The sequence below is a fragment of the Pseudomonas sp. PSKL.D1 genome (assembly GCF_028898945.1).
GTDB lineage: Bacteria > Pseudomonadota > Gammaproteobacteria > Pseudomonadales > Pseudomonadaceae > Aquipseudomonas.
In genome coordinates, this window is record NZ_CP118607.1 from 1084617 (window position 1) to 1140592 (window position 55976).

52 protein-coding genes and 1 pseudogene (1 of these 53 only partly in view) are annotated in these 55976 nt (G+C 61.8%); 29 read left to right on the forward strand and 24 right to left on the reverse strand.

The window, feature by feature from the left end:
• Positions 1-91: 91 nt before the first annotated feature.
• On the forward strand, positions 92-664 hold the full coding sequence (locus tag PVV54_RS04740; protein ID WP_274908829.1) for an acyl carrier protein phosphodiesterase: 573 nt from the start codon (positions 92-94) through the stop codon (positions 662-664).
• Between the two features lie 43 nt (positions 665-707).
• On the opposite strand, the gene PVV54_RS04745 is transcribed toward PVV54_RS04740, so the two are convergent.
• Positions 708-1484 (reverse strand): lysophospholipid acyltransferase family protein, encoded by a 777-nt coding sequence (locus PVV54_RS04745; RefSeq protein ID WP_274908830.1) that lies wholly within the window; start codon positions 1482-1484, stop codon positions 708-710.
• A complete protein-coding gene (gene olsB, locus PVV54_RS04750; RefSeq protein WP_274908831.1) occupies positions 1484-2239 on the reverse strand; it encodes an L-ornithine N(alpha)-acyltransferase in 756 nt (251 codons plus the stop codon). The genes PVV54_RS04745 and olsB overlap by 1 nt, the downstream gene beginning before the upstream one ends.
• Positions 2240-2384: 145 nt before the next feature.
• Between olsB and PVV54_RS04755 the strand changes: the two genes are divergently transcribed.
• The 6 genes from PVV54_RS04755 (at position 2385) to PVV54_RS04780 (ending at position 7238) form a co-directional block, all read left to right on the forward strand.
• Positions 2385-3272: an acyl-CoA dehydrogenase gene (locus tag PVV54_RS04755; protein WP_274908832.1), complete on the forward strand. Its 888-nt coding sequence runs from the start codon at positions 2385-2387 to the stop codon at positions 3270-3272.
• 178 nt (positions 3273-3450) lie between these two features.
• Entirely contained in the window at positions 3451-4530 is a 1080-nt protein-coding gene (locus tag PVV54_RS04760; protein ID WP_274908833.1) for a serine hydrolase domain-containing protein, read from the forward strand.
• A complete protein-coding gene (locus PVV54_RS04765) occupies positions 4527-4823 on the forward strand; it encodes an amidase (RefSeq protein ID WP_274908834.1) in 297 nt (98 codons plus the stop codon). Before PVV54_RS04760 ends, PVV54_RS04765 begins: the two co-directional genes overlap by 4 nt.
• Positions 4824-4867: 44 nt before the next feature.
• Positions 4868-5449, forward strand: a complete 582-nt coding sequence (locus PVV54_RS04770; protein ID WP_274908835.1) for a YceI family protein — start codon at positions 4868-4870, stop codon at positions 5447-5449.
• Between the two features lies 1 nt (position 5450).
• On the forward strand, positions 5451-6608 hold the full coding sequence (locus PVV54_RS04775; RefSeq protein ID WP_274908836.1) for a phospholipase D-like domain-containing protein: 1158 nt from the start codon (positions 5451-5453) through the stop codon (positions 6606-6608).
• Positions 6609-6659: 51 nt separating this feature from the next.
• Entirely contained in the window at positions 6660-7238 is a 579-nt protein-coding gene (locus PVV54_RS04780; protein ID WP_274908837.1) for a DJ-1/PfpI family protein, read from the forward strand.
• Between the two features lie 119 nt (positions 7239-7357).
• Here the strand turns inward: PVV54_RS04780 and PVV54_RS04785 are convergent, their stop codons facing one another.
• Positions 7358-7756, reverse strand: a complete 399-nt coding sequence (locus PVV54_RS04785) for a nuclear transport factor 2 family protein (RefSeq protein ID WP_274908838.1) — start codon at positions 7754-7756, stop codon at positions 7358-7360.
• Positions 7757-7871: 115 nt separating this feature from the next.
• Here PVV54_RS04785 and PVV54_RS04790 point away from each other — a divergent pair, with 115 nt between their 5' ends.
• Both PVV54_RS04790 and PVV54_RS04795 read left to right on the forward strand, forming a co-directional pair.
• Positions 7872-8462: a GNAT family N-acetyltransferase gene (locus tag PVV54_RS04790; RefSeq protein WP_274908839.1), complete on the forward strand. Its 591-nt coding sequence runs from the start codon at positions 7872-7874 to the stop codon at positions 8460-8462.
• Positions 8459-9331 (forward strand): carbon-nitrogen hydrolase family protein, encoded by an 873-nt coding sequence (locus PVV54_RS04795; RefSeq protein ID WP_274908840.1) that lies wholly within the window; start codon positions 8459-8461, stop codon positions 9329-9331. Before PVV54_RS04790 ends, PVV54_RS04795 begins: the two co-directional genes overlap by 4 nt.
• A gap of 59 nt (positions 9332-9390) precedes the next feature.
• Here the strand turns inward: PVV54_RS04795 and PVV54_RS04800 are convergent, their stop codons facing one another.
• A complete protein-coding gene (locus PVV54_RS04800) occupies positions 9391-10914 on the reverse strand; it encodes a fumarate hydratase (RefSeq protein ID WP_274908841.1) in 1524 nt (507 codons plus the stop codon).
• 249 nt (positions 10915-11163) lie between these two features.
• Between PVV54_RS04800 and PVV54_RS04805 the strand changes: the two genes are divergently transcribed.
• A complete protein-coding gene (locus PVV54_RS04805; RefSeq protein ID WP_274908842.1) occupies positions 11164-12084 on the forward strand; it encodes an iron-sulfur-binding ferredoxin reductase in 921 nt (306 codons plus the stop codon).
• Here the strand turns inward: PVV54_RS04805 and PVV54_RS04810 are convergent.
• Positions 12068-13363, reverse strand: coding sequence for a hypothetical protein (locus tag PVV54_RS04810; protein ID WP_274908843.1), 1296 nt, complete (start codon positions 13361-13363; stop codon positions 12068-12070). The genes PVV54_RS04805 and PVV54_RS04810 overlap by 17 nt on opposite strands.
• 154 nt (positions 13364-13517) lie before the next feature.
• Positions 13518-14969 carry a pyruvate kinase gene (gene pyk, locus PVV54_RS04815; RefSeq protein WP_274908844.1) on the reverse strand — a complete coding sequence of 484 codons (1452 nt, stop codon included), beginning with the start codon at positions 14967-14969 and terminating at the stop codon, positions 13518-13520.
• 181 nt (positions 14970-15150) lie between these two features.
• On the opposite strand from pyk, the gene PVV54_RS04820 reads away from it, so the two are divergent.
• From PVV54_RS04820 to sbcB, 3 genes are all read left to right on the forward strand, one after another.
• The gene (locus PVV54_RS04820; protein WP_274908845.1) at positions 15151-15540 is read left to right on the forward strand and encodes a tetratricopeptide repeat protein; all 390 of its coding nucleotides are present in this window, start codon (positions 15151-15153) and stop codon (positions 15538-15540) included.
• 123 nt (positions 15541-15663) lie between these two features.
• The gene (locus tag PVV54_RS04825; protein WP_274908846.1) at positions 15664-16023 is read left to right on the forward strand and encodes a PilZ domain-containing protein; all 360 of its coding nucleotides are present in this window, start codon (positions 15664-15666) and stop codon (positions 16021-16023) included.
• A gap of 46 nt (positions 16024-16069) precedes the next feature.
• A complete protein-coding gene (sbcB, locus tag PVV54_RS04830; protein WP_274908847.1) occupies positions 16070-17506 on the forward strand; it encodes an exodeoxyribonuclease I in 1437 nt (478 codons plus the stop codon).
• Positions 17507-17574: 68 nt separating this feature from the next.
• Here the strand turns inward: sbcB and mvaT are convergent, their stop codons facing one another.
• Entirely contained in the window at positions 17575-17952 is a 378-nt protein-coding gene (gene mvaT, locus PVV54_RS04835) for a histone-like nucleoid-structuring protein MvaT (protein ID WP_274908848.1), read from the reverse strand.
• Between the two features lie 298 nt (positions 17953-18250).
• On the opposite strand from mvaT, the gene purU reads away from it, so the two are divergent.
• Positions 18251-19102 (forward strand): formyltetrahydrofolate deformylase, encoded by an 852-nt coding sequence (gene purU, locus PVV54_RS04840; RefSeq protein ID WP_274908849.1) that lies wholly within the window; start codon positions 18251-18253, stop codon positions 19100-19102.
• 248 nt (positions 19103-19350) lie between these two features.
• Here purU and PVV54_RS04850 read toward each other — a convergent pair whose 3' ends face one another.
• The 5 genes and pseudogenes from PVV54_RS04850 to PVV54_RS26540 all read right to left on the reverse strand — a co-directional run.
• Positions 19351-20343: a lysylphosphatidylglycerol synthase transmembrane domain-containing protein gene (locus PVV54_RS04850; RefSeq protein ID WP_274908851.1), complete on the reverse strand. Its 993-nt coding sequence runs from the start codon at positions 20341-20343 to the stop codon at positions 19351-19353.
• Positions 20340-21104 carry a DUF2334 domain-containing protein gene (locus tag PVV54_RS04855; protein WP_274908852.1) on the reverse strand — a complete coding sequence of 255 codons (765 nt, stop codon included), beginning with the start codon at positions 21102-21104 and terminating at the stop codon, positions 20340-20342. The genes PVV54_RS04850 and PVV54_RS04855 overlap by 4 nt, the downstream gene beginning before the upstream one ends.
• Complete coding sequence (locus PVV54_RS04860; protein WP_274908853.1) at positions 21097-22218, reverse strand: glycosyltransferase family 4 protein; 1122 nt, start codon at positions 22216-22218, stop codon at positions 21097-21099. The genes PVV54_RS04855 and PVV54_RS04860 overlap by 8 nt, the downstream gene beginning before the upstream one ends.
• A gap of 126 nt (positions 22219-22344) precedes the next feature.
• Positions 22345-23109, reverse strand: a complete 765-nt coding sequence (locus PVV54_RS26535; protein WP_446731450.1) for a methyl-accepting chemotaxis protein — start codon at positions 23107-23109, stop codon at positions 22345-22347.
• 93 nt (positions 23110-23202) lie between these two features.
• Positions 23203-24219: pseudogene (locus PVV54_RS26540) on the reverse strand (HAMP domain-containing protein); the annotation flags it as partial.
• A gap of 166 nt (positions 24220-24385) precedes the next feature.
• Between PVV54_RS26540 and PVV54_RS04870 the strand changes: the two are divergent.
• Positions 24386-25861 carry a helicase HerA-like domain-containing protein gene (locus PVV54_RS04870; RefSeq protein ID WP_274908855.1) on the forward strand — a complete coding sequence of 492 codons (1476 nt, stop codon included), beginning with the start codon at positions 24386-24388 and terminating at the stop codon, positions 25859-25861.
• A 65-nt stretch (positions 25862-25926) separates the two neighbouring features.
• On the opposite strand, the gene PVV54_RS04875 is transcribed toward PVV54_RS04870, so the two are convergent.
• Both PVV54_RS04875 and PVV54_RS04880 read right to left on the reverse strand, forming a co-directional pair.
• Positions 25927-27399: an inorganic phosphate transporter gene (locus tag PVV54_RS04875; protein WP_274908856.1), complete on the reverse strand. Its 1473-nt coding sequence runs from the start codon at positions 27397-27399 to the stop codon at positions 25927-25929.
• A 313-nt stretch (positions 27400-27712) separates the two neighbouring features.
• Positions 27713-27913 (reverse strand): hypothetical protein, encoded by a 201-nt coding sequence (locus PVV54_RS04880; protein WP_274908857.1) that lies wholly within the window; start codon positions 27911-27913, stop codon positions 27713-27715.
• Positions 27914-28323: 410 nt separating this feature from the next.
• Here PVV54_RS04880 and pcaR point away from each other — a divergent pair, with 410 nt between their 5' ends.
• The 9 genes from pcaR to pcaC all read left to right on the forward strand — a co-directional run bounded on the left by pcaR (position 28324) and on the right by pcaC (position 37925).
• A complete protein-coding gene (gene pcaR / locus PVV54_RS04885; RefSeq protein ID WP_274908858.1) occupies positions 28324-29199 on the forward strand; it encodes a pca regulon transcriptional regulator PcaR in 876 nt (291 codons plus the stop codon).
• 303 nt (positions 29200-29502) lie between these two features.
• On the forward strand, positions 29503-30846 hold the full coding sequence (locus PVV54_RS04890; RefSeq protein ID WP_274908859.1) for an MFS transporter: 1344 nt from the start codon (positions 29503-29505) through the stop codon (positions 30844-30846).
• A gap of 192 nt (positions 30847-31038) precedes the next feature.
• Positions 31039-31899, forward strand: coding sequence for a CoA transferase subunit A (locus PVV54_RS04895; protein ID WP_274908860.1), 861 nt, complete (start codon positions 31039-31041; stop codon positions 31897-31899).
• Entirely contained in the window at positions 31896-32675 is a 780-nt protein-coding gene (locus PVV54_RS04900; RefSeq protein ID WP_274908861.1) for a CoA-transferase subunit beta, read from the forward strand. The genes PVV54_RS04895 and PVV54_RS04900 overlap by 4 nt, the downstream gene beginning before the upstream one ends.
• The gene (gene pcaF / locus PVV54_RS04905) at positions 32672-33877 is read left to right on the forward strand and encodes a 3-oxoadipyl-CoA thiolase (protein WP_274910389.1); all 1206 of its coding nucleotides are present in this window, start codon (positions 32672-32674) and stop codon (positions 33875-33877) included. Before PVV54_RS04900 ends, pcaF begins: the two co-directional genes overlap by 4 nt.
• A 190-nt stretch (positions 33878-34067) precedes the next feature.
• The gene (locus PVV54_RS04910; protein WP_274908862.1) at positions 34068-35357 is read left to right on the forward strand and encodes an MFS family transporter; all 1290 of its coding nucleotides are present in this window, start codon (positions 34068-34070) and stop codon (positions 35355-35357) included.
• Positions 35358-35366: 9 nt separating this feature from the next.
• On the forward strand, positions 35367-36719 hold the full coding sequence (locus tag PVV54_RS04915) for a 3-carboxy-cis,cis-muconate cycloisomerase (RefSeq protein ID WP_274908863.1): 1353 nt from the start codon (positions 35367-35369) through the stop codon (positions 36717-36719).
• A gap of 11 nt (positions 36720-36730) precedes the next feature.
• Positions 36731-37522, forward strand: a complete 792-nt coding sequence (gene pcaD, locus PVV54_RS04920) for a 3-oxoadipate enol-lactonase (RefSeq protein WP_274908864.1) — start codon at positions 36731-36733, stop codon at positions 37520-37522.
• Positions 37523-37532: 10 nt separating this feature from the next.
• Positions 37533-37925 (forward strand): 4-carboxymuconolactone decarboxylase, encoded by a 393-nt coding sequence (pcaC, locus tag PVV54_RS04925; protein WP_027594092.1) that lies wholly within the window; start codon positions 37533-37535, stop codon positions 37923-37925.
• A 129-nt stretch (positions 37926-38054) separates the two neighbouring features.
• On the opposite strand, the gene PVV54_RS04930 is transcribed toward pcaC, so the two are convergent.
• From PVV54_RS04930 to ttgA, 6 genes are all read right to left on the reverse strand, one after another.
• The gene (locus PVV54_RS04930; RefSeq protein ID WP_274908865.1) at positions 38055-38567 is read right to left on the reverse strand and encodes an Mpo1 family 2-hydroxy fatty acid dioxygenase; all 513 of its coding nucleotides are present in this window, start codon (positions 38565-38567) and stop codon (positions 38055-38057) included.
• An 84-nt stretch (positions 38568-38651) separates the two neighbouring features.
• Positions 38652-39575, reverse strand: coding sequence for a LysR family transcriptional regulator (locus PVV54_RS04935; protein ID WP_274908866.1), 924 nt, complete (start codon positions 39573-39575; stop codon positions 38652-38654).
• Positions 39576-39762: 187 nt separating this feature from the next.
• Positions 39763-41016: an OprD family porin gene (locus tag PVV54_RS04940; RefSeq protein ID WP_274908867.1), complete on the reverse strand. Its 1254-nt coding sequence runs from the start codon at positions 41014-41016 to the stop codon at positions 39763-39765.
• 323 nt (positions 41017-41339) lie between these two features.
• On the reverse strand, positions 41340-42782 hold the full coding sequence (locus tag PVV54_RS04945; protein ID WP_274908868.1) for an AdeC/AdeK/OprM family multidrug efflux complex outer membrane factor: 1443 nt from the start codon (positions 42780-42782) through the stop codon (positions 41340-41342).
• Entirely contained in the window at positions 42779-45931 is a 3153-nt protein-coding gene (gene ttgB / locus PVV54_RS04950; RefSeq protein WP_274908869.1) for a multidrug efflux RND transporter permease subunit TtgB, read from the reverse strand. The genes PVV54_RS04945 and ttgB overlap by 4 nt, the downstream gene beginning before the upstream one ends.
• A gap of 3 nt (positions 45932-45934) precedes the next feature.
• Positions 45935-47089 carry a toluene efflux RND transporter periplasmic adaptor subunit TtgA gene (ttgA, locus tag PVV54_RS04955; RefSeq protein WP_274908870.1) on the reverse strand — a complete coding sequence of 385 codons (1155 nt, stop codon included), beginning with the start codon at positions 47087-47089 and terminating at the stop codon, positions 45935-45937.
• 256 nt (positions 47090-47345) lie between these two features.
• Here ttgA and ttgR point away from each other — a divergent pair, with 256 nt between their 5' ends.
• On the forward strand, positions 47346-47978 hold the full coding sequence (ttgR, locus tag PVV54_RS04960) for an efflux transport transcriptional regulator TtgR (protein ID WP_274908871.1): 633 nt from the start codon (positions 47346-47348) through the stop codon (positions 47976-47978).
• Positions 47979-48190: 212 nt separating this feature from the next.
• Here ttgR and PVV54_RS04965 read toward each other — a convergent pair whose 3' ends face one another.
• On the reverse strand, positions 48191-49642 hold the full coding sequence (locus tag PVV54_RS04965; protein ID WP_274908872.1) for an MDR family MFS transporter: 1452 nt from the start codon (positions 49640-49642) through the stop codon (positions 48191-48193).
• Between the two features lie 386 nt (positions 49643-50028).
• Between PVV54_RS04965 and PVV54_RS04970 the strand changes: the two genes are divergently transcribed.
• On the forward strand, positions 50029-50898 hold the full coding sequence (locus PVV54_RS04970; RefSeq protein ID WP_274908873.1) for an isocitrate lyase/PEP mutase family protein: 870 nt from the start codon (positions 50029-50031) through the stop codon (positions 50896-50898).
• Between the two features lie 20 nt (positions 50899-50918).
• On the opposite strand, the gene PVV54_RS04975 is transcribed toward PVV54_RS04970, so the two are convergent.
• On the reverse strand, positions 50919-51092 hold the full coding sequence (locus PVV54_RS04975; protein WP_274908874.1) for a hypothetical protein: 174 nt from the start codon (positions 51090-51092) through the stop codon (positions 50919-50921).
• 70 nt (positions 51093-51162) lie between these two features.
• The gene (locus tag PVV54_RS04980; RefSeq protein ID WP_274908875.1) at positions 51163-52062 is read right to left on the reverse strand and encodes a LysR family transcriptional regulator; all 900 of its coding nucleotides are present in this window, start codon (positions 52060-52062) and stop codon (positions 51163-51165) included.
• Between the two features lie 103 nt (positions 52063-52165).
• Between PVV54_RS04980 and PVV54_RS04985 the strand changes: the two genes are divergently transcribed.
• Positions 52166-53041: an MBL fold metallo-hydrolase gene (locus PVV54_RS04985; RefSeq protein ID WP_274908876.1), complete on the forward strand. Its 876-nt coding sequence runs from the start codon at positions 52166-52168 to the stop codon at positions 53039-53041.
• Positions 53042-53068: 27 nt separating this feature from the next.
• Positions 53069-53683 (forward strand): NAD(P)-dependent oxidoreductase, encoded by a 615-nt coding sequence (locus PVV54_RS04990; protein WP_274908877.1) that lies wholly within the window; start codon positions 53069-53071, stop codon positions 53681-53683.
• Positions 53684-53688: 5 nt separating this feature from the next.
• Here PVV54_RS04990 and PVV54_RS04995 read toward each other — a convergent pair whose 3' ends face one another.
• Positions 53689-54564 carry a LysR substrate-binding domain-containing protein gene (locus tag PVV54_RS04995; RefSeq protein ID WP_274908878.1) on the reverse strand — a complete coding sequence of 292 codons (876 nt, stop codon included), beginning with the start codon at positions 54562-54564 and terminating at the stop codon, positions 53689-53691.
• A gap of 113 nt (positions 54565-54677) precedes the next feature.
• On the opposite strand from PVV54_RS04995, the gene PVV54_RS05000 reads away from it, so the two are divergent.
• Positions 54678-55976, forward strand: the 5' portion of a protein-coding gene (locus PVV54_RS05000; protein ID WP_274908879.1) for a 5-guanidino-2-oxopentanoate decarboxylase. It continues 339 nt past the right edge of the window; the window shows 1299 of its 1638 coding nt (coding positions 1-1299); its start codon is at positions 54678-54680; its stop codon lies beyond the right edge, outside the window.

Below are 55976 nucleotides of genomic sequence, written 5' to 3' on the forward strand. Positions count from 1 at the left end.
CGATATAGAAATACGATGTGGTTCTGAGGTGAGTGCAAATCGCTATATCGCGTTACGACGATATACGCTGCAAGGGTGCTAGACTGCGGCCATGAACTACCTCGCACACCTGCACCTGGGCGGCCCGGCGCCGCAACAATTGCTGGGCAGCCTGTATGGCGACTTTGTCAAAGGCTCGTTAGAAGGACGCTTCGCGCCTGAACTGGAGGCGTCGATCCGGCTGCATCGGCAAATCGACAGTTACACCGACCGTCACCCAGAGGTGCTGGCGGCATTGGCGCGCTTCCCACGTGAGCGCAGGCGGTTTGCCGGGATTGTCCTTGACGTGTTTTTCGACCACTGCCTGGCGCGCCATTGGGCGGACTACGCCGAGCAGCCACTGGCGCAGTTCACCCGGGCGTTTTACCAGGTGTTGCTGGCGGAGCCCGAGCTGCCCGGGCGGCTGGCGCGCATAGCGCCGTTCATGGCGGCGGATGACTGGTTGGGGGCGTATGGCGATTTTGCCACGCTGGAGCAGGTGTTCAACGGCATTGGCCGGCGGCTGTCTCGGCCGGAGGGGATGGTGGGGGTGATGGCGGAGCTGGAGTGCTTGTACGAGCCGTTGATGGCGGATTTCCGCGAGTTTTACCCACAGTTGCAGGGGTTTGCGGCGGCGGGGCGGTAGCCTGGGCTTGGCAGGCCAGGCCCGCGACAGGGTCGGCATCAGGTCATGCCGCTTGTGACACGACCTCGACCTCTTGCACCCCGAACATCGCCCTGTGAATGGCTTGCTGAGCTTGAAGCGCCAGCGCTGCCCGTTCCTTCCCCACGCTGCCGATCGGTTGCAGCAGATGAATGCACACCTCGCCGCGAGGGTGGGCAAACAGCCGCATCAGGTGCGAGACCAGGTCATCATCGCCAATGAACGGCGCAATCGGGTCAGCTTTACCCTCACGCAGGTACTGAATCGCCACTGGCTGCACCGCCACACCCCGATCAATGGCACCGGCCAGCAATCGGCCATGGAAGGTACGCAACTGGCGCCCGTCGGTGGTGGTGCCTTCGGGGAATATCAGCAGCGGACGGGCAAGCCCCAGTTGGCCGCTGATTTCTTCACGCAGGCGTTGGGCATCGCCACCGCCACGGCGGATGAACAGCGTGCCGGCCTTTTCCGCCAGCCAGCCGGCCACGGGCCACTGGCGCACCTCAGCCTTGGACAGGAATGACAGCGGCAGCAGCATGCCGAGCAGCGGAATGTCGGTCCAGGACACATGGTTGCTGACCCACAGCATCGGCCGTTGCGGCAGTTGGCCAATTACCCGCACATTGAACGGCAAGGCCCCGACCAGCTGCTTCATGAACAGGCAAGTCCAGCGTTGACGGCGCTCGATGGGGGCCTTCAGCCCCAGGCGTTCGCCCAGGGCGATCACGCTGGCCATCAGCATGCCAAGTAGCAGCACCAGCAACAGGCGCGAGAGGCGGGCGAGCACCCGCAGCCTAGGCATCAGACAGCCGCCTTGAAGTGGCGGGCGTAACGCGGGCACAGGTCGTCGCGCTTGAGCAGGATGAACACGTCGGCCACCTGGAAGTCCTCATCCCAGCACGGCTCGCCACAAATCTTCGCGCCCAGGCGCATGTAAGCCTTGAGCAACGGTGGCATTTCGGCAATGACGTTGCCGGGCAGGGCCAGGGTGGGCAGCGGGTTTTTCGGTTCGGCACGCAGATGTTCGGTGCACAGGTAGCGCTCGCGCAGGCGCTGCATGACCGCATGCGCCTGCACGCCGCCGTCTTGCATGGGGATGCTGGCGCAGCCCATCAGGTAGCTGTAGCGGCCTTCGTTTAGCACTTCGGCCAACTCGCCCCAGAGCACCGCGATGGTGCCGCCGTTGCGGTAATCAGGGGCCACGCAGGTACGGCCCAGTTCAAGGATCGGGCCTTGCAGTTGCAGCAGGCCATGCAGGCTGAATTCTTCTTCGCTGTAGAAGCGCCCCAGGCTGCTGGCGGCCTGGTGGTCGAGCAGTCGGGTGGTGGCCACCAGTTCGCCGGTGCTCAGGTCGCGCACACCGATGTGGCGGCAGTGCTCGTCGTAGTCATCCATGTCCAGGCCCTGTTCGGCGCCTTTGAGCTTGGCCTTGAATTCTGCGCTGAACACCTTGTAGCGCAGGGCCTGTGCTTCCTGCAGGGCCGCAGCGCCGACCAGGCGTTCGGCTTGCAGACGGCGTTCAGTGCTGTTGTCGCCAGAGTGAGCGATCCGAGTCATTACGAGTCTCCATAAGCCAGCCATGAAGGGTTGCGGCCGGTCGGCTTTGTTGTGCAAAGTCAGCCTAGGTAGGCGCGGTGTCACCTCGGTGAATCTTTGGTGATGCTTGCGTGACAGCCCCGACAATTACAGCGAGGAGTAAGCAATGGCCTGGTTGCAGCGACTCAACGACCCGTTCCGCCAACCGCTGGCCGGCAGCCTTGGTGAGGTGTATGCGACCCAGCTTGAACGGCTGGGGGCGGCTAGCCCGTTTGAGCTGGCAGTGCTGGGCGGGCGGGCCATGGCCACGCCGGGCCTGGCTTTTCTGATCGGTTACCAGGCGGCTTTGCGCGTGCTGTGGCCCAGCGCCCCGGCCAGCCTTGGCGCGCTGTGCGCCACCGAGCGGCGCAGCGTGCGGCCGGCAGACATGCAAACGCGCTTGAAGGACTTGCGGCTGACCGGCAGCAAAGACTTCGTGACTGCCGGGCTTGATGCCGAATGGTTACTGGTGGCCGCACGCTGCGAAGAAGCGGGCGAGGCGCCACGGCTGAACCTGGCGGTGGTCTACCCGGGCGAGCATGGCGTAACGCTGGAAGCACTGCCCACACTGCCGCTGATGCCAGAGGTTGGTCACGGCCGCCTGCACCTTGACCAGGCAGCCTGCGAGTTGCTGGCCGGCGATGGTTGGGATGCTTACGTCAAACCGTTCCGCTCGCTGGAAGACTTGTACGTGTTGGCGGCGCTGGTGGCCTGGCTGTATGGCGTAGCACAGGAAAGTGGCTGGCCGCAGGCGCTGCGTTTGCGCCTGCTGGCGTTACTGGCGGGTTGTTCAGAGGGCAGCCGGCAGTGTGCCGACAGCACGGGGTGCCATTTGCTGCTGGGGGGGCTGTTTGCCGAATTTCAGGCGCTGCGTGAAGCCATCGATGCGGCGCTCAGGGTGGGGCCAGAGGCATGGGCTCAACTGTGGCAACGGGACCAGGGAGTGCTGGCGCTCGCGACGGCTGCCCGGGATAAACGCCTGGACAAGGCCTGGGCTGCTGCGGGATTGTCGTGAAGGCCTGATAGGGTTGTGTGGCCTTCTGAATCCTGGGGCCGCTTTGCGACCCTTTCGCGACGCAAGGCCGCTCCTACAGGTAGCGCATCCGGTCTGAACTGCCGCGATTCCTTGTAGGAGCGGCCTCGTGTCGCGAAAGGGCTGCGCAGCAGCCCCAAAATTGCGAGCCTGAAACGCGATGCTGAAAGGTCTGCTATTGGTTCTTTTTGTTGTCATGGCTTGCGCCAAGGCTGAAGACTGGCCTGACCCTGAATGGCAGGTCGCCCCTGTAACCCTCAACTGGCAGGCCGTCGACAACTACGCCTTCCCCGCCCGCACCCCCGCCCGCAACGGCATCCGCACCGATGCGCTGTTGATCATCCGGGATGGCCGAATCCTTCATGAACGTTACGTGGCCCCCACCACCGCCAGCACGCCCCACCTGACCTGGTCGGTGAGCAAGAGCGTGCTGGCCACGCTGTTGGGCGTGGCGTTGGGTGAAGGGCGGTTTCACCTGCACGACCCGGTGGCGCGCTTCTATCCCGCCATGCAAGCGCACCCGAATGTACAAATGGTCGACCTGTTGCACTGGGCGAGTGGTCTGGAGTGGCAAGAAGACTATGAGTACGCGCCGCTGAAGTCGTCAGTGGTGGCCATGCTGTACACCCGAGGCCGCCACGACATGGCGGCCTACGCGGCTGCGCACGGCACTGGCGTGGCGCCAGGCCAGCGCTTTCACTATTCCAGTGGCGACAGCAACGTACTGGCCGCCGCATTGCGCGGCATGCTGGACGCGGGCCGGTACGCCGATTACCCGTGGCAGGCCTTGTTCACGCCGTTGGGCATCGACAGCGCCGTTTGGGAGCGCGATGCAGCCGGGACATTTATAGGCTCGTCCTACCTTTACCTCAGTGCCCGTGACCTGGCGCGTATCGGCTTGTTGATGCAGCGTGAGGGGCAGTGGGCTGGCCGCCAGTTGCTGCCGGCGAGTTGGGTAGCCTTTGCCCGCACGCCCTTCCAGCAGGCAGAAGCGGTACCCGGTGAAGCCAACCCCGGTGGGCATTGGTGGCTCAACCGCCCGCTGCCCGGCGCTGCCGCGCCCTGGCCCGATGCGCCGCCAGATACCTACGCGGCCCTCGGCCACTGGGGCCAGGCCCTGTATGTAGTGCCGAGCCGCAAGCTGGTGATCGTGCGTTACGCCGATGATCGCGACGGCCGCTTCAGCCATAACGAGCTGCTCAAACAGGTGCTGGCGGCATTGCCGGGGGAGGGCTCATGAAGCGTCTGTTGCTGCTGATGATTGTTGCCCTGCTGGGCTGGGCCTGGCTCGAGCGTCAAGCGCTGGCGGACTTCCCCGGCATCCTTTCGGCCTACTCGGCCAAGGAGTACTGCTCGTGCCGCTTTGTCATGGGCTTTGATGAAGGCTACTGCCGCGGGTACGTGAAGCAGTGGCTGCCATTGACCCTGCTGGAAGAGAACAGCCAGCAGCGGCAGGTAACAGCCGCCGGCCTGGGCCAACGCAGCCAAGCCGCCTGGCAGGGGGCGCGCGAGGGTTGCCGCTTGCTGCCGTGAAGGCGGGCGGGTAAGGTTGACGGTCAAGTTTCACGAGATCTGTCATGTTCAAGTTGCCCCGTCTTTTGCCTGCCTTGCTGCTGGCTTTGTGCCTCCCTGCCCACGCCAACTGGCACCTTGATGCCGAGTCATCAAGGTTGTCATTCATCACGGGCAAGAACGGTGATACCGCCGAGGTGCACCGGTTTCTGGTCATGCATGGCACGGTAGACCGCAAGGGCGCGGCGGCACTGCGCATCGAGATGGATTCGGTCAGCAGCGGCATCCCGTTGCGTGACGAGCGCATGCGCGAAGACTTGTTCGAAGTCGAGCGCTTCGCCGAAGCCTCGGTGAAGGCGCAGATCGATTTGCGCCCGATCAACGACCTGGCCAATGGTGCGCAGATTGAACTGCGCTTGCCGCTGACCGTGACGCTGCATGGCCAGTCCCACAGCTACAACGTGCTGCTGCTCGCCACCCGGCTGGACGAGCGACGCTTCCAGGTCGTGACGCTGGAGCCGCTGATCCTGCGTGCCAACGATTTTGGCCTGCTGCCCGGGCTGGAGACCCTGCGCAAGTTCGCCAAGCTCAAATCCATCAACCCCACGGTGCCGGTCAACGCGGTGCTGATTTTCAACGCGCGCTGACATGCCGGGGCCGGTCTTCCCCTGGCGGGATGGCAATCAATTCGAACTGCTGATCGATGGCCCCGAGTTCTTTCCGCGCATGCTGCAGGCGGTTGCATGTGCCGAGTTCCAGGTGGACCTGGAGTTGTATCTGGTTGAGGGCGGCGCGTGCGCCGAGACGGTGGTCGAAGCCCTTGAACAGGCAGCCCGGCGCGGCGTGCGGGTGCGCTGCCTGTTCGATGATTATGGGTCGTTGGCCTTCAACACGGCGTTACGCCAGCGCCTGACCGAGGCGGGTGTGTACCTGCGCTGGTACAACCGCCTGCGCTGGCGCCGTTGGCTGCGCAACCTGTATCGCGACCACCGCAAGATTATGCTGGTGGATGAGCGCTGGGCCGTGGTGGGCGGCACGGGCGTGACCGACGAATTCTGGACCCCTGGCGAGGCCACCAGCGAGTGGCACGAAGTCATGGTGCAGATGCAGGGCCCGGTAGTGCGCGACTGGCAGCTACTGTTCGACCGCCAGTGGCACGCCAACAACCGCCGCACCGCGTGGCGCCCGCCCGAAGGCTTTGGCCTGCCGCGGTTGCCCAAGGTGCCGCTGCAGGGGCAGGGCATGGGCCGGGTGGCGTATGCCGACGCCCGCCAGCACAAGGACATCCTGCATTCGCTGGTGCGCGCCCTCAACAGCGGCAAGCAGCGCGTGTGGCTGGCAACGCCGTACTTCCTGCCCACTTGGAGTGTACGCCGCTCGCTGCGTCGCGCCGCCAGCAAGGGGGTGGATGTGCGGCTGCTGTTGACCGGGCCGCGCACCGACCACCCGTCGGTACGGTATGCGGGGCATCGCTACTATCCGCGCTTGTTGCGGGCGGGTGTGCGCATCTTCGAGTATCAGCCGTGCTTTTTGCACTTGAAGATGGCGTTGGTGGACGACTGGGTCAGCGTCGGCTCCTGCAACTTCGACCACTGGAACCTGCGTTTCAACCTGGAGGCGAATGTTGAAGCGCTGGACCCGTCGTTGACCGCTGCTGTAAGGGCCAGCTTCGAGCGCGATTTTGCCTTGAGCGAAGAAGTTGACCTGGACCACTGGAATGCCCGGCCATTTTGGCGTCGGGTAAAGCAGCGGATCTGGGGCTGGATTGACCGGCTGGTGGTCAACTTGCTCGACCGCCGGGACTGACAGCGGCTATCGTTCGGTGACTGTTTTCAGTTAACCGAGGGAGTGGGTGAGATGACGGCGAAAAAGATTCTCATGCTGGTGGGCGATTACGTCGAAGACTACGAAGCGATGGTGCCGTTCCAGGCCTTGAGCATGGTAGGTCATACCGTTCACGCGGTTTGCCCGGAAAAGATTGCCGGGCAGACAGTACGTACGGCCATCCACGATTTTGAGGGCGAGCAGACCTACAGCGAAAAGCCCGGGCACAACTTTGCCCTGAACTTTGATTTCGTGCAGGTGCGGGCCGAAAGCTATGACGCCTTGTTGATTCCCGGCGGGCGTGCGCCGGAGTACCTGCGCTTGAATGACAAGGTGCTGGACCTGGTGAGGGCGTTTAACCAGGCCGGCAAACCGATTGCGGCGGTGTGCCATGGCGCGCAGTTGCTGGCGGCGGCGGGGGTGCTGGAAGGGCGAGAATGCAGCGCCTACCCGGCGTGCGCGCCGGAGGTGCGGTTGGCCGGCGGCACGTTCATCGACATCGCGGTAGACCAGGCGCATGTGGATGGCAACCTGGTGACGGCACCAGCCTGGCCAGCGCACCCGGCGTGGTTGGCGGCTTTTCTAAAGGTCCTGGGAACGCGTATTTCCTGACTGCCGCAATTCCTGTAGGAGCGGATTCATCCGCGATGCAGACGACGCGGTGGATGGCACCGGCTGCGCCGGTGATCGCGGGTAAACCCGCTCCTACACGACGGTGATTGCCTGAACGATCACTCCACCTGCTCAACCCAATCATTCAGGTTGTAGTAGTTGGTCACCCGGGCAATCTTCCCGCAGTGAATGTAGAAAAACGCCCCCGCCGGCAGCACATAGGTCTGCCCACTGGCCGCCGGCAGCCCCTCGTCATCGGCAATGTACTCGCCATGCACCGTGAACTCCGCCGCCGCCCGGCTGCCATCGGCGTTCTGCATCACCACGATGTCAGCCAGGCGTTCGCGGTAGCAGCGGTTCATCTTGTCCATGAACGCGGCAAACCTTGCCTTGCCCATTTGCCGCTCACCCTGGTTGATGTCGTGAATCACGTCTTCGCTGAGCAGCGAGAGGAAGGCGGGCATGTCACCAGCATTGAAGGCGGTGTAGTAGGCATTTACCAGTTCGGTAGCGGTCATGGAACATTACCTGTCGTGTAGGGGAAAGGTGGCGGGTTGGTTCGGATGATAGGGTTTCCCTCCAAGCCCGGCTTAGCCGAGCGCGTCATCCACATCGACAAAACGACCGCCAAGCATGGAAATACGCCTGTTGCACGGCGCCGCTATCGCGCCTTACCTCGATGACCTTGCTCGCCTGCGCCTGACCGTGTTTCGCGAGTTTCCCTACCTCTACGAAGGCACCCCCGAGTACGAAGCCGATTACCTGGCTGCCTATGTGCGCTCCGGGCGCAGCCTGGTGGTGCTGGCAGTTGACGACGGCCATGTGGTCGGTGCCTCGACCGGTGTACCGCTGGTGGACGTGGGCCCGCAGTTCCAGCAGCCGTTCATTGCCCAGGGCCGCGATCCGGCTGGCGTCTATTACTTCGGGGAGTCACTGGTGTTGCCCGAGTACCGGGGCCGCGGCCTGGGCGTGCGCTTTTTCATCGAGCGCGAGTCTTACGCCCACAAGCTGGCCGAGTTCGATTACTGCGCGTTCTGTGCAGTCGAACGGCCCGGCGTACACCCACTGCGCCCTGCGGACTACAAGCCGCTGCAAGGTTTTTGGCGCAACCGGGGCTTTTTGCACGACCCTTCACTGCGCACCCATTACGCCTGGCGTGACCTGGATGCAGACGAGAGCTCTGAAAAAATCATGTCGTTCTGGCTCAAGGCGCTGCCGGTATGACGCGGTTGGCAGCCTGCCAGTACGCAATCGAGCTGCATGAAACCTGGGATGCCTACGCCAGCCATCTCGAAGCGCTGTGTGCCGAGGCGGTGGAATCTGGCGCTGAACTGCTGCTGTTGCCGGAGTACGCGGGGTTGGTGCTCAGCGGCCAGTTACCGGTACATCAGCGCAGTGATCTGAAGGGTTCGATAGCCGGCATTCAGCCGTTGATTGAGCCTTGGTTGGCGTTGTGCGAACGGATTACCCGGCGCTGGGGCGTGTATCTGCAACCGGGTAGCCTGCCGGTGCTCGACCCTGATGGCTGCTACCGCAACCGCGCCTGGCTGTTTGGCCCTGAGGGGCTGGTGGGGCATCAGGACAAATTGATGATGACTCGCTTCGAGCGTGAGCAGTGGGGCATCGAGGCGGGGCAGGGCCTTAAGGTGTTTGACACGGCGTTGGGGCGGCTAGGCATTCTGATCTGCTATGACAACGAGTTCCCGATGTTGGCTCGGCACTTGGCTGAAGCAGGTGCCGACCTGATCCTGGCACCGAGCTGCACCGACACCGTGGCAGGTTTTTACCGGGTGCGCATTGGTGCCCAGGCGCGCGCCTTGGAAAACCAGATTGCCGTGTTGCAAAGCCCTACGGTGGGGGTGGCGCCGTGGTCGCCTGCACTGGATGAGAATGTGGGGCGGGCCGGGCTTTATGTGCCGCCGGATCATGGAATGCCGGGGGATGGGGTAGTTGCTACGAGTGACGAGCTGAACCCTGCCACCAGTCGATGGTTGGTGTGTGAGGTGGATCTTGAGCAGGTTCGGCGGGTGAGGCGGGAAGGGCAAGTGTTTACAAGACGGGATTGGCCGGAGCAGTTTGACAGGCTTGTCTAGAACTGTGGCGCCTGCTTCGCGGGTTTACTCGCGAAGCAGGCGCCGCAGTTACATCAAGCTTACTTCACTTCAACTGCCAGGCTCTCGGCAATCTTGCCCTGCCACAGGGCAGGGCCAGTGATGTGCACGGACTCACCGTTGCTGTCGACGGCCACGGTTACCGGCATGTCTTTCACTTCAAACTCGTAGATCGCTTCCATGCCCAGCTCGGCGAAGGCCAGGACCTTCGACTTGCGGATGGCCTGGGCCACCAGGTAGGCAGCGCCACCCACGGCCATCAGGTACACGGCTTTATTGTCCTTGATCGCCTCGATGGCGGTCGGGCCACGTTCGGACTTGCCGATCATGCCCAGCAGGCCGGTTTGCTCAAGGATCTGGCGAGTGAACTTGTCCATGCGGGTAGCGGTGGTCGGGCCAGCCGGGCCAACCACTTCGTCACCGACCGGGTCGACCGGGCCAACGTAGTAGATGAAGCGGCCTTTGAGGTCCACCGGCAGCTCTTCGCCACGGTTGAGCATTTCGACCATGCGCTTGTGCGCAGCGTCGCGGCCGGTGAGCATCTTGCCGTTGAGCAGGATGGTTTCGCCCGGTTTCCAGCTGGCGACTTCTTCCGGAGTGATGTCATCCAGGTTCACGCGGCGGGCGCTTGGGCCGGCTTCCCAGACGATTTCCGGGTAGGCGTCCAGCGACGGCGCTTCCAGCTCGGCCGGGCCGGAGCCGTCCAGCACGAAGTGCGCGTGGCGGGTGGCGGCGCAGTTCGGGATCATGCACACCGGCAGCGAAGCGGCGTGGGTCGGGTAGTCCATGATCTTGACGTCGAGCACGGTGGTCAGGCCACCCAGGCCCTGGGCGCCGATGCCCAGTTGGTTGACCTTCTCGAACAGCTCCAGGCGGATTTCTTCCAGGCGGTTCTGCGGGCCACGGGCTTTCAGCTCATGGATGTCGATGGACTCCATCAACACTTCCTTGGCCATGACCGCGGCTTTTTCGGCAGTACCGCCGATGCCGATGCCCAGCATGCCAGGTGGGCACCAGCCAGCGCCCATGGTCGGAACGGTCTTCAGTACCCAGTCCACGATCGAGTCGGACGGGTTGAGCATGGCCATTTTCGACTTGTTCTCGGAACCGCCGCCCTTGGCAGCCACGTCCACTTCGACCTTGTCGCCAGGGACGATCGAGTAATGGATCACGGCCGGGGTGTTGTCTTTGGTGTTTTTGCGGGCACCGGCCGGGTCGGCCAGGATCGAGGCGCGCAGGACGTTCTCAGGCAGGTTGTAGGCGCGGCGCACGCCTTCGTTGATCATGTCGTCGACGCTCAGGGTGGCGCCGTCCCAGCGCACGTCCATGCCCACGCGCACGAACACGGTGACGATACCGGTGTCCTGGCAGATCGGGCGGTGGCCGGTGGCGCACATACGCGAGTTGATCAGGATCTGGGCGATCGAGTCGCGTGCAGCGGGCGATTCTTCACGCAGGTAGGCTTCGTGCATCGCCTGGATGAAATCAACGGGGTGGTAGTACGAGATGAATTGCAGTGCGTCGGCGACGCTCTGAATCAGGTCGTCTTGCTTGATCACGGTCATGCAGCGCGCTCCTCTTAAAGACGGGAACATTCATTACGGCGCTCGACGGTGCCGACCAGCGTGTCGAAGCGCCTGCAAGGCGCCGGCAGGTCAGGCCGACGGAAAAAGGCGCGGCAGTATAGCGCGGCTGGGCCGGGGAAACACCTGCGGCTGGTCTGGACCATGGTCGGCAGTGGGGTGGGCATTGTTTTTGCTGGCGTTGGGCGCTTGGCTTACAGTGGAAGCCTGATACCTGGAGAAAGACCCATCATGCCCGAACTCTGCGTGGGCGAACGCTGCTGGACCGTGCCCACCGGCAGCAACCTGCTCGATGCCTTGAACGAGGCCGGGTTGAATGTGCCATACAGCTGCCGCGCCGGCAGTTGCCACGCTTGCCTGGTGCATTGCCTGGAGGGGCAGCCGGCGGATGCGTTGCCGGAAGCCTTGGCGTTCGAAAAGCACGCACAGGGTTGGCGGCTGGCTTGCCAGTGCCGAGTAGTGGATGACTTGCGTGTGGCGGTGTTCGACCCCCGGCAAGACGGCCTGCCCGCCGAGGTGTGTACGGTGGATTGGCTGGGGGATGTGTTGCGCCTTCGCCTCAAGCCGCAACGCGCATTGCGTTACCAGGCTGGGCAGCATCTGGTGCTGTGGAACGGGGCGGTTGCGCGGCCCTATTCACTGGCCAGCCTGCCGGGTGAGGATGGATTTCTGGAGTTTCACATCGACTGCCAGCGCAGCGGTGCATTCTGCGACATGGCCCGCCAGTTGCGTATTGGCGATGAGTTGCGCCTGGGCGAACTCAGAGGCGGTGCGCTGCATTATGACCCGGACTGGCAAGCAAGACCGCTTTGGTTACTGGCAGCGGGCACCGGGCTGGCGCCGTTATGGGGCATTTTGCGTGAGGCGTTGAGGCAGGGGCATCAAGGCGAGATCACGCTGATGCACATGGGCACGCACTATCTCACCCGTGAACTTGGCGAGTTGGCCAGGCAGCATCCGTCACTTCATGTCGAAATGGTCAATGGGGCTGAGTTCGATCAAGCACTTGCTGCGTTACGGCTGGCGTCCAGGCAAACCGTGGCGCTTGTCTGCGGGGCGCCAAAGCGAGTTGAACAGTTTGCAAAGCGCCTGTTCATTGCTGGCTTGCCGCGCAACCAGCTGTTCGCTGATGTGTTCACCGAGCATGTTTGATTGAAACAGCGTGCAAGTGTGCAATGAATCCGGTGAAGGCGCCTGGCACTTGTGTCTGGCCGAGTACCAGCAACTGGTCTTCGCCTGTGATTTCACATGCCGTGGGGAAGTTGATCATTCTTGCGCTGATCGTAGTGATTGATGGGAGGTCCGGTAAACCATTTGCACTGAACCGGGCCAGGATAGTTGGCATGTTGCCTGCCGCAATGGTGTTCTGCCCTACGGCGATAATGTCCCCCGAGGCGTGAATGACGACTTGGTGCCAGAGCACCTGGCTTTGATTCTCTGGTATGACCGGTTCGCGCTTGAACGCGTTATCGGGCGTACCGTCTTCATAAAGTACCGACGAGAGAAGCCCGGCGCGCTCTGCATTTTGGCCGCAACCGATGATTCTTTGTTTTGATACGACAGCGACATGCTTGATTGCCTGCAAGTCGGCAAAGTCTGCGAAACCCTGATTACCGAAACCAGGTGCGTACGCACCGTCGTGTGCAAGCCTTGCGACAAAAGCCCCGGAAAACTTAAGGTCAGCGGTCTGCCTGCTGGCGCCGATCAGAATGGATGCATCGTCCATGGCTAAGGCGTGCCCGTACACCACGCCGTCACTGCCATCTGGCCGTTCCAGGTACTTGTACCCCGTACCGTTGAAGGTTTTTACCCAGTTGCCATCCCAGTCGAACATCATCACGACAAGGTCGTATCCGTAGTAATTGCCGAAAACGATGAAACCGTTTTCGATGGGCTTCATTTGCCAGTTGGCTGTAAGGGCCGCAGCTAGCGTACGCGTTTGCGAAAGCCTGTTGAAGGCCGTCTTGAATTTAGGCCGCACGTTGGTGCTAACCGCTTCAGGCCGCTTGATTGCCAAATGCCCGCTGTTCTGAAAACGCCCGTCCAGAGTGCCATCCGCATTGAAGCGGGCCAGTGCCGGCATTTGTTCGAAAAGGGTGGTGTAGGTCATGCCCAGCACCATGAACTGATCCTGCCCTTCGTGTACCCGGTGTATGAGGTGGTAGCCCGTAGATATATAGCCAGGCAGAAACGTGCCGGTGGTTTTGCCGCCATTGCCGAAATTACTGTCGAAACAACAGTCGTCTTTCAGGCGGAAAATCGCGTATCCGGTGTTGTAGCCTTCGCCCGTGTAGGCACTGCCCACATAAACCCGGCCATTGCCCACTTTCACGGAGGTGGCAATGCCGGCGATATCGGGTTCGAAGATTTTCAGTGGGTGGAGGGGATCGAACGGAAACGCTGAGCTGCCTTGGGCCTTCATGGCTTTCATCCCGTCGCTGCTGGTGCTGGGCCTTGATCATCCATGGGCAGGCGCGGGTCTGACAACTGGCAGAAATAACAGGTGGGAGTAATATCAGCGGCGCTCTTTTGACAATAAAAAAGCCCTGCGACTCTCATCGCAGGGCTCTTGTACACAGCAGGCTTCAGACCAGCGGGTCACCCACGTGCAGGATCTTCATCCCGTTGGTGCCACCGATGGTGTGGTAGCTGTCACCCTTGGTCAGGATCACCCAGTCACCTTGCTCCACCAGCCCACGCTTGAGCAGCTCGTCGACCGCCGCCTGGCTCACCTTGTCGGCCGGCAGCGAGGCCGGGTCGAAGGCAATCGGGTAGACGCCGCGGAACATGTTGGCGCGCGCCTGGGTGGCGCGGTGCGGCGACAGGGCGAAGATCGGCACGTGCGAGCGCAGGCGCGACATGATCAGCGGGGTGTAGCCACTCTCGGTCAGGGCGATGATCGCTTTTACGCCCGGGAAGTGGTTGGCGGTGTACATGGCCGCCAGGGCGATGCTTTCGTCGCAGCGCTCGAAGGTGGTGTGCAGGCGGTGGCTGGACTTCTGGCTGGTCGGGTGCTTTTCGGCGCCCGAGCAGATACGAGCCATGGCCTGAACGGCTTCGATCGGGTACGAACCGGCGGCACTTTCGGCCGACAGCATCACCGCATCGGTGTTGTCCAGCACGGCGTTGGCCACGTCGGACACTTCGGCACGGGTCGGCATCGGGTTCTGGATCATCGACTCCATCATCTGGGTCGCCACGATCACCGCTTTGTTGTTGCGGCGGGCGTGCTGGATGATCTTCTTCTGGATGGCGATCAGCTCGGCGTCGCCGATTTCCACACCCAGGTCTCCACGGGCCACCATCACGGCGTCGGAAGCGAGGATCAGCTGGTCGAGGGTTTCGTCGTCGGCCACGGCTTCGGCGCGTTCGATCTTGGCCACCAGCCAGGCGCTGCCGCCGGCTTCGTCACGCAGCTTGCGCGCGTATTCCATGTCGCTGGCGTCACGCGGGAACGACACGGCCAGGTAGTCCAGGTCCATTTCCGCGGCCAGCTTGATGTCGGCCTTGTCTTTTTCGGTCAGGGCCGGGGCGGTCAGGCCGCCACCCTTGCGGTTGATGCCTTTGTGGTCGGACAGCGGGCCGCCGATGATCACCACGCAGTGCAGGGCATCAGCGGTGGCGGTTTCGACGCGCATGACCACGCGGCCGTCGTCCAGCAGCAGTTCGTCACCGACGCCGCAGTCCTTCACCAGGTCGGGGTAGTCGATACCGACGATGTCCTGGTTGCCTTCGGTCAGCGGGTGGGCGGTGGAGAAGGTGAACTTGTCACCCACTTTCAGTTCGATGCGCTTGTTGCTGAACTTGGCGATGCGGATCTTCGGACCCTGCAGGTCGCCCAGCAGTGCGACATGGCGGCCGTTCTTGGCGGCGATGTCACGGATCAGGCGGGCGCGGGCCTTGTGCTCGTCCGGGGTGCCGTGGGAGAAGTTCAGGCGTGCCACGTCCAGGCCGGCAAGGATCAGCTGTTCGATCACTTCCGGCGAGTTGCTGGCGGGGCCAAGGGTGGCGACGATTTTGGTACGGCGGATGGTCATGCACAGACTCCTATAGTGAAGCGCAGCGAAAGGCTACTCCTCAATTGCGCTGTAGTCATTGTTCCGTTGCACTACCTGCGACCAATGCAGGGTGGCAATTGAACGGGCAGGGGTATGCTTGCAGAAGGCTGTGAAGATTTGCCGGCAATGGCCGATACACTGGCATCAAAGGAGACCCCCCATGCGCGCCCTGATCGTTTTAGCCCTGGCGGCCGCCAGCACTGTCGGCTGCACCCGTTGGTCGATGGACCACCACTTGAACAATGCTTACCGCGCCTACGACCGTGGCGATTGCCAGAAGGTCATGCTGGAGTTGTCGCAGGTCGACCGTACCAGCCGGTCGCGGCCGTTCATTCATCCGGAAGTGTCGCTGTTGCGTGGCCAGTGTCTTGAGCGCCAGCAGCTTTTCGTGGATGCTGCACAAACATATGAATATCTGATTCAGCAGTATCCGCGCAACGAATACGCCTATCGGGCCAAGGCCCGCCTGCAAACCCTGGAGAAGCTCGGGCATTACCGTGGCAATGCGCCTGCGGTGGCCAGCCCGGTGAATACCTCTCCTTGGCGTTAACACCAAGGTGTCGTTTATTTCACGGGATTTGCACACCGTGCTGCGCTAACCTGTAAATCAGTTGTTACAGCAACCGCCAGTTCCACGTATTCCTGGCATCAGGTACGGACAGCACTCGCGATCATGTTCAACAAGCGCCATATCGAACGCCATCAGTTGCCTTGTGTACTCAAGGTTTACAACCGTTTTACCGACCAGCCGATCGGGCAGCTGGGTAATGCCTCCGAAGACGGGTTGATGCTGATAAGCCAGCTTCCTGTGCTGGTGGGGCCTGACTTCGAGTTGCAGCTGCGTTTGCCACTGGGCGGCGGCGGTTTTCAATACATCAACCTGACCGCCAGTTGCCTGTGGTGCCGCGAAGATCAGACGCCTGGCCACTACGACTCGGGCTTCATGCTGTTGCAGGCGCCGCACGAGTACGACGAGTTCGTGCGTTCGCTGCGTGATTATTTCAGTTTCCGCCCGGCCAACGCTCGCGTCTGAGGCTGTGTCCGCTAGAATCGGGTCGATCTAGAAACAGGACGACCCCGTGACTTCCAGCATTTTCTGGCACGACTACGAAACCACTGGCATCAACCCGCGCTGCGACCGCCCTTTGCAGGTTGCAGGGGTGCGCACCGACCTTGATCTGAACGAGATCGAGGCGCCCATCAATCTTTACTGCCAACCCTCTGCCGACATCCTGCCGCACCCGGCCGCCTGCCTGGTAACCGGGATAACGCCTCATCAGCTGGCGACCCAAGGTGTATGCGAGGCCGAATTCATGACCCGGGTGCATGAGCAACTTGCTCGCCCGGGCACGTGCAGTGCGGGCTACAACACCTTGCGCTTTGACGACGAAGTGACCCGTTACAGCCTGTACCGCAATTTTTTTGACCCGTATGCCCGTGAGTGGCAGGGGGGCAACAGCCGTTGGGACTTGATCGACGTAGTGCGCACGGCCTATGCCTTGCGCCCTGAAGGCATCGAGTGGCCACAGCAGGATGGCCGCACCAGCCTTCGCCTGGAACTGCTCAGCAAGGCCAATGGCATCGACCACGGCCATGCGCACGAGGCACTTTCCGACGTGCGGGCAACCATTGCATTGGCACGGTTGATACGGCAGAAACAACCCAAATTGTATGAATGGCTGTTCCAGTTGCGCAGCAAGCATAAAGTGATGGAACAGATCCGTTTGTTACAGCCGCTGGTGCATATATCGGGGCGCTTCTCGGCAGCGCGCAACTATCTTGGCGTGGTTTTGCCATTGGCGTGGCACCCGCGTAACCGCAATGCACTGATTGTGTGCGACCTGCATCAGGAGACCCTACCTTTAATAAGGGAAGAAGCTGACGTGCTTCGTGAGCGTTTGTACACGCGTCATGAGGAATTGTCTGACGGACAATTCCCGGTGCCGCTCAAGTTGGTGCAGATCAATCGCTGCCCGGTAGTAGCACCACTGTCGGTATTGCGCCCTGCAGATCAGCAACGCCTGGGTATCGACTTGGCGGTTCTGCAAGCGCGCGCGGACGCGTTGGCCAAACAACAACACGTTTGGCAGGACAAGCTGGCGCATATTTACGGCAAGGAAGACTTCGCGCCCAACGAAGACCCTGAACAGCAACTGTATGATGGTTTTCTCAATGACCGTGATCGCCGCTTGTGCGAACAAGTTCGCACCCTGGACCCTTCTCAGTTAGGGCAGGGGCACTGGATGTTTGATGATGCGCGCCTGCCTGAACTGTTGTTCCGTTACCGGGCTCGCAACTTCCCCGAGACCTTGAACAGCGAAGAACGCCAGCGTTGGTTTGGCTTTTGCCAGCAACGGTTAAGCGACCCGCAGTGGGGCGCCCCCAATACCCTGGGTGACTTCGAGCAGGCGTTGCAGACGGCCCTGGCCAGTGCCGACGATGGCGGGCGCCGTGTACTGGAGGCTTGGCAAGGGCATGCCCGGAAATTGTCAGAGCAATTTGCCATTAGCCTTTGAAGGGGTAAATAAAAACGCCGGCATCAAGCCGGCGTTTTTTTAGCGGGTACCGCTTAGTGCGTGGAGTATCAGTCCAGCAGGGTAGCCCAGCCTTCAACCACATCGCCACCCCACTTGGCTTTCCACTCTTTCAGGGTTTTGTGGTTGCCGCCTTTGGTTTCGATGATTTCACCGTTGTGCGGGTTTTTGTATTGCTTGACCTTACGCGCGCGCTTGGTGGTAGCAGGTTTCAGGCCGCCGCGTGGTGCTTTGCTCAGTTTCGATTCTGGGTCGAGCAGCGCAATGACGTCACGCAGCGACTTGGAGTATTCACCCATCAGAGCGCGCAGTTTGCCTTCGAACTCCAGTTCTTGTTTCAGCTTGTCATCCTGCGACAGGTTGGCCAGGCGGGCCTGAAGTTCCTTGATGGCTTCTTCGGTAGCGCGGTATTCGTTGATCAGGGACATGGAGTGTTCCTTGTTGCGTGTTCAGAATGTGTGGGGGCAATAATAGACAGGCACAACTCGCAAGTAAACATATTAATTGCACGCACAACTCTATAAAGAGTGGCTGTGACAAAATATCTCAAGGTTAAGAAAAATTTACATATGGCCCTGTAAAACGTCATGTATGGCATGTGCGTGTTGCTGCACTGGAGGAGTGCCGCCTTTGGCTGGGGGTGGAGGCGGCCGTACAGATGATTACTGCGTTTTTGCTGGAGGGCCGCTAGAATAAGCGCCTTTGCGAAGTTCTGGAGTCTATTTCATGCGCACCTATCGTCTGGTGATCGCTTGCCCCGACCGTGTTGGCATCGTGGCGAAGGTCAGTAATTTCCTGGCCTTGTATAACGGCTGGATCAACGAAGCCAGTCACCACTCCGATGAGCAGAGTGGTTGGTTCTTCATGCGCCATGAAATTCGTGCCGAATCATTGCCGTTTGGTATCGAGGCTTTCCGTGAAGCCTTTGCGCCGATCGCCGAAGAGTTCTCCATGACTTGGCGTGTCACCGATTCGGCCCAGAAAAAGCGTGTGGTCTTGATGGCCAGCCGCGAGTCCCACTGCCTGGCGGATTTGTTGCACCGCTGGCACACCGACGAACTGGATTGCGAGATCCCGTGCGTGGTTTCCAACCACAACGACCTGCGCAGCATGGTCGAGTGGCATGGCATTCCGTTCTTCCATGTACCGGTCGACCCAAAAGACAAGGCACCGGCGTTCGCCGAAGTGTCGCGCCTTGTGCAGGAGCATGGGGCAGATGTGGTAGTGCTGGCGCGCTACATGCAAATTTTGCCGCCGCAACTGTGCCAGGACTATGCCGAGAAGGTCATCAACATTCACCACAGCTTCCTGCCGTCGTTCGTGGGGGCCAAGCCATATCATCAGGCAGCGCTGCGCGGTGTGAAACTGATTGGCGCGACTTGCCACTATGTGACCGAAGAGCTGGATGCCGGCCCGATCATCGAGCAGGACGTGGTGCGCGTGAACCACGCCGATAGCATTGAAGACATGGTGCGTTTCGGGCGTGACGTGGAGAAGATGGTGCTGGCCCGTGGCCTGCGTTATCACCTTGAGGACCGTGTGTTGGTACATGGTAACAAGACGGTTGTGTTTGACTGATCGCGTTGTGTGATGGCTGTGGCCGACGCCGTGGATGGCACCGGCTTTGCCGGTGTTCGCGGCTGAAGCCGCTCCTACAGGTACTGCGCCCGGTGCAAGGAGAGAGTTCATGGCAGACCCTGCCGACAAGGGCACTGCTGCGCCGCTACCCACTTTGGGTGAAGGCTGCCTGGCCCGGTACGATCCCGACGCGATGAGCGAAAACCACGGCACCGACTTTCCTGGTGCTGCAGACCTCTGGCGCCAGCTCAGCCCGCCTGACGCCGCCAGCGCTCCAGCAATGGACGCGCCAGCAGGCAGACAAACACCGGGCCGCCCGCCAGCAGATAAAAGTAGTAAGTAACTGCCCGCCAGATCAGGATTGCCGCAGCGGCGGTAGAGCTGCCCACCCATGGCGACAACAGGCTGGCCGACGTCAGCTCGGCCGCGCCTGCTCCCCCGGGCAACAGGCTGAACTGCCCGGCACTGAGTGACAGCATCTGCACCAGAAAGCTTGGGATCCAGGACAGTTCCACGCCCAGCCCCTGCAGCACCAGGTACAACACGCTGTAGCGCAAGCCCCAGTGCACGCAGGTGAGGGTGAAGACCAAGGCCAATGTGCGTTTGGGTAATTGCCAGGTTTGCCCGAGGGCGCCAACAAAGTGCAATGCCTTGCGCGCCCAGCGCCTCCTGCGTTGCTGCGACACCCCGATGCGCTGAAGAAACCGACCATTCAGCCGCATGGCCGCGCGCCTGTACTTGACCAACCCGATAATCGCGGCCACTGCTGCGCACAGGAGCAACGCGCTGCTCAGCAGCAGGTCTTCCTGCCGTTGGCCAAGGCTGTGAAACAGTGCGTAGCCGGCAATGGCCAGCAGCGCGCAAAAGAAAAACAGCAGGTCGTTCAGTTGATCCGTGGCGAATACCGCTCCGCTGTGCGCCGGGCCGATGCGGTCACGGGCGAGTAGTGCCATCAGGGTCAGCGGCCCGCCACTGCCGGCAGGGGTTGTGCAAATGGCGAACTCGGTGGCCATCACCACGCCGAGGCTGCGAACCCAGCCTATTTTTTCTCCGTGTTGGCCAAGCAGCAGGCGCAGGCGGATCGCGTTGATGACCCAGCACAGCACGATCATGCCCAGCAACGTCAGCAGCAGGCCACGGTCAAAGGCCATCAGCTTTGGCAGCAGCTCATCTCCGCCCAGCAGGGTTGGTATCAGCACTGCACAGAGCAAGGCCAGCAGCAGCCAGCCGTAGCGGTTCATGCCATGACCTGGCGATCCAGCCAGGCGGATTTGGTCAGTGGCTCGCGGCCTTGCAGCAATAGGGCGTCGAGGGTGCGCAGCCAGTAGTTGCGCGAGGAGCGGTGGCGCATGTCGACTGGGTGCAGGCCAAGGCGCAGGGTTTCGGCAGTGCGCCAGCGTCGGCATTGCCAGTCGCAGACAACCCGTGACAAGCCGCGGCGCCAGGCACTGCGTGCACTCCACACCAGGCCCGGGGCCTCAAATGCAGTGAAGTCTGGCAAGCGGTACAAATGCCGTGGCGTGCTGGTGTAGCGCAGGGGTAGCTGGCACAAGGCCTGGCGGGTGCCTGGGCTCATCAGCCAGGCGGGTGCAACGAAGCCGGCGACTGGCCAGCCTTGCCGGTCGAACAGGGCAAGCCCTTCTTCCAGGCGTTGCAGGGCCTGAAGTTGGTCCAGTGCGTAGAATTCGCCTTCATGGGTGTAGATGCGCCGCATGAAAAACTCGCCGGGGGTGCGGGGCGATGGCCCGTCGTCGGCGTGAAAATAACCGTGCAGTGCCAATTCGTCACCGCGAGCCAGGCGCCGGTCCAGCAGCTTGCAGAAGGTGGGAGCGCGCGCCAGCAGGTTGCGGTGGTGGAAGTCCGGCACCACCAGCCAGGTCATGGGCACATTGCCCATTTCGTCCACTGCCTGGACGAAGGGTTCGTAATCGGGCCATGTTTCCGGAGCGATGTCATGCAGTACCAGCATCACGCTGCCGGGCGAACTGTTGGCTTCAACCATGGGCGCGTACCTGGGGCTGGTGGCCGAGCACGGCCTGGTAGTGCTGGAGCAGCCCGGTTACCACGTTGTCCCATGAATACTGCTGTTCCACATGCCGCCGGGCCTGGGCACCCAGTTTTCGCACGCCGTCTTCGAACGTTTCACGCACGGCACTCGCCATGGCGTGCGCATCGTTGGGGTGGCACAAGCGCCCGCATTGCTCATTGACGATTTCGCCAAAGGCGCCTGCGCGCACGGCCACTACCGGCGTGCCGCTGGCCATGGCTTCGAGGATGACCAGGCCAAAGGTTTCCTGGTCGCCTGCATGCACCAGCAGGTCGGCGCTGGCCATCAGCCGGGCAACTTCATGGGAGGGGCAGAAGTTATCGATCACGCTGACATTGCCGGGCACGCTGGTGGGCATGCTCGAGCCGACCAGCAACAGGTGATACGGGTGGCCGAGGTGCTGCATGCATTCCAGCAGTACCGACAGGTTTTTCTCTCGCGAACCACGGCCTGCATAGATCAGCAGCCGGCTGGTGTCAGGGATGCCCAGTTCGGCCCGCAACAGTGGGTCGCGGTGCAGTGGGTTGAAGGTAGCCAGGTCCACACCCAGCCGTTGCACATGCACATTGTTTACGCCCAGGCGGCGCAACTTGTCGGCCATCACCTGGCTGGGTGCCAGTACCCGGTCGAAATTGCCGTATAGCTTGCTCACATAAGCTTCGACGTTGGGCGTGAACCAGTTGCCCATGCGGTTGCTGACCAGCAGCGGCAGGTCGGAGTGGTAAAAGCCGATAACCGGCACATCAAGCTTGCGCCGGGCCTCCAGGGCGGCCCAGGCGGTCAGGTACGGATCGCCGACTTCGATCAGGTCTGGCTGGAGGCGGCGCAGTACGTTGCACCAGGGGGCGAGCCGCACAGGGAAACGGTAGCCATTGCCGAACGGCAGGGGAGGGGCTGGCACTTCGTGGATGCCACCACTCTGGCGGGCGATGGCACCGGGGATCAGCAGGCTGTGACGTACGCCCTGAAAGGCATCGAGGCGGTGGTGTTTGGCATCAAGATACGTCCTTACACCGCCGCTGGCGGGGGCGTAGAACATGGTGATGTCGGCGATGTGCACGATCAGCATCCCTCCGGGATCGTCCTCGGGTGTGTCATCTGTGCGATGACGCGCCTGAAGGTTGACCTTATAGAAGGATAGTTTGTTCGATCGGGTTGGTAGGGGGCTGCGCCGCCCCCTTCCCGGTGTTTCAGGTCAAATTCGGAAACTTCCTACGAGCTGTTTCAACCGACCAGCCTGTTGTTCCAGGTCCGAGCACGCCCGCAGGGTGGCCTGCAGGTTTTCCACGCCCTCCTGGTTCAGCATGTTGATTTCACTGATGTCCATGTTGATCGAGTCGACCACGGCGGTCTGTTCTTCGGTGGCGGTGGCCACTGACTGGTTCATGCCGTCGATCTCGCCGATGCGTACGGTGACACTGTCCAGGCGTTCGCCGGCCTGGTTGGCGATCTGCATGCTGTCCTGGCTGTGGCGTTGGCTTTGGCTCATGGTGTCGACCGACTCCCGGGCGCCCACTTGCAGCTCCTCGATCATGCTTTGCACTTGCTGCGCCGATTCCTGGGTGCGATGTGCCAGGTTGCGCACTTCGTCGGCCACTACCGCGAAGCCGCGGCCTGCTTCGCCGGCGCGGGCGGCCTCGATTGCAGCGTTCAGCGCCAGCAGGTTGGTTTGCTGGGAAATACTGGTGATCACTTCGAGGATCTGGCCGATGTTCACGGTCTTGCTGTTGAGGGTCTCGATGTGCGCGCTGGAGCTGACGATCAGGTCAGACAAACGGTTCATGGCTTCGATGTTGCGCGTTACGACTTGTTGGCCTTCCTCGGCGAGCAGGCGCGCCGAGCTGGCGTGCTGGGATGCCTGGGCGGCGTTGCCGGCAATTTCCTGCGTGGCGGCGCCCAGTTCGTTGATGGCGGCGGCCACGCTGTTGGTGCGGTTGGCCTGTTCGTCGGAGTTGGCCATCGAAGAGTTCGATGCGCTGATCACCCGCAGGGCCACTTCATTGACGTGCTCGGTAGCCGAGGATACTTCGCGGATAGAGCCGTGGATCCGCTCGACGAACCGGTTGAAGGCTTTGCCGAGAATGCCGAACTCATCGTGGTTGTGAATGTTCAGGCGTTTGGTCAGGTCGCCTTCGCCCTGCGCGATGTCTTCCATGGCGCGCGTCATGGTGTGCAGGGGCTGCATCAGCACGCGGATCAGCAGGCCGAGCAGGCCAATGATGATCACCACCGCCACGGCTGTTGCGATCACTGCCGAAGTGCGGAAGGTGCTGAGCATGGCGAAGGCTTTGTCTTTGTCGACTGACAGGCCGATATACCAGTTGGCCGACGGCAGGCCTTTGATCGGGGTGAAGGTGAGCAGCCGCGTTTCGCCATTGACCTGCACTTCGGTCAATTCGCCGGACAGCTTCGGTGTGTGCTGCGGGAACTGGTCCGACAGCGACTTCATGACCAGGTCTTTGTCCGGGTGCACCAGGATCTTGCCTTGGTCGTTGACCAGGAAGGCATAGCCCATGCCGCCGAAGTTCAGCGAGTTGATGATCTGCACCAGGCCGTCGAGGGCAAGGTCTCCCCCCACCACGCCAACGCTGGGCGATACCTTGCCGAGGATACCGATGACCATCTTGTTGGTGGTCACGTCGATATAAGGCTCTGTCAGCATCACGCCCTGGGCATTCATGCCGTCTTTGTACCAAGGGCGGGTACGAGGGTCGTAGCCGTCAGGCATTTTCGAATCGGGGCGTACGCTGAAGCTGCCGTCCACCTTGCCCAGGTACACCGTCAGGAAACTGGAAATCAGCGCGTTCTGCCCCATCAGTGTTTCGGCGTTGGCAGGCTGCTGGGCAATGTTTTGCGCCAGGTTTTCCACCAACTTGATGCGGCCATCAAACAGGTTGCGAATGTTGGTGGAAGTGGACTCGCCCATTTCCGCCAGATAGTTCTCCAGGTTGTCGCGAATCGCATTACGCTGAAGATAGTCGTTATAGAGCGTGAACAGGCTGAAGGCGCCTATTACGATCAATGAGGCGGCCAATAGAATCTTGTGGCTGAAGCGCAGGCTTTTGTTCATGGCGTAATCGTTTCCGCTAAGGTTTTTATCGGGCGTTCGCACCTATACAGCTGCAAAACAGTGCAACAACCCGTAAGTCCCTTTTGGGTGTTCCTGTCTATCAAGGCGAGTATCTTCAGGAAGTATCGGCTGATAGGCGGTTTAGCTTGAGTAGAGGATTAAAGTGATGTCGGAATCTTCGACCATAGTTGTAGGCGCTGGCACGGATGGCCAACCGGTGGGGCAGGCCATGCGCCTGGCCAACCGCCACGGTCTGGTGGCTGGCGCGACGGGCACCGGCAAGACCGTGACCTTGCAGCACCTGGCTGAAGTGTTCAGTGATGCCGGGGTGGCGGTTTTTGCAGCGGACGTCAAAGGTGACCTGTGCGGCTTGGGTGCGGCCGGGGCGCCGCAGGGCAAGGTGGCCGAGCGCATTGCCGGCATGCCTTGGCTGGGGCACCAACCAAAGGCTTACCCAGTGTCGCTGTGGGACGTTGCCGGCCAGTCCGGGCACCCTTTGCGCACAACGCTAAGCGAAATGGGCCCGCTGTTGCTGGGCAACCTGTTGGAATTGACGGACAGCCAGCAGGCGGCGCTGTATGCCGCTTTCAAGGTGGCGGATCGTGACGGGTTGCTGCTGCTTGATCTGAAAGACCTTAAGGCGCTGCTGGCGCACCTTAAAGACAACCCGCAGTTACTCGGTGAAGACAGTGCATTGATGACCAGCGGCTCGACCCAAGCGCTGTTGCGCCGCCTGGCCACGCTGGAGCAGCAGGGTGCCGAGGCCTTGTTTGGTGAGCCCGCGCTGCAGCTGGAAGACTTGCTGCGCCCGGACAGCGATGGCCGCGGGCGCATCCACCTGCTTGATGCCAGCCGCTTGGTGCATGACGCGCCGAAGGTCTACGCCACCTTCCTGTTGTGGCTGCTGGCTGAGCTGTTTGAGCAGTTGCCGGAGCGGGGTGATGCCGACAAGCCGGTGCTGGCCTTGTTCTTTGATGAGGCGCACTTGCTGTTCAATGGCACGCCAAAAGCCCTGCAGGACCGGCTGGAGCAGGTGGTGCGGCTGATTCGCTCCAAGGGTGTGGGCGTGTATTTCGTGACCCAGTCACCGGGTGATCTGCCTGATAGCGTGTTGGCCCAGCTGGGCCTGCGCATACAGCACGGGTTGCGGGCATTCACGGCCAAAGAGCAGAAATCGCTGCGTGCGGTGGCGGATGGCTTCCGGCCCAACCCGGCGTTCGATACCTTGGCGGTGTTGACCGAACTCGGCATCGGCGAGGCGCTGGTCGGTACGCTGGAAGAAAAAGGTACACCGGCGATGGTCCAGCGCGTGCTGATCGCGCCGCCACAATCGCGCATCGGGCCATTGAGTGCGGCCGAGCGGGCTGCCTTGATTGCGCGCTCGCCACTGGCGGGGCGTTATGACAAGCCGATTGATCGGGAATCCGCGTATGAAATGCTGACCCAGCGCAAGGGCGAGCCAGTCGAGCCGGTGCCGGTTCCGAAGGCAGATGAAGAGAGCTTGGCGGACAAGGCTGGGGAATTCTTGCAGAGCGCGGCGGGGCAGGCGATCAAATCGGCGGTGCGCCAGGCGGCCAATCAGTTGGGGCGGCAGTTGGTGCGCGGGTTGATGGGTTCGTTACTGGGCGGGAAGAAGCGGTAGTTGCCTTGTAGGAGCGAGTCGTCCTGTCGGGATTAAAAAAGGCGCCGTGTAGGCGCCTTTCTTGTTTAGCCAATGAACTTGGACGCCAGCCAGAACAGGCCAGCCGCCAGGCCCATCGACGCAGGCAGGGTCAGCACCCAGGCCAGCAGGATGGTCTTCACCGTGCCGCCTTGCAGGCCGCTCTTGTTGGCGACCATGGTGCCGGCGACGCCGGACGACAGTACATGGGTGGTCGACACCGGCAGGGCGAAGATGTTGGCCATGCCGATGGCGCACGCCGCGGTGATCTGCGCCGACATGCCCTGGGCATAGGTCATGCCCTGCTTGCCGATCTTCTCGCCAACTGTCAGCACTACGCGCTTCCAGCCCACCATGGTGCCCAGGCCCAAGGCCAGTGCAACGGCAACGATCACCCAGAACGGGGCGTACTCGGTGGTGGCGGTGAGGTCTTTGCGCAGCTTCTCTAGGTCAGCTTTTTCGCGGGCTTCAAGGCCAGGCAGCTTGCCGACTTTCTTGGCGGTATCGTCCAGGCACAGCAGGTAGCGGCGTACTTCCACGCGCTTGTCGGCACTCAGGTCGCGGTAGTCGGTCACGCCCTGCAGCGAGGTTTGCAGTGCGGCGATGGTCGGCTCGGTCTGGTGCGGGTTGCAGCTGAACTGTTCCGGCAGGTCGCTTGGCTGTGCCTTGCCCAGGGCCAGGAACTCGCCCAGGGTGGCGGCGTTGCGCTGGTAGAACTGGCTCAAGTGCGTGGTGGCGTCGCGGGTACGTTCGATCTGATAGGTGGTGCTGTTCAGGTCGAGTACGAACTTGGCCGGGACGATGCCGATCAGTACCAGCATGATCAGGCCGATGCCTTTCTGGCCATCGTTGGAGCCATGCACGAAGCTGACGCCCATGGCCGACATGACCAGTACCAGGCGGTTCCAGAAGGGCGGGTGCTTCTTGTCGTCAAGCTTGCGGCGCTGTTCAGGCGTTTTGTGCATCTTCGACAGCGGGCGCCACCATTTCAGGCCCAGCAGCACCAGGGCGGCAACTGCGAAGCCGGCCATTGGCGAGACCACCAGCGACATGGCGATGTCGATCGCCTTTTGCCAGTTGACGCCGTCACCCAGCGGGATGTCGTTGATCAGGGCATTGGCCAGGCCTACACCGAGGATCGAGCCGATCAGGGTGTGCGAGCTGGAGGCCGGAATGCCGAAGTACCAGGTGCCCAGGTTCCAGGTGATGGCTGCAGCCAGCAACGAGAAGACCATGGCCAGGCCGTGGCCGGTGTTCACGTTGATGAGCAGTTCAACCGGCAACAGGTGGACGATGGCATAGGCCACGCCGACACCGCCGAGCAGTACGCCGAGGAAGTTGAACACCCCGGAGAAGAACACGGCCAAGTGCGGTGGCATGGCTTTGGTATAGATGACGGTGGCTACCGCGTTGGCGGTGTCATGAAAGCCATTGATGAACTCGAAGGCGAGCACGAAGGTCAGGGCGAGCAGCAGGCTCACCAGTACCCAGGCATCCAGTCCGCTGAATAAATCGATCATGAAGGTTGTCTGGCGGTCTTAGGGGGGGCGGATTATGCCAGAAAACCTTGGCAATCGATGCACCTGCTGCTGACCGATGGCAGCTTTGTGAGCAGCCTCTCAGGGCATCAGGGGAGTGGAAATGGGTAAAAAAGTTCCCTTAAAAATCACCAAAAAGCAGTAATTTCGTCAAAATGCTGAAATAAAGGCGATGCCTTTGTCATTCAAACGCTTGTATGAAATTTGTGTAATTCCATTTCATAGTCAGCCTGACGGTAACGATAAGCCGCGTCGGGGCGCCCGGCCCGCGACGCAAAGGCAGTGAATCGACGGCTCAGGGTTCTTCGCCGCGCAATTCCTTTTCCATCTTTTCCAGTTCCTGGCTGAAGGCTTGATCCTGAACGGTGGCACGTTTGCGCCAGGGTTTGCGTTCCGGCTCGGGTTGGGCGGCATAAGTGGTGACTTCGCCACCGTAAACATCCTTGTAACGTTCAGCCTGGCGCTCGAGTTCCGCGCGCAGTTCGTCTTTCGTCACAGTAGTACCTGAATGGGTTGTAATGGATCGGTGCAAGTTGCGTGCTGGAATTCGGAACAGTGTAGAGCCGGGCATCCTTTGCCGGATTATCGTTCCGGGCCAGCAAAACCGATTATAGCAATCGATAAATTGGGCAACCTTGTTATTTACCCAACCCTGACATCACTTGTCAAAGTTGCTGCAGGTGCAAAGTTCGACGTTGTTTCAGGAGGAAGGGGAGGGGAAATAAAACGGCCCCGCACTGGGCGAGGCCGCTGCCTGGGGACTTCTACGGTGGGTACCTGACCAGTCTCTCCAAAGAAGCCACATGTGGCAGGAGAAAGGTATAAGTAAATTTGTCGGCGGTCAATTGCGATTATCGGCCGTTCGTTCGATAATCGCACGAGCCAGCGATTTTTTTGAGGTGAGCGATGAGCGATCAAAACCCGGCCCCTGAAACCGCCAACCCCGACGCAGCTCGGCCGAGTGCACCTGCGTTGGCGCCGCCGATCGTGGCGTCGCCAGCCAAGCGCATTCAGGCTTTCACCGGTGACCCGGATTTCATGACGTCTCTGGCGCGTGGGCTGGCGGTGATCCAGGCATTTCAGGAGCGCAAGCGGCACCTGACCATCGCCCAGATCAGCCACCGGACCGAAATCCCCCGGGCTGCCGTTCGCCGCTGTCTGCATACGCTGATCAAGCTGGGTTACGCCACCACCGATGGGCGCACGTACTCGCTGCTGCCCAAAGTGTTGACCCTGGGCCACGCCTATCTGTCGTCCACGCCTCTGGCCGTTTCGGCTCAGCCTTATCTGGACCGCATCAGTGACCAGTTGCACGAAGCGGCCAACATGGCCACCCTCGAAGGGGACGACATTCTTTATATCGCCCGTTCTGCCACTGTCGAACGGCTGATTTCGGTCGACTTGTCGGTGGGCGGGCGGCTCCCGGCTTATTGCACATCGATGGGCCGCATTCTGCTGGCTGCCATGGACGACACCAGCTTGCGCGAGTACCTGGACCGTGCCGACCTCAAGGCACGCACCAGCCGTACCCTGCATGACGCCGATTCGTTGTTCGCCTGCATTCAGCAAGTGCGTGCGCAAGGCTGGTGCGTGGTGGACCAGGAGTTGGAGCAGGGCCTGCGCTCGATTGCCGTGCCGATCTACGATGCGTCAGGGCAGGTACTGGCGGCGTTGAACGTCAGTACGCACGTTGGCCGGGTGACCCGCAGTGAGTTGGAGCAGCGTTTCCTGCCCATTCTGTTGGCGGCCAGCCGAGACCTCTGCCACCAGTTGTTTGGCTGAGACTTTGCACTGTTATCGGGCAGGGTGCCGAATCCTGTTCGATAAACGCACAGTGTCGTTTCGGGCGAATTGCGCCACCCTGCGCTGCTGATTAATGTCTCTCGTAACGGTCGGCTTTGCCGACCGAACAAGAACAACATATAAGAGGCACGCATCATGACCACTGCTCCCTCCCTGCTGCGGCCGCACCCGCACGCAGTACCGTTGTATCCAGGCTGACCCCCGGCCGCACTCCAACTCCCCGAGCCTTTACCTGCCGTTGCGTGCAGTGGCTTGACCGTGCCTATCACCTGGATAACAACAATGAACAAACCGCAAACTGTCGGGAACAACCTCGACGTCCAGTCGTTCATCAATGAACAACCGCTTTCGCGTTATCAATGGCGCGTGGTGATTCTCTGCTTCCTGATTGTGTTCCTCGACGGCCTCGACACCGCCGCCATGGGCTTCATTGCGCCGGCCTTGTCCCAGGAATGGGGCATTGATCGCGCAAGCCTTGGGCCGGTAATGAGTGCCGCGTTGATCGGTATGGTGTTTGGCGCCTTGGGTTCCGGGCCGTTGGCCGACCGTTTTGGTCGTAAAGGTGTACTGGTAGGGGCGGTACTGATATTCGGCGGTTTCAGCTTGGCGTCGGCTTATGCCACCAACGTCGATCAACTGCTGATTCTGCGCTTTCTGACGGGCCTGGGGCTGGGCGCCGGTATGCCCAACGCCACCACATTGCTGTCCGAATACACCCCCGAGCGCCTCAAGTCGCTGCTGGTGACCAGCATGTTCTGCGGCTTCAACCTGGGTATGGCCGGTGGCGGCTTTCTGTCTGCCAAGATGATCCCGGCCTATGGCTGGCACAGCCTGCTGGTGGTTGGTGGTGTGCTGCCACTGATGCTGGTGGTGGTGCTGATGATCTGGCTGCCGGAGTCCGCGCGCTTCCTGGTGGTGCGCAACCGGGGCACAGACAAGGTACGCAAGACCCTGGCCCCGATCGCCCCGGCCGTGGTGGCCCAGGCTGCCAGCTTCAGTGTGCCGGAGCAAAAGGCCGTGGCGGCCCGCAACGTGTTTGCGGTGATCTTCTCGGGCACCTACGGGCTGGGCACGGTGTTGCTGTGGCTGACCTACTTCATGGGCCTGGTCATCGTCTACCTGCTGACCAGCTGGCTGCCGACGCTGATGCGTGACAGCGGTGCGAGCATGGAGCAGGCCGCGTTCATCGGTGCGTTGTTCCAGTTTGGTGGTGTGCTCAGCGCGGTGGCGGTGGGGTGGGCCATGGACCGCTTCAACCCGCACAAGGTCATCGGCATTTTCTACTTGCTGGCCGGCGTCTTTGCCTACGCGGTCGGGCAAAGCCTGGGCAACATCACGCTGCTGGCGACACTGGTGCTGATTGCCGGTATGTGCGTGAACGGTGCGCAGTCGGCCATGCCGTCGCTGGCGGCGCGTTTCTACCCGACCCAAGGCCGTGCCACGGGCGTATCGTGGATGCTGGGCATCGGCCGCTTCGGCGCGATTCTGGGTGCCTGGAGTGGCGCGACGTTGCTGGGCTTGGGCTGGAACTTCGAGCAGGTGCTGACGGCCTTGCTGGTGCCTGCGGCACTGGCGACGGTGGGCGTAATTGTGAAGGGGTTGGTCAGCCACGCGGATGCGACCTGAGTAACCGGGGCCGCTTGGCGGCCCATTCAAGGCTAAAGCCTGCTGCCACAGGGGCTGCAGCCCCGATTTACACATGGATAGCTCAACAACAAATGGTTCGATAATCGCACGAATAGTCGATTATCGGATTGTAAGGCCACCCGGGGCTCCTTAATCTGAGCTCACCGAAGCACCCTGACCAGGAGTCTCCAAATGGCTGCAATTCTCCCGCTTCACGAAGCCGTGAAGCAGTTCATCCAGGACGGCGATACCGTCGCCCTCGAAGGCTTCACCCACCTGATCCCGACCGCCGCCGGCCACGAGATCATCCGTCAGGGCAAGCGCGACCTGACCCTCGTGCGCATGACCCCGGACCTGATCTACGACCAGTTGATCGGTGCCGGCTGCGCCAGCAAGCTGATCTTCTCGTGGGGCGGTAACCCTGGTGTCGGTTCGCTGCACCGCCTGCGCGATGCAGTGGAAAAGAAGTGGCCACACGCCATTGAAATCGAAGAGCACAGCCATGCCGACCTGGCCAACGCCTACGTCGCCGGTGCCTCCGGCCTGCCGTTCGCGGTGCTGCGTGCTTATGCCGGCTCCGACCTGCCAAAGGTCAACCCGCTGATCAAGAGCGTCACCTGCCCGTTCACCGGTGAAGTGCTGGCTGCAGTGCCATCGGTACGCCCGGACGTTACCGTGATTCATGCGCAAAAGGCAGACCGCAAAGGCAACGTGCTGCTGTGGGGCATCCTCGGCGTGCAAAAGGAAGCGGCCCTGGCGGCCAAACGCTGCATCGTCACCGTCGAGGAAATCGTCGATGACCTGCAGGCACCGATGAACGCCTGCGTCCTGCCGACCTGGGCCTTGAGCGCAGTCTGCCTGGTGCCGGGTGGTGCTCACCCGTCGTACGCCCACGGCTACTACGAGCGCGACAACCGCTTCTACCAGGACTGGGACCCGATTGCGCGCAACCGCGAGTCGTTCACCGCCTGGATCGACACCTACATCCGTGGCACTGCCGACTTCAATGAATTCAAGGCCAAGCTGGCCAGCACCTCGGAGGCTGCACAATGAGCTACTCCACCTCTGAAATGATGACCGTTGCCGCTGCTCGTCGCCTGCGCAACGGCGCAGTCTGCTTCGTGGGTATCGGCCTGCCGTCCAAGGCTGCCAACCTGGCGCGCCTGACCTCGTCGCCCGATGTGGTGCTGATTTACGAGTCTGGCCCGATTGGCGCCAAGCCAAGCGTGCTGCCGCTGTCGATCGGTGACGGCGAGCTGGCCGAAACCGCCGACACCGTGGTGCCGACCGGCGAGATCTTCCGCTACTGGCTGCAGGGTGGCCGCATTGACGTGGGCTTCCTGGGCGCTGCGCAGGTTGACCGCTTTGGCAACATCAACACCACCGTGGTGGGTGATTACTTCGCACCGAAAACCCGCCTGCCGGGTGCCGGTGGTGCGCCGGAAATCGCCGGTTCCGCCAAGCAGGTGCTGATCATCCTCAAGCAGTCGACCCGTGCCTTCGTCGACAAGCTGGATTTCATTACCTCGGTTGGCCATGGCGAGGGCGGCGATTCGCGCAAACGCCTGGGCCTGCCGGGCGAAGGGCCGGTGGGTATCATCACCGACCTGTGCATCATGGAGCCGGAAGCCGGCACCAACGAGTTTGTGGTGACTTCGATCCACCCGGGTGTGACCCGCGAGCAGATCGTTGCCGCTACCGGCTGGGCCATCCGCTTTGCCGACGACGTGCAGACCACCAGCGAACCGACCGACGTCGAACTGGGTGCCCTGCGTGACCTCGAAGCCCGCACTGCCGTGGCCCATGGCCAGGTCGCTGGAGAAGCCTGATGCGCGACGTATTTATCTGTGACGCCATCCGCACCCCGATTGGCCGCTTCGGCGGCGCCCTGGCCGGCGTGCGTGCCGACGACTTGGCGGCGGTGCCGTTGAAGGCGCTGATCGAGCGCAACCCGACCGTGCAGTGGGACCAGGTAGACGAAGTATTCTTCGGCTGCGCCAACCAGGCCGGTGAAGACAACCGTAACGTGGCGCGCATGGCGCTGCTGCTGGCGGGCCTGCCCGAGAGCATCCCCGGCGTAACCCTCAACCGCCTGTGCGCTTCGGGCATGGATGCCATCGGCACCGCCTTCCGCGCCATTGCCAGCGGTGAAATGGAGCTGGCCATCGCCGGTGGCGTCGAGTCGATGTCGCGTGCGCCGTTCGTGATGGGCAAGGCCGAGAGCGGCTACTCGCGCAACATGAAGCTTGAAGACACCACCATCGGCTGGCGTTTCATCAACCCGCTGATGAAAAGCCAGTATGGCGTGGACTCCATGCCGGAGACCGCCGACAACGTGGCCGACGATTACAAGGTTTCCCGCGCTGACCAGGACGCGTTCGCCGTGCGCAGCCAGCAAAAGGCCGCCGCGGCCCAGGCTGCCGGCTTCTTCGCTGAAGAGATCGTGCCGGTGCGTATCGCTCACAAGAAGGGCGAAACCGTGGTCGAACGTGACGAGCACCTGCGCCCGGACACCACCCTGGAAGCATTGACCAAGCTCAAGCCGGTCAATGGCCCGGACAAGACCGTCACCGCAGGCAACGCCTCCGGCGTCAATGATGGTGCTGCTGCGCTGATTCTGGCCTCGGCCGAGGCCGTGAAAAAGCACGGCCTGACCCCGCGTGCCCGTGTACTGGGCATGGCCAGCGCCGGCGTGGCGCCGCGCGTAATGGGTATTGGCCCGGTGCCGGCGGTGCGCAAGCTGACCGAGCGTTTGGGTGTGGCGGTGAGCGATTTTGATGTGATCGAGCTTAACGAAGCCTTTGCCAGCCAAGGTTTGGCCGTGCTGCGTGAGCTGGGTGTGGCCGATGATGCGCCGCAGGTGAACCCGAACGGTGGCGCGATTGCCTTGGGCCACCCGTTGGGCATGAGCGGCGCGCGTCTGGTGCTGACGGCATTGCATCAGTTGGAAAAGAGCGGCGGGCGTAAGGGCCTGGCGACGATGTGTGTCGGGGTTGGCCAGGGGTTGGCGTTGGCCATCGAGCGGGTTTGACCTGTACCGGCCTCTCGCGGATAAATCCGCTCCTACACATCAGGACCACGCATCCTGGAGTGTAGGAGCGGACTTGTCCGCGAATGGCCGGCACATCAGACCTAAGGCCAATAGCCACCCCGCAAGCGGAACGAGTGTGTTACCAGGTATGTCTAGAATTACCTGTTGACCCTCCTGGAGTAAGCTCACCATGACCTCAGCCTATTACACCGGCGAAGAACGCAGTAAGCGCATTTTCGCCATCGTCGGTGCCTCATCCGGCAACCTGGTGGAATGGTTCGACTTCTACGTCTACGCCTTCTGCGCCATCTACTTTGCCCCGGCTTTCTTCCCCTCCGACGACCCTACCGTGCAGTTGCTCAACACGGCTGGCGTGTTCGCCGCGGGCTTTTTGATGCGCCCGATCGGTGGCTGGATCTTCGGCCGCCTGGCCGACCGCCACGGTCGCAAGAATTCCCTGATGATCTCGGTGCTGATGATGTGCTTCGGCTCCCTGATGATCGCCTGCCTGCCCACCTACAGCAGCATCGGTACCTGGGCACCGGCCCTGCTGTTGCTTGCACGCCTGATTCAGGGCCTGTCGGTGGGTGGCGAGTATGGCACTACCGCCACTTATATGAGTGAGGTGGCCTTGCGCGGCCAGCGCGGTTTCTTTGCGTCGTTCCAGTACGTCACCCTGATTGGTGGCCAGTTGCTTGCCGTGCTGGTGGTGGTGATCCTGCAACAACTGCTCACTGAAGATGAGCTGCGTGCCTGGGGCTGGCGCATTCCGTTCGTGGTAGGTGCGATTGCCGCGCTTATCTCGCTGATGCTGCGCCGTTCGCTGCATGAAACCAGCAGCGCCGAAACCCGCAATGACAAGGAAGCGGGCACCATCAAGGGCCTGTTCCGCCACCACGCTGCGGCGTTCATCACCGTGCTGGGTTACACCGCCGGCGGCTCGCTGATTTTCTACACGTTCACCACCTACATGCAGAAGTACCTGGTCAATACCGCCGGCATGACGGCCAAGAACGCCAGCTATGTGATGACGGGTGCATTGTTCCTGTTCATGGTGATGCAGCCGTTCTTCGGCATGTTGTCCGATCGCATCGGGCGGCGTAATTCGATGCTGCTGTTCGGTGCTTTGGGTACCCTGTTCACCGTGCCCCTGCTGATGGCGCTGAAAACCGTGAGCAGCCCGTTCATGGCGTTTGTGCTGGTGTCCGTGGCCTTGTGCATCGTCAGTTTCTACACCTCCATCAGCGGCCTGGTGAAAGCCGAGATGTTCCCGCCTCAGGTACGTGCGCTGGGTGTTGGCCTGGCCTATGCCGTGGCGAACGCGGCGTTTGGCGGTTCTGCCGAATACGTGGCACTGGGCTTGAAAACCATGGGCATGGAGAACACCTTCTACTGGTACGTGACAGCGATGATGGCAATCGCCTTCCTGTTCAGCCTGCGTTTGCCGAAGCAGGCCGCGTATCTGCATCACGACAATTAAGGACGTGGCATGACCAACCAGCTGTTCGACGCCTATTTCACCGCCCCGGCCATGCGCGAGATCTTCTCTGACCGTGGCCGCCTGCAAGGCATGCTCGACTTCGAAGCCGCCCTGGCCCGGGCCGAGGCTGGCGCCGGGCTGGTGCCGCACAGTGCGGTGGCCGCCATTGAAGCCGCGTGCAAGGCCGAGCGCTACGACGTGCGGGCGTTGGCCGATGCCATCGCAACTGCCGGCAATTCGGCGATCCCGATGGTCAAGGCGCTGGGCAAGGTAATCGCCAGTGGCGTGCCCGAGGCCGAGCGGTATGTGCACCTTGGGGCTACCAGCCAGGATGCGATGGACACCGGGTTGGTCTTGCAGTTGCGCGATGCCCTGGACCTGGTCGAGGCGGATTTGGCGAAGCTGGCCGACACGTTGTCGCGACAGGCGCTGATGCATGCTGATACCCCGCTGGTTGGCCGCACCTGGCTGCAGCACGCTACGCCCGTGACTTTGGGCATGAAGCTTGCCAGTGTGCTTGGCGCGCTGACGCGCCATCGCCAGCGTCTGAAGGAACTGCGCCCGCGTTTGCTGGTGCTGCAGTTTGGTGGCGCATCGGGCAGCCTGGCAGCGCTGGGCAGCAAGGCATTGCCGGTGGCCGAAGCGCTTGCCGAACAATTGAAGCTGACCCTGCCCGAGCAGCCTTGGCACACCCAGCGGGACCGCCTGGTGGAGTTCGCCTCGGTACTGGGGCTGGTTGCCGGCAGCCTGGGCAAGTTCGGCCGTGACATCAGCCTGCTGATGCAAACCGAAGCGGGGGAGGTGTTCGAGCCTTCCGCGCCGGGCAAGGGCGGCTCTTCGACCATGCCGCACAAGCGCAACCCGGTGGGCGCAGCCGTGCTGATCGGCGCCGCGACCCGTGTGCCGGGCCTGCTGTCGACGCTGTTTGCCGCCATGCCTCAGGAGCATGAGCGCAGCCTCGGCCTGTGGCATGCCGAATGGGAAACCCTGCCAGACATCTGCTGCCTGGTTTCCGGCGCCTTGCGCCAGGCCCAGGTGATTGCCGAAGGCATGGAGGTGGACGCTGAGCGCATGCGCCGCAACCTCGACCTGACCCAGGGCCTGGTGCTGGCCGAGGCGGTAAGCATCGTGCTTGCCCAGCGCCTGGGCCGAGACCGCGCCCACCACTTGCTGGAGCAATGCTGCCAGCGCGCCGTAGCCGAGCAGCGCCACCTGCGGGCAGTGCTGGGTGACGAGCCGCAAGTCAGCGCCGAACTGTCAGCCGAAGAGTTGGACCGCCTGCTCGACCCGGCCCATTACCTCGGCCAGGCCCGCGTCTGGGTGGCGCGTGCCGTGGCTGAACATCAACATTTCACTGCCTGAAGGAGACCGCTGTGGCGCACTTGCAACTGGCCGATGGCGTATTGAACTACCAACTCGACGGCCCGGCCGATGCCCCGGTGCTGGTGTTGTCCAACTCGCTGGGTACCGACCTGGGCATGTGGGACAGCCAGATTCCGCTGTGGAGCGAGCACTTCCGAGTGCTGCGCTACGACACCCGTGGCCATGGCGCCTCGCTGGTCAGCCCGGGCCCTTACAGCATCGAACAACTGGGCCAGGACGTACTGGCACTGCTCGATGCCCTGGACATCCAGCACGCTCACTTTGTTGGCCTGTCCATGGGCGGGCTGATCGGCCAGTGGCTGGGTATCAACGCTGGCGCACGCCTGCACAGCCTGACCCTGTGCAACACAGCGGCGAAAATCGCCAATGACGAGGTGTGGAATACCCGCATCGACACCGTGCTAAAAGGCGGCCAGCAAGCCATGGTCGACCTGCGCGATGCCTCCATCGCCCGCTGGTTCACCCCGGCGTTTGCCGAGGCTCAGCCGCAAGAGGCCCAACGCATCTGCCAGATGCTGGCGCAAACCAGCCCTGAAGGTTATGCGGCCAATTGTGCTGCCGTGCGCGATGCCGATTACCGTGAGCAGTTGGGCCGTATCCAGGTGCCGACCCTGATCGTGGCCGGTACTGAAGACGTGGTGACCACCCCGGAACATGGCCGCTTCATGCAGGCCGGTATCATCGGTGCCACCTATGCCGAATTCCCGGCAGCGCACCTGTCCAACGTCGAAATCGGCGAGGCATTCAGCCGCCGGGTGCTCGACTTTTTGCTGGCTCGCTGAGGAAAACGCCATGGATGAGAAACAACGCTACGACGCCGGCATGCAGGTACGCCGCGCGGTGCTGGGCGATGCCCATGTGGACCGCAGCCTGGAGAAGCTCAACGACTTCAATGGCGAGTTTCAGGAAATGATCACCCGGCATGCCTGGGGTGATATCTGGACCCGCCCTGGCCTGCCACGGCACACCCGCAGCCTGATTACCATTGCCATGCTGATCGGCATGAACCGCAATGACGAGCTGAAACTGCACCTGCGTGCGGCGGCCAACAATGGCGTGACCCGCGACGAGATCAAGGAAGTGCTGATGCAGAGTGCGATTTACTGCGGCATTCCCGCGGCCAATGCCACGTTCCACCTGGCGGAGTCGGTGTGGGATGAGTTGGGTGTAGAGTCGCGGGCCTAAGCATTCCGCACGCTCGTGTAGGAGCGGCCTTGTGTCGCGAAAGGGCCGCAAAGCGGCCCCAGCAATATTGGCTGCGAAAGCTGAAATCGTGGGGCCGCTTCGCGACCCTTTCGCGACACAAGGCCGCTCCTACAGGGCGCGTATGGCAACTGGCCCCGCATTAGCCTCCACCGCACGCTTCAGTTCCGGGCACAGCCCCAGCATGAATGCAGCTTCCGCCACGACAAACAGCGGCCCGATGATCAACCCGCTCACATCATCGACGAACGCTGGCTTGCGCCCTTCGTAGTAATGCCCCACAAACTGGATGATCCAGCCCACCACGAATGCACCCAACCCGGCACTCAGCCACAATGCGGTGCTCTGCATGGCCAATACCTGGCCAACCCACAGGCAAAGCCCTAGCAGCAACCCCATGACCAGGCCGAAGCGCAGGTCCAGGCGTAGGTAGAACCACACCGATGCCGCTGCCGCGATCAGCGCCGGCGAGAGCCAAGCGCCGCCCAGCTCCCAACCGGGGCGCGACAACAGGATGGTCACGGCCACCACGATTAGCGGGATGCCCACAAAGTGGGTGGCGATGTTGCGTGGGTCGCGGTGGTAATTGGCGTACTGGCTCAGGTGGTCGACGAGGTTTTTCATTGTTGTTCCTCCCTGTGTGGCCGGCGTAGGCAAGGTCTTCATTGATAATGATCAGAATAGCCTGTTGCCACCACCACCATCATTTCAGCGAATGGCAGCTGTTCGCTTTGGCGCATCCAGTTCGGTCAGGGTCTGGATCATCGCCCGAGCCGCAGGCGACAGGCGATAACCGCTGCGGCTGATTACCCCACAACGCACGCTGAGCACATCCAGTGCCGGCGGCAGGTTGCGCCAATGCAGGCGCACCAGGGCGCCAGCGGCCAGCTCTTGGGCGACTGCTTCTTCGCTGGCGGTGCCGATGGCATTGGTGCTTTGCACCACATTGAGCAATACGGGCAGGTGCTCAGTCTGAAGGTGTGGCGTGAAGTCACTGCGACCGCTCAGGTTGGCCAGGCGTTTGCGCACGCCGGGGGCGAGCAGGGCGCTGGCCAGCGGGTAGGCGAACAGGTCGTTGGTCGAGAGGCTGTCCTTGGCCAGCAGCGGGTGGCCGGGGCGGCAGAAGAACAGGCCGGGGCGCGGGGTGAGGGGGGTGGTGTGAAAATTAGGGTCGGCTTCGAACGGGCGTATGTCGTCGACAAAAAATTCGATTTGTTCGCGGCGCAGGGCCTGGCCGAGGCGTTCGGCATTGTCTACCAGCAGGGCGGTGCGGATGCCGGGGTGGGTATCCATGAAATGCCGCAAAGCATCCGGGACCAATTGCACGGCCAGGGCCGGGCCGCTGCCGAAATGCAGTTCACCGGCGTCAAGCTTGGTCATTTGCAGCACGTCGTTGCTTAGCTGCGCGGCCCCTTGCACTAGCCGACGGGCGTGCTGCAGAACCACGAGTCCTTCGGGGGTGGGCGGCAGGGCTTTGCTGGCGCGGTCGACGAGGGGGCAGCCGAAGTTCTGTTCGAGGCTTTGGATGGCGCGGCTGAAGGCGGGTTGGGTGATGCCCATGGCTTCGGCGGCGCGGACGAAACTGCGGTATTCGGTGAGGGCGATGAAGTAGCGCAGTTGGCGAAGGTCCATGTCGAGGCTCTGCGGCGGGGGACAGGGGTCGATTTAAGCGGGTCGGTTATATTCCGTCAATGCATGATTTTTGATTTGCTTATTTCTTTTAAGAATATAATGAGCCGCTGGCCACTCGCGGATAAATCCGCTCCTACAGGTGCGTCGTTTGTAGGAGCGGATTTATCCGCGATGAGGCCGGGCCTGCTCAAAGCAGATTCAGCGGGTAACTCACAATCAACCGGTTCTCATCAAACGAATTGGTGCTGAAATCCCGGCGCATGGTCGAGTTGCGCCATTTCATGGACAAGTCTTTGAACGTTCCCGATTGCACCACGTATGCCAGCTCGGTTTCCCGCGCCCACTCCTTGCCATCGTCGATGCTGCCCGAGGTGACATTGTCGCCCTTGATGTAGCGGTTCATCAGGGTCAGCCCCGGGATGCCGACACTGACGAAGTTGAAGTCATGGCGCACCTGCCATGAACGTTCCTTGGCATTATCGAAGCTGGAGTTATAGCTGTCGTTGGCCAGGGTACCGCCGCTGGTGCCGTTGACCCGCAGCCAGGCATCGTCGCCACTGACCTTCTGCAGGCCAACGTAGAACGTGTTGCCCTTGTAGCGCGCCGACAGCATCGCCGAGGCGGTGCGGTTGTCGAGTTCGCCAGCACGTTCGGCACCGTCTTCCTTGCCGATGAAATAGCCGAGGTTGGCGCCGAGGGTCCACTCGCCAAGGGGTTGGCTGTGCACGAGGTTGATGTATTGCTGGCGGTAGATGTCCTTGAGCTGGGCATCCCACAGGCCAATCATCGTGCGCTTGTCGTTGAAGGTGTATTCACCGCCGCCGAAGTTGAAGCGGTCGGAGGTAAAGGCCGCACGGCCGTTGAGTGACATGTCTTCCATGCTGGCGTCGTTGCGCGGGCTGTTGCCACGGAACTGGCCGGCGTAAAGGGTAAGGCCGTCGACTTCCTTTGAGGTGAGCTGACCGCCGCGGAAGGTTTGTGGCAGCGAGCGGCCGTCGTCGGAGCGCAGGATCGGCAGCACGGGCATCCATTCGCCGACTTTCAGCTCGGTTTGCGACAGCTTGGCCTTCAAGGCGACACCCAGGCGGCCGAAGTCGTCGGCGGGGCGGCCGTCGTCGTGCACCGGCAGCAGGTGAGTATTGGTGGTGCCTTTGCCGCCGTCGAGCTTGACCGAGTACAGGCCCAGCACGTCCACGCCGAAACCTACCGTGCCTTGGGTAAAGCCGGAGCGTGCATCGAGGATGAAGCTTTGGGTCCATTCTTCGCCCTTGGCCTGGGAGTGGGCCGGGTCGACGAAATTGCGGTTGATGTAGAAGTTGCGCAGGTTGAGGGTAGCCTTGGCGTCCTCCATGAACCCGCCGTCGGCGGCGAATACGGGCAAGGCGCAGGACATGGCCAACAGGCCGGGCAGCAGCTGGCGTGCGGGTTGCGAAGTGCTCATCTGTCGTGGATCTCTTGTTTTTATGGGCGAGCCGGTCTGCTGCAGGATGCGGCCTGCAGGCGCGGGTCTTTTTTGTGATGAACTGTGCAACGTTGCGAGGAGGATGGTGCGGTGTTGGCAAGGGGTGAGGCAATTCGCCGCAAACGGAAGGGGGCGATAATCGAACGGAATGTTCCAAGCAGTTAACCGGAGTTAACTGTGTGTAGGAGCGGCCTTGTGTCGCGAACGGGCTGCGTAGCAGCCCCGGCAATTTCAGCCGCGAAGCTGCAATCTTGGGGCTGCTACGCAGCCCTTTCGCGACACAAGGCCGCTCCTACAGGCGATCAGCGTTTGGCGGTTTGCTGATTGGCCTGCCCGGTTTGCTCGTACCAGCCACCGCCGAGTGCCTTGTACAGGTTGACCTCGCTGGTCAGCTGCGAAAGGCGGTCGGTGATCAGCGACTGCTGGGCGCTGAACAGGTTGCGTTGGGCATCAAGGAAGGTCAGGTTGCTGTCGATGCCGATGCGGTAGCGGCGTTCGGCCAGGCGGTAGTAGTCCTGGTTCGCCTGCACCAGGTCGCGTTGCGCCTGCAGCTGCTCTTCGAAGGTTTTGCGCGCCGTCAGGCCATCGGAGACTTCCTGGAAGGCGGTCTGGATGGTTTTTTCGTACTTGGCGACGTTGATGTCCTTCTGGATCTTCGAGTAGTCCAGGCTGGCCTTCAGGCTGCCTGCATTGAAGATCGGCAGGTTGATCTGCGGCTGGAACAGCCAGGTGCCCTGGCCGCCTGCGAACAGGTGGCCCATGTCGGGGCTCAGGCTACCGGCATTGGCGGTCAGGCTGATGCTCGGGAAGAACGCTGCGCGGGCCGCGCCGATGTTGGCGTTGGCGGCCTTGAGCAGGTGTTCGGCTTCCTGGATGTCCGGGCGGCGCTGGAGCACGTCCGATGGCAGGCCGGCTGGCACTTCCGCCAACTGGTCGGCATCGAGCTTCAGCGCTTGTGGCAGGTTGGCCGGGATGCCGGTGCCGAGCAGTACAGCCAGGCTATTGGCGTCCTGGGCGACCAGGCGCTGGTACTGCGAGTACTTGACCCGCGCGCCTTCCACGGCGGTGCGCGCCTGGCTGACGTCGAGTGCCGAAGCCACCCCCACCTCATTGCTGCGGCGGGTGAGGTTGTAGCTTTCCTCGTAGGTTTTCAGTGTGTCTTCGGTCAGCTTGAACAGCGCCTGGTCGGCCTGCCACGTGTAGTAGGCGTTGGCCACGCTGGCCACCAGGGCGATCTGCGTGGAGCGGCGCGCCTGCTCGCTGGACAGGTAGGTTTCCAGGGCCTGTTCGGTCAGGCTGCGTACCCGGCCGAACAGGTCCAGCTCGTAAGCGCTGACGCCCAGGGTGGCAGAATACTGGCTGGTGATGCCGGCTTCGCCGCTGGTCGACATGTTTGCTGGCACCCGCTGGCGGCTGCCGCTGCCAGTGGCCGAAACCGCCGGGAACAGGTCTGCCCGCTGGATACGGTACTGGGCGCGGTAGGCGTCGATGTTCAACGCCGCCACGCGCAGGTCGCGGTTGTTTTCCAGCGAAGTCTGGATCAATTGCTGCAGCGCCGGGTCATGGAAGAACTGGCGCCAGCCCTGTTCTGCGGCTGCCACGTCGGCCGCCTGGGCCGGCGAGTACGCAGGGCCTTGCGGCCACTGCGCTGCCACCGGCGATTCCGGGGTCTGGTAATCAGGGATCAGCGAGCAGCCGCCAAGAATGAAAGCGGTTACCGCCAGGGACAACAAAGACTTGGTCATTGCCCAGCCTCATAACGTGGAGTTTCAGGGGTGGCGTCTTTTTCCGGCTCTTTGCTGCCGAACAGCGACGACACTGCGACGAAGAATAGCGGTACCCAGAAGATGGCCAACACGGTGGCGCTGATCATGCCGCCGATCACGCCGGTGCCGATGGCATGCTGGCTGCCGGCGCCCGCGCCGCTGGCGATAGTCAACGGTACCACGCCGAGGATGAACGCCAGCGAGGTCATGATGATCGGGCGCAGACGCATGCGGCACGCCTCGATGGCGGCGTCATACAGGCTGCGGCCCTGCTCGTGCAGTTCCTTGGCGAATTCCACGATCAGGATGGCGTTTTTCGCCGCCAGGCCGATGGTGGTCAACAGGCCGACCAGGAAGTACACGTCGTTGGACAACCCGCGCAAGCTGGTGGCGAGCAGCGCACCGATAATCCCCAGTGGCACTACCAGCACGACGGCGATCGGGATCGACCAGCTTTCGTACAGGGCTGCCAGGCACAGGAACACGAACAGTACCGAGAGGGCGAACAGCGCCGGCATTTGCGAGCCGGAGAGTTTTTCCTCGTAGGACATGCCGGTCCAGGAGTAGCCGATACCTGCCGGCAGTTCGCCCGCGATGCGCTCGACTTCGGCCATGGCTTCACCGGTACTGTAGCCAGGGGCTGGCGCACCGAGGATTTCCATCGCTTCAACGCCGTTGTAGCGGGACAACTTCGGCGAACCGTAGCTCCACTCACCTTTGGCGAAGGAGGAGAATGGCACCATTTCGCCAGCGCCGTTACGTACGTACCACTTCTGCAGGTCTTCCGGGCTCATCCGCGAGTTGGGTTCACCCTGGATGTACACCTTCTTGACCCGGCCACGGTCGATGAAGTCGTTGACGTAGCTGGCACCCAGCGCAATCGACAGGGTGTTGTTGATGTCCGAAATGGTCACGCCAAGGGCGCTGGCACGTTCGTCATCGATGGTCAGCTGGTACTGCGGCTCATCGTTCAGGCCGTTCGGGCGCACGGCGGTCAGAATCTTGCTTTGCGCTGCCTTGGCCAGGAACTGGTTGCGCGCTTCCATCAGCTTGGCGTGGCCGACACCGCCGCGGTCCTGCAGGAACACGTCGAAGCCGGTGGCGTTACCCAGCTCCAGTACCGCAGGCGGGGCGAAGGCGAACACCATCGCATCGCGGAAGGTGAAGAAGTGCTGCTGGGCACGCTGGGCCAGGGCGAACACGCTGTTTTCCTTGGAGCGCTCGCCCCATGGTTTGAGCATGATGAACGCCATACCCGAGCTCTGGCCACGGCCGGCAAAGTTGAAGCCGTTCACGGTGAATACCGAAGCTACCGTGTCGGACTCTTCGCTGAGCAGGTACTCACGCATCTGGTCGACCACCACCTGGGTGCGCTCGGCACTGGAGCCAGCCGGGGTCTGTACCTGGGCGAACAGTACGCCTTGGTCTTCCTCGGGCAGGAACGCGGTCGGGATGCGGGCGAACAGCCAGATCATGCCGACAACGATCAGGGCGTAGGCCAGCAGGAACGGCACCTTGTTGCGCAGAATGGTGCCGACGCTGCGTTCGTAGCCTACGACGCTGCGGTCGAAGTTACGGTTGAACCAGCCGAAGAAGCCACGCTTGGCCACATGGTGCTCGCCCTTCTTCAGCGGCTTGAGCATGGTGGCGCACAGCGCCGGGGTGAAGATCAGGGCAACCAGTACCGACAGGCCCATCGCCGACACAATGGTGATGGAGAACTGCCGGTAGATCACACCCGTGGAGCCACCGAAGAACGCCATTGGCAGCAGTACCGCCGACAGCACCAGGGCAATACCCACCAGCGCACCCTGGATCTGTTCCATGGAGCGCTTGGTGGCCTCTTTGGGGGGTAACCCTTCTTCGGACATCACCCGCTCGACGTTCTCCACCACGACGATGGCGTCGTCCACCAGCAAGCCGATGGCCAGTACCATGGCGAACATGGTCAGGGTGTTGATGCTGAAGCCCGCAGCGGCCAGGATGCCGAAGGTACCCAGCAACACCACCGGTACGGTCATGGTGGTGATGATGGTGGCGCGGAAGTTCTGCAGGAACAGGTACATCACCAGGAACACCAGCACCACGGCTTCGATCAGGGTGTGGATTACCCCGCTGATCGATTCGGTGACCACTGGGGTGGTGTCATACGGGAATACCGCCTTGACCCCTGGCGGGAAGAACGGCTCCAGGTCGCTGATGGTCTGGCGCAGCGCCTTGGCGGTGTCCAGTGCGTTGGCGCCGGTCGCCAGCTTGACCGCAAGGCCCGAGGCCGGCTTGCCGTTGAACTGGGCGCTGACCGCGTAGTTTTCACCGCCCAGGCCCACTTGGGCCACATCACCCAAGCGTACTTGCGAGCCGTCGCTGTTGACCTTGAGCAGAATCTTTTCGAACTGCTCGGCGGTTTGCAGGCGGGTCTTGCCGATGATGGTGGCGTTCAGCTGGGTGCCTGGCATGGCGGGCAGGCCGCCGAGCTGGCCGGACGACACCTGCACGTTCTGTGCGGCGACGGCGGTCTTGACGTCAACCGGGGTCAGCTGGAACTTGTTCAGCTTGGCCGGATCGAGCCAGATACGCATGGCGTACTGGGCACCGAACACCTGGAAGTCACCCACACCGGCGGTGCGCGAGATAGGGTCCTGCATGTTCGAGACGATGTAGTTGGCCAAGTCGTCCTTGGTCATGCTGCCGTCTTCAGACACCAGGCCAATCACCAGCAGGAAGTTCTTCACTGCCTTGGTGACGCGGATACCTTGCTGCTGCACTTCTTGCGGCAGCAGTGGGGTGGCCAGGTTGAGCTTGTTCTGCACCTGCACCTGCGCGGTATCAGGGTTGGTGCCCTGCTCGAAGGTGGCGGTGATGGTCATGCTGCCGTCGGAGTTGGACTCCGAAGACACATAACGCAGGTTGTCGATACCGTTGAGCTGCTGCTCGATCACCTGCACCACGGTGTCCTGCACGGTTTGCGCCGAGGCGCCCGGGTAGGTCACGGCGATGGCGATGGCCGGTGGGGCAATGCTCGGGTACTGGTTGATCGGTAGCTTCAGGATCGACAAGGCGCCGACCAGCATGATCACCAAGGCGATCACCCAAGCGAAGATCGGGCGATCGATAAAGAACTTCGACATGGTTTACTCCGCTTTGGCGTCTGCTTTGGCCGCGTTGGCCTGGTCAGGGTTGCCCGGCTTTTTCACGTTGGTGGCGTCGCTGACTTTCACTTCCACACCCGGACGCACGTACTGCAGGCCCTCGGTGATAAGGCGGTCACCCGCGTTCAGGCCTTCCTCGATCAGCCAGTCGCTGCCCAGGGTGCGGCTGGCCTTGAGCTGGCGCAGTTCGACCTTGTTTTCCTGGTTGACCACCAGTGCGGTCGGCGCGCCTTTGAGGTCGCGGGTCACGCCCTGTTGCGGGGCCAGGATCGCGTTGCTGTTGACCCCGGCCTTCAGGCGCGCATGCACGAACATGCCTGGCAGCAGGGTGTGATCGGGGTTGGGGAAGATGGCGCGCAGGGTGACGGAACCGGTGGTCTCATCGACTGCCACTTCGGAGAACTCCAGGCGGCCTTCACCTTTGAACAGGCTGCCATCTTCCAGCACCAGTTGCACCGAGGCGGCGTTGGCGCCGGCTTTCTGCAGTTGGCCGCTTTCCAGGTCACGGCGCAGCTTGAGCAACTCGGCGGTGGACTGGGTAACGTCGACGTAGATCGGGTCGAGCTGCTGGATGGTGGCCATGGCGTTGGTCTGGCCGTTGCTCACCAGCGCACCTTCGGTGAACGAAGAACGGCCAATGCGGCCGCTGATCGGTGCCAGGACCTTGGTGTAGCGCAGGTCGATCTGAGCGCTCTTGAGCGATGCCTCTGCCTGCAATCGTTTGGCATTGGCGTCGTCGTATTCCTGCTTCGACACGGCCTGCTCGTCGATCAGTTGCTTGTAGCGTTCGGCCAGCGAGCGAGTAGCCTGCAGGTTGGCCTGGGCGTTTGCCAGGGTGGCTTCGTAAACGGCCGGGTCGATCTGGTAGAGCTGCTGGCCTTCCTTGACCTCGCTGCCTTCCTTGAACAGGCGCTTGAGGATGATGCCATTGACCTGCGGGCGCACTTCGGCCACGCGATAGGCACTGGTACGCCCTGGCAGTTCCGAGGTCAGGGTGAAGGCTTGCGGTTGCAGGGTCACGACGCCGACCAGAGGAGCCTGCGCTGCGGGCGCGGCTTCTTCTTTCTTGCAGCCACTTAGCAGGGTTGCCAGGGCGACGGCGGAAACCAGAGCGGTAACGGCTGGCTTGAATTGCATGAGGATCCTCGGGTCGCTAGAGCTGGGAGTTGCTCAAGAGTAGTGGAAGAGTCTTGTCAGAAAAATATCTATCCGTGTGGATAAATAGCTTACTAACGAATATACTTACATTCACGGTTGTTTGTAAATACCGCTGGGTGGTACCTGGTTACTACCACAGCCCTTGATTTGCCCATCCGGCAGTCACCCTGCAGAGGTGAACCCGGCGATTTCCCCGCAGCGGCGTGCATGCGGGCCCAGATGAGGTTGTACTGCCATGGTCCGTCGAACCAAAGAAGAAGCCCAGGAAACCCGCGCCCAGATTATCGAGGCAGCGGAACGGGCCTTCTACAAGCGCGGAGTTGCGCGAACCACCCTGGCCGACATCGCCGAACTGGCGGGCGTGACCCGTGGGGCGATCTACTGGCACTTCAACAACAAGGCGGAACTGGTGCAGGCACTGCTGGACAGCCTGCACGAAACCCATGACCACCTGGCACGCGCCAGCGAGAGCGAGGACGAACTGGACCCGCTGGGCTGCATGCGCAAGCTGCTTCTGCAGGTGTTCAACGAGCTGGTGCTGGACGCCCGTACCCGGCGTATCAATGAAATCCTGCATCACAAGTGCGAGTTCACCGATGACATGTGTGAAATCCGCCAGCAGCGCCAGGGCGCAGTGGTGGACTGCCATGAGAGCATTGTCCTGGCGTTGGCCAATGCCGTGCGCCGCGGCCAGTTGCCTGCGGAGCTTGATGTAGAGCGTGCGGCCGTGGCCTTGTTTGCCTATGTGGATGGCCTGATCGGGCGCTGGTTGCTGCTGCCGGACAGTTTCGAACTGTTACGCGATGCCGAAAAATGGGTCGACACCGGGCTGGATATGCTGCGCTTGAGCCCTGCATTGCGCAAATGACACTTTGTTAAGGATTGTGAGGGAGTGTTTTCCCTTTGTATTAACAGTGCATTAAGCCCCGCTGGCCTGAGCTGCTGTTTGTAGGAGCGGCCTTGCCGGGGCGCCGGACCGGTCGGAAAGGGCTGCGAAGCGGCCCCAGGATTGCGGCTTCGCAACAGTAATTGCCGGGGCTGCTTCGCAGCCCTTTCGCGACACGAGGCCGCTCCCACAGGTTAACGGCCACGCAACTGCCTGTCCGGCAGCACCAGTGCGGCCACAAGCCCCATCAGGGCAATCACGGCGCTACCCAGCAGCAGGTGGCGGAACGTTTCGAGCAAACGAGCCTGCGTCAGTGGGTCCGGTTCACCTGCCTGCAAACTGCCCAGCAACGGGTTACCCATCAGTTCAAACCCGCCTTGATGCAAGAGCGCCAGCAACAGGCTGGACATGCACGCCACCCCCATCGCACCGCCAAGTGAGCGGAACAGGTTGGTGGTGCTGGTGGCAACGCCGATGTCTTTGATGTCTACAGCGCTTTGTGTGCCGACCAGTGACGTCGGGAACTGCAAACCACAGGCAATACCGGTTAGTAGCATGAACAGGCCACTGAGCAGCGTGGATTGTGGTGGTGTGCAGGCCATGCCGAAGATGGCCAGTGGCATCAGGATTGCCCCGGCCAGAATCTGTGGTTTGAAGCGGCCGGTGAAGCTGGTCATGCGCCCGCCGGTGAATGCGCCTATGGGTAGGCCGATGGCCAGTGGCAGAAGGTGCAACGCGGCGCTGTCGGCGCCCGCGCCGGTAATGCCCTGGTAACGCAAAGGCATCAGCATGGTGAGTGAAATCGACTGAAAGCTGGCGAAGAAGATGGTCACCCAGCACAGCACCGCCACGCGGTTGCCGAACAGCCCCATGGGCAGCAATGGCTCTTGGCAGCGCCGTTCATGTGCGATGAACAAGGCCACGCCGAGGCCGGCACAGGCAAACAGGGTGAGCACAGCCGGTGCGCTCCATGCCTGGCCTTGCCCGACCAGCGTGATGCCGAGCAGCAGGCTACCCAAGCCGAGAATCAACAGCACGGCACCCAGGTAATCCACATTTGCTTGGCGACGTTGTACCGGCATGCCCGCCAACGCGCGACGAATAGCCCACAGTGCGATCAGCCCCAGAGGTACGTTGATCCAGAACACCCAGCGCCAGGACAGGTATTCGGTCAACCATCCGCCCAGTACCGGGCCGGCCACGCTGGCCACCGCGTACATGCTGCTGAAGTATCCCTGGTAGCGGCCCCGTTCGCGCGGTGGCACGAAGTCACCGATGATCGCCTGGCTTACCGAAACCATGCCACCTGCGCCAATGCCCTGCAGCACTCTGGCAATAACCAGTTGTTGCATGTCCTGGGCCAGGGCGCAGGCGATCGAGGCCAGCGTGAACACGCTGATGCCGGTGAGGATCATGCGCCGACGCCCGTACAGGTCACCCAGCTTGCCGTAGATCGGCACGGCGATGGTCATTGCCACCATGTACCCGGAGATGATCCAGGCCAGTAAACCCACATCGTTGAATCGAGCGGAGATGGCCGGCAGTGAAACGGCGACGATGGTCTGGTCGAGCGCGCCAAGGAAGATTGCCAGCATCAGGGCGATCAAAACGTTGCGCAGGGCTATGGGGGGCAGGGCGGCGGTCACGGATGCACCTTGGCTGGGTATGGCAGTTGCATGTGCTAATCATCGGCGCACACACGATCAATGCCACAAATTGTAACCCGAGTTAGGTAGCTTCCTATGTACTATCTGCATCCCCTATGCAAGATCGGCATTGGCACATTCATCCAGCGGTACATGGCTGCGTGATATCGTTGGTATGCCACAGCAGCTGAATACCGCGGCTTGCACCAGCATGGTGCAGCAAATTGCCGCAGGTTTTCCTGGCGCTGTATCCCACACCTTTTATTCCTCTGCCTGCATGTCGAGCATGACCGCCCAGATGGCGACGGTTGGAACAGGTCAGGTAGACCCGATTCAGGGGTCGGTAGCAACCGTTCAGTTTCTACATATATATAAGCGGAGTGATCATGCCCAAGGCTTCCCATCAAGATCTGCGTTTTGCCTTCCGCGAGCTGCTCGCTTCAGGTTCCTGCTATCACACCGCATCCGTGTTTGACCCGATGTCGGCGCGCATCGCCGCCGACCTGGGCTTTGAAGTCGGCATTCTAGGTGGCTCGGTCGCCTCGTTGCAGGTATTGGCAGCCCCCGACTTCGCCCTCATCACCCTCAGCGAATTCGTCGAACAGGCTACCCGCATCGGCCGCGTTGCCCAGTTGCCGGTACTGGCCGATGCCGACCACGGCTATGGCAACGCCCTTAATGTGATGCGCACGATCATCGAGCTGGAACGCGCTGGTGTGGCGGGCCTGACCATCGAAGACACGCTGCTGCCAGCACAGTTCGGGCGCAAGTCCACCGACCTGATTTCGGTCGAAGAGGGCGTTGGTAAGATTCGCGCTGCACTGGAAGCGCGCGTCGATTCGTCGATGGCCATTATTGCCCGGACCAACGCCGGGGTGCTGAGCACCGAAGAAATCATCGTACGTACCCAGAGCTACCAGAAGGCCGGTGCCGACGGTATCTGCATGGTGGGTGTGAAGGACTTCGAGCACCTGGAACAGATTGCCGAGCACTTGACCGTGCCGCTGATGCTGGTGACCTACGGCAACCCCAACTTGCGTGACGACGAGCGCTTGGCGCGCCTTGGCGTGCGTGTGGTGGTTGATGGCCATGCCGCCTATTTTGCCGCGATCAAGGCCACTTACGATTGCCTGCGCCTGCAGCGCGGGCAGCAGAACAAGTCTGAAAACCTTAGTGCTACCGAACTCTCGCACACCTACACCCAGCCCGAGGATTACATCCGCTGGGCCAAGGAATACATGAGCGTCGAGGAGTAACCGGCCTGGCGCCGTTCAACTCAACGAACGGCGCTCAAGGTGGCGCTCTGTGGGACGCAGTGCTCGTGCTGGCAACTGGCTGCGGAACTGGGCTGGCTGCGCAGCAGCTCTACCCGCCAGCAGGCTGAACCGTACAAGCCCGCTACGGCCATCAGGGCGAAGACGATGGCAAAACGCCTGGTTCTGATGCTCATGGTGCCGACCTCCTGTTGTGCAACAGGTGATAACCATAAGCATAGGCCAGCTACGCGAAAGGGGGAGGCATTACTTGTCCCATTCAGGTTCGTCGGTGAAGCGCTGAGCCAGGAAGTCCAGCATGCTGCGCAAGGTCGCGGGCATGTGCTTGCGCGACGTATACACCGCATTCAGGTTCAGCTCGCGTGGCTTGGCATGGGGCAGCAACCGCACCAGCTCGCCGGTGCGCAATGCTTCGGCGGCTTGATACGTCGGCAGCATGGCAATGCCAGCGCCTGCCATTGCCGCCTTCTGCAAGGTCATCGCTTCATTGGCGCTGATATTGCCCTTGATCGGCACAGCAACCTGTTGGCCATCCACCTCGAAGTGCCACAGGCTGTGACCGAAGTAGGTATGGGTCAGGCAATTGTGCCCGCTTAATTCTTCAACCTGCCTTGGCGTGCCGTGTTCTTGCAGGTAAGCGGGTGCCGCGCAGATTGCTGACCTGCATATCGTCAGGCGGCGGGCAATCAGGTTCGGGTCCAGGTCGTTGCTGGTACGGATGGCCAGGTCGATGCGTTCATCCACCAGGTTGACCGTGCGATCGAGCATCTGCAGTTCGACGTTCACAGCGGGGTAGCGCCTTACATATTCGGCAACGGCATCCACCAACTGCGCCTGGCCGAAAGATGTACTGACGCTGATGCGCAGTTCACCACGGGGGGCGTCATCCGGCTGGCGCACGGCTGCTTGCAAGTCGCCGGCCAGCTCCAGCAGTTGCCGGCAGCGTGGCAGGGTATGCAGGCCCGCAGCCGTAAGGCTGAGCTTGCGGGTGGTGCGCTGCATCAGCCGAGCCCCCACCCAGTCTTCCAGCTCGGCCAGGTAACGCGAAACCACCGGGCGGGAGAGTTGCAAGTGATCCGCCGCTGCTGATTGGCTACCCAGGTCGACAACAGTGACGAACACGCGCATGGCGTTCAGACGGTCCATGATTTGCCCGATTTCAGAAACAAACTATGTTGCAGCATCGCATTTTTTGCGATGAATCGGGCAACTAAGCTAGGGGCATTCTTCCTTTCCAGGGGCGGTGCCCATGTCTGTTTTCACCCCTTTACGTAGCCTCCTGTTGGCCTGTGTGGCTTTGAGCGTCCCGGCGCTGGCGGCTGAACCTTTGCAGCTTGAGGTCTACAACCCCGGGCATGAGGCAATCTTCCCGGTCAGTTCGGTCATCGTCAGTGGCGAGAAGGACGCCATCCTGATCGACGCACAGTTCGGCAAGGCCCAGGCAGAACAGTTGGTTCAGCGCGTGCGCGCGGGTGGCAAACAACTGACCACCATCTACATCAGCCACGGCGACCCCGACTATTACTTTGGCCTCGACACCCTGACCCAGGCGTTTCCGCAGGCCAGGGTGGTCGCCTCGGCTGCCACTGCCGAACACATCCGCCAGACCATGGACGCCAAGCTGGCCTATTGGGGCCCGCAGATGGGCAGCGACAAACCGGCGCGGCTGGTGGTACCGCACGTGCTTGAAGGCAATCGCCTGATGCTTGAAGGCAAGCCCATTGAAGTGATCGGCCTGGACGGCCCACAGCCGGATCGCAGTTTTGTGTGGGTCCCGTCGATCAAAGCGGTGATTGGAGGCGTTGTGGTGTCCGAGCATATTCATGTGTGGATGGCTGATACCCAGTCCGCCAAGTCCCATTTCGACTGGCTCGCTACGTTGAAGCGCATTGAGGCGCTGCTACCGCGGACCGTGGTTCCTGGCCATTACCTGGGCACCAGCAGCCGTTCGCTGGAAGCCGTGCGTTTTACGGCGCAATACATCCGCGATTTCGATATCGAAACTGCCAAGGCGAAAGACGCTGGCGCGCTGATCGTGGCGATGAAAAACCGCTACCCGGGCCTGGCTGATGAAAGTTCCCTGGAGCTGGGGGCGAAGGTCGCCAAGGGCGAGATGAAGTGGTAATCCCATTCAATTGAAGGAGTGTTCCCCATGAGCAAAATCGCAATTATCGGCGCCACTGGGCGCGCAGGCAGCCAGTTGCTGGAAGAAGCGCTGCGCCGCGGGCACAGTGTAGTGGCCATTGCTCGCGACCCTTCCCGGTTGCAGGGCCGTGAGGGCGTCACCACCGTGGCGCTGGATGCCAAAGACAGTGCAGCACTGCAATCGGCAGTCGCCGGTGTGGACGCAGTATTGAGCGCGGCGCATTTTTCCACCCTTGAGCCGCAGGCAATCATCCAGCCGGTCAAGCGCGCCGGGGCGAAACGCTTACTGGTGGTGGGCGGAGCGGGCAGCCTCTTGCTACCTGATCAGAGCCGAGTCATCGACAGCCCGGATTTCCCGGAGGCTTACAAGGCTGAGGCCAGTGCCGGGGTGCGTTTCCTGGATGCGCTGCGTCAGGAGCAGGGCCTGGACTGGACGTTCCTTTCGCCTTCGGCAGAGTTTGTCGAAGGTGAGCGGTCGGGAAAATACACATTGGGCAACGATCATTTGCTTATAGATGCCGATGGCAAAAGCTGGATCACCTTCGCTGATTTTGCAATTGCCATGATTGATGAGCTGGAGAAACCGGCCCACTCGCGGCAGCGCTTCACCGTCGGCTACTGAGCCGGTCACTGGCTGGCGCGCTGCTCCAGCCAGTCCAGCAGTTCGTTCAGGCCGGCCGGTACCTGTTTTGCCTGGCAGGCCAGGTAGTAGGCTTTGCCGGTTTTCACTTTCACGGCAAACGGCATGCACAGCCGGCCGCTACGCAGGTCATCCCCGATCAGCGCCCAGTCGCCGATGGCCACCCCGGTTCCTTGCGAAGCCATAGCCATGGCCATGTCCAGCGTTTCGAAGTGCTGGCGGGGGCCTTGTGCTTCCATCACTGCGCCAGCGGCCTGCAACCACAACCGCCAGTCGTGCTCATCGCGCGACGGGTGCAGCAACATGTGGCGCTCCAAGTCCTCAATTCGAGTCAGTGGTACCGACCCGGCCAGCAGCGAGGGTGCGCAAACTGGCGTCAGTTGCTCATCGAACAGTTTGCGCACGTGCAGCCCGTGGTTTGGCGCATCGCCGTAGACCACGGCTGCATCGAACCCTTCACGGCGAAAGTCCACCCCATGTTGCACCGTGGTTGTCAGCTCCACCGGTACATCGGGGCGTAGCGCCTGCCATTCCATCAATTGAGGCAACAGCCATCGCATTACACACGTGGGTGCCTTGAGCTGCAGGGTGGCACTGCGCCCGCCCACTTCGCGCACCCCTTGTTCGATCAGGGCGAACACTTGCTGTACGCGGGGCAACCAGTCCTGGCCCTCGCGGGTCAGGCTCAAGCCTCGGGCCTGACGCTGGAACAGGGAATATCCCAAATGCTCTTCCAGCCCGGCAATTTGCCGACTCACGGCACCTTGCGTGATGTGCAGCTGCTGGGCGGCGCGGGTGAAGTTGCAGTGCTGGGCGGTGACCAGAAAGGTATGCAGTGCGGGGAGCGGCGGAAGGCGTTTCATCGTGGCAAGCCATGATTAAAGGACATGGCTAGTATGTGTTTTTTTGCATTGTGGCGATAGCCGTGCGTTGGGTCCAATGGGGGCACAACCCAACAAAATGCAAGGTGATACCGATGGCAACCTGCGGCGAAGTACTGGTCAAACTCCTTGAAGGCTATGGCGTTGACCATGTCTTCGGCATCCCCGGTGTACATACCGTGGAACTGTATCGCGGGCTGGCAGGCTCATCGATCCGCCACATCACCCCACGCCATGAGCAAGGAGCGGGCTTCATGGCTGATGGTTATGCGCGTACCCGTGGCAAGCCGGGGGTTTGCTTCATCATCACCGGCCCCGGTATGACCAACATCACAACCGCCATGGGCCAGGCCTATGCCGACTCGATCCCGATGCTGGTGATTTCCAGCGTGCAGTCCCGTGACCAGTTGGGTGGCGGCCGGGGCAAGTTGCACGAGCTGCCCAACCAGAGCGCGCTGGTGGCTGGCGTGGCGGCGTTCTCGCAAACGTTGATGAGCGCTGACGACCTGCCGCAAGCACTGGCCCGTGCGTTTGCAGTATTTGATGGCGCACGACCGCGGCCCGTTCATATCGAGATCCCGCTGGATGTGCTGGTTGAGCCGGCCGACCACCTGTTGCCCGGCCGCCCCGTGCGCAGCAGCCGCGCGGGTGCCGCACCGCAGGCCGTTGCGGCGATGGCCGAGCGCCTGGCCAAGGCCCGCAAGCCGCTGATTCTTGCGGGCGGTGGTGCATTGGCGGCGGGCAAGGCATTGGCCCGCCTTGCCGAGCACTTGCAGGCTCCGGTGGCGTTGACCATCAATGCCAAGGGGTTGCTGCCTGCAAGCCACCCGCTGCAAATCGGTTCTACCCAATCGATGGTAGCCACACGGGCACTGGTGGCCGAAGCCGATGTGGTGCTGGCAATCGGCACCGAATTGGCCGAAACCGATTACGACGTGACCTTCAAGGGTGGCTTCGAAATCCGGGGCAGTTTGCTGCGCATCGACATCGACCCGGACCAGGCCGTGCGTAACTATTTACCAGAGCTGGCATTGGTGGCTGATGCCGAGTTGGCGGCCGAAGCCTTGTGCGAAGCACTGCAGGCCTTGCCGCAACCGGCTCGTGATGCTGAATGGGGCGTGGCTCGGGCGCAGCGCCTGCGCGAAACACTGGCTACTGCATGGGACCAGCCAACACTGAGCCAGACCCGCCTGCTGACCAGTATCTTGCAGCGCCTGCCCAATGCCGTGCTGGTCGGTGATTCGACCCAGCCGGTCTACACCGGCAACCTGACGCTGGACCTGGATCACCCCCGCCGCTGGTTCAACGCGTCGACCGGCTACGGCACCTTGGGCTACGCGCTGCCAGCTGCGATGGGCGCCTGGCTCGGTAGCGCCGAACGCCCGGCTGAGCGT

What these genes read in the sequence shown, in the direction of transcription:
- PVV54_RS04740 (WP_274908829.1), top strand. Translation starts at nt 92, where the DNA reads ATGAACTACCTCGCACACCTGCACCTGGGCGGCCCGGCGCCGCAACAA.
- PVV54_RS04745 (WP_274908830.1), bottom strand. Translation starts at nt 1,484, where the DNA reads ATGCCTAGGCTGCGGGTGCTCGCCCGCCTCTCGCGCCTGTTGCTGGTG.
- olsB (WP_274908831.1), bottom strand. Translation starts at nt 2,239, where the DNA reads ATGACTCGGATCGCTCACTCTGGCGACAACAGCACTGAACGCCGTCTG.
- PVV54_RS04755 (WP_274908832.1), top strand. Translation starts at nt 2,385, where the DNA reads ATGGCCTGGTTGCAGCGACTCAACGACCCGTTCCGCCAACCGCTGGCC.
- PVV54_RS04760 (WP_274908833.1), top strand. Translation starts at nt 3,451, where the DNA reads ATGCTGAAAGGTCTGCTATTGGTTCTTTTTGTTGTCATGGCTTGCGCC.
- PVV54_RS04765 (WP_274908834.1), top strand. Translation starts at nt 4,527, where the DNA reads ATGAAGCGTCTGTTGCTGCTGATGATTGTTGCCCTGCTGGGCTGGGCC.
- PVV54_RS04770 (WP_274908835.1), top strand. Translation starts at nt 4,868, where the DNA reads ATGTTCAAGTTGCCCCGTCTTTTGCCTGCCTTGCTGCTGGCTTTGTGC.
- PVV54_RS04775 (WP_274908836.1), top strand. Translation starts at nt 5,451, where the DNA reads ATGCCGGGGCCGGTCTTCCCCTGGCGGGATGGCAATCAATTCGAACTG.
- PVV54_RS04780 (WP_274908837.1), top strand. Translation starts at nt 6,660, where the DNA reads ATGACGGCGAAAAAGATTCTCATGCTGGTGGGCGATTACGTCGAAGAC.
- PVV54_RS04785 (WP_274908838.1), bottom strand. Translation starts at nt 7,756, where the DNA reads ATGACCGCTACCGAACTGGTAAATGCCTACTACACCGCCTTCAATGCT.
- PVV54_RS04790 (WP_274908839.1), top strand. Translation starts at nt 7,872, where the DNA reads ATGGAAATACGCCTGTTGCACGGCGCCGCTATCGCGCCTTACCTCGAT.
- PVV54_RS04795 (WP_274908840.1), top strand. Translation starts at nt 8,459, where the DNA reads ATGACGCGGTTGGCAGCCTGCCAGTACGCAATCGAGCTGCATGAAACC.
- PVV54_RS04800 (WP_274908841.1), bottom strand. Translation starts at nt 10,914, where the DNA reads ATGACCGTGATCAAGCAAGACGACCTGATTCAGAGCGTCGCCGACGCA.
- PVV54_RS04805 (WP_274908842.1), top strand. Translation starts at nt 11,164, where the DNA reads ATGCCCGAACTCTGCGTGGGCGAACGCTGCTGGACCGTGCCCACCGGC.
- PVV54_RS04810 (WP_274908843.1), bottom strand. Translation starts at nt 13,363, where the DNA reads ATGAAAGCCATGAAGGCCCAAGGCAGCTCAGCGTTTCCGTTCGATCCC.
- pyk (WP_274908844.1), bottom strand. Translation starts at nt 14,969, where the DNA reads ATGACCATCCGCCGTACCAAAATCGTCGCCACCCTTGGCCCCGCCAGC.
- PVV54_RS04820 (WP_274908845.1), top strand. Translation starts at nt 15,151, where the DNA reads ATGCGCGCCCTGATCGTTTTAGCCCTGGCGGCCGCCAGCACTGTCGGC.
- PVV54_RS04825 (WP_274908846.1), top strand. Translation starts at nt 15,664, where the DNA reads ATGTTCAACAAGCGCCATATCGAACGCCATCAGTTGCCTTGTGTACTC.
- mvaT (WP_274908848.1), bottom strand. Translation starts at nt 17,952, where the DNA reads ATGTCCCTGATCAACGAATACCGCGCTACCGAAGAAGCCATCAAGGAA.
- purU (WP_274908849.1), top strand. Translation starts at nt 18,251, where the DNA reads ATGCGCACCTATCGTCTGGTGATCGCTTGCCCCGACCGTGTTGGCATC.
- PVV54_RS04850 (WP_274908851.1), bottom strand. Translation starts at nt 20,343, where the DNA reads ATGAACCGCTACGGCTGGCTGCTGCTGGCCTTGCTCTGTGCAGTGCTG.
- PVV54_RS04855 (WP_274908852.1), bottom strand. Translation starts at nt 21,104, where the DNA reads ATGGTTGAAGCCAACAGTTCGCCCGGCAGCGTGATGCTGGTACTGCAT.
- PVV54_RS04860 (WP_274908853.1), bottom strand. Translation starts at nt 22,218, where the DNA reads ATGCTGATCGTGCACATCGCCGACATCACCATGTTCTACGCCCCCGCC.
- PVV54_RS26535 (WP_446731450.1), bottom strand. Translation starts at nt 23,109, where the DNA reads ATGGCCAACTCCGACGAACAGGCCAACCGCACCAACAGCGTGGCCGCC.
- PVV54_RS04870 (WP_274908855.1), top strand. Translation starts at nt 24,386, where the DNA reads ATGTCGGAATCTTCGACCATAGTTGTAGGCGCTGGCACGGATGGCCAA.
- PVV54_RS04875 (WP_274908856.1), bottom strand. Translation starts at nt 27,399, where the DNA reads ATGATCGATTTATTCAGCGGACTGGATGCCTGGGTACTGGTGAGCCTG.
- pcaR (WP_274908858.1), top strand. Translation starts at nt 28,324, where the DNA reads ATGAGCGATCAAAACCCGGCCCCTGAAACCGCCAACCCCGACGCAGCT.
- PVV54_RS04890 (WP_274908859.1), top strand. Translation starts at nt 29,503, where the DNA reads ATGAACAAACCGCAAACTGTCGGGAACAACCTCGACGTCCAGTCGTTC.
- PVV54_RS04895 (WP_274908860.1), top strand. Translation starts at nt 31,039, where the DNA reads ATGGCTGCAATTCTCCCGCTTCACGAAGCCGTGAAGCAGTTCATCCAG.
- PVV54_RS04900 (WP_274908861.1), top strand. Translation starts at nt 31,896, where the DNA reads ATGAGCTACTCCACCTCTGAAATGATGACCGTTGCCGCTGCTCGTCGC.
- PVV54_RS04910 (WP_274908862.1), top strand. Translation starts at nt 34,068, where the DNA reads ATGACCTCAGCCTATTACACCGGCGAAGAACGCAGTAAGCGCATTTTC.
- PVV54_RS04915 (WP_274908863.1), top strand. Translation starts at nt 35,367, where the DNA reads ATGACCAACCAGCTGTTCGACGCCTATTTCACCGCCCCGGCCATGCGC.
- pcaC (WP_027594092.1), top strand. Translation starts at nt 37,533, where the DNA reads ATGGATGAGAAACAACGCTACGACGCCGGCATGCAGGTACGCCGCGCG.
- PVV54_RS04930 (WP_274908865.1), bottom strand. Translation starts at nt 38,567, where the DNA reads ATGAAAAACCTCGTCGACCACCTGAGCCAGTACGCCAATTACCACCGC.
- PVV54_RS04935 (WP_274908866.1), bottom strand. Translation starts at nt 39,575, where the DNA reads ATGGACCTTCGCCAACTGCGCTACTTCATCGCCCTCACCGAATACCGC.
- PVV54_RS04940 (WP_274908867.1), bottom strand. Translation starts at nt 41,016, where the DNA reads ATGAGCACTTCGCAACCCGCACGCCAGCTGCTGCCCGGCCTGTTGGCC.
- PVV54_RS04945 (WP_274908868.1), bottom strand. Translation starts at nt 42,782, where the DNA reads ATGACCAAGTCTTTGTTGTCCCTGGCGGTAACCGCTTTCATTCTTGGC.
- ttgB (WP_274908869.1), bottom strand. Translation starts at nt 45,931, where the DNA reads ATGTCGAAGTTCTTTATCGATCGCCCGATCTTCGCTTGGGTGATCGCC.
- ttgA (WP_274908870.1), bottom strand. Translation starts at nt 47,089, where the DNA reads ATGCAATTCAAGCCAGCCGTTACCGCTCTGGTTTCCGCCGTCGCCCTG.
- ttgR (WP_274908871.1), top strand. Translation starts at nt 47,346, where the DNA reads ATGGTCCGTCGAACCAAAGAAGAAGCCCAGGAAACCCGCGCCCAGATT.
- PVV54_RS04970 (WP_274908873.1), top strand. Translation starts at nt 50,029, where the DNA reads ATGCCCAAGGCTTCCCATCAAGATCTGCGTTTTGCCTTCCGCGAGCTG.
- PVV54_RS04975 (WP_274908874.1), bottom strand. Translation starts at nt 51,092, where the DNA reads ATGAGCATCAGAACCAGGCGTTTTGCCATCGTCTTCGCCCTGATGGCC.
- PVV54_RS04980 (WP_274908875.1), bottom strand. Translation starts at nt 52,062, where the DNA reads ATGGACCGTCTGAACGCCATGCGCGTGTTCGTCACTGTTGTCGACCTG.
- PVV54_RS04985 (WP_274908876.1), top strand. Translation starts at nt 52,166, where the DNA reads ATGTCTGTTTTCACCCCTTTACGTAGCCTCCTGTTGGCCTGTGTGGCT.
- PVV54_RS04990 (WP_274908877.1), top strand. Translation starts at nt 53,069, where the DNA reads ATGAGCAAAATCGCAATTATCGGCGCCACTGGGCGCGCAGGCAGCCAG.
- PVV54_RS04995 (WP_274908878.1), bottom strand. Translation starts at nt 54,564, where the DNA reads ATGAAACGCCTTCCGCCGCTCCCCGCACTGCATACCTTTCTGGTCACC.